The following is a 56,440-nucleotide window of genomic DNA, read 5'->3' on the forward strand; positions in this document are numbered from 1 at the left end:
ACACAGATGAGCCTAGGTGTTGCAGCCCGTCGCGCCCGCCCGCACCCACTTCGGTGCAGGTGGCGTGAAACGATGTGAACGGAAGGGCTCCTGTGAGTGAGGGTCTGTTGCACCGTCCGGAGGTTGCCGGCGATGTGCCCACAGAAATGACTGCAAATGACCGCCGTGCGCCTTCTGCGCCGGCCATGGCCCGGAGCGGTCGGGAAGGCCTGGCACAGGCTATTCAGAACGTCGGGTCCAACGTCGTTCTCGGCATCTCCATTTCCGAGGATCCCGCCCCGCGCTGCCGCCATTGCGGTGGGCGGGAGTTTCGACAATGTCACTAAAGCTGGACAGACGATGTCCACGGGCGGCGAGGCGGGCACCGACGGGAGCAATTTGCATGACTTCCGAATCCCGATACGATCAATGTACAGAATCCCAGACACCGATCGATTTGCTGGAAAGCAAAGGGTCCGTATTGGGTAGAGTTGCGATCTGTATCGCGACACTGATTGAAAAGGACCCAAAATTGGAGCCTGTCCCCAAAAAGCCAAATGTACCTACACGCGAAGAGGCGTTGCTTAGGGTAAGGCGACTGAGTCGAAAGTTCAATTTTACCGCCGATATGGTCGGACTTGCCTCAGATTCACCTGAAAACCGGAATCGTATGCGCAACGCGTCGCTACTTGCGAAGCACAGGAGACTCACTTACGGCGACCAAAAGGGACAGGTTGATTTTCTGATCAACTCCCTCTTCAACTATGAGAAAAACGGGTTGCCCAGAGGCGGCTATTTCGTCGATCTGGCCTGTGCGGACGGGGTCAGGATAAACAACAGCCTTTTCCTTGAACGCCATTTGGGGTGGAAGGGGCTTCTGTTCGAGCCAAATCCAAGATTCAGAAAGCGTATTGAGGCGCATCGGACAAGTCCGCTTGTGACACGCTGCGTTACCGATCGGATCGGATCGGTCGAGCAGTTTCGCATTGATAATGGCATGTTGGGTGGAATCGTTTCAGACGCGACTGACAACAATCCTCGGTTCAGGGGTGAGGAATTGAAGGCCGCGGAGATCATTGAGGTTGAGACAACAACCCTGGCGCATGAGCTCGATCAAGCGGGGGCACCTTCCACGATTGATTTCTTGTCCCTTGACGTCGAAGGTGCCGAGTGGATCGTCATGCGGAAGTTTCCGTTCGACCGATACCAGTTCAAATTCATGACGATAGAACGGCCGCCACCAGAGCTGGATCTTCTTCTGGACAAGCAAGGCTACCGGCAGGTTGCGCATATGAGATCCGATGTCATTTATGCGCATGAGACCCAATTGCCCGATATCAACCTGAATCCCGCCTTGGATTTCGCCTTCACTCCACAATGCGAGGCGTAGTGTTCCTGGGGGCGCCGTCAGGGATCCTGCACAACAATTCGGCCTTGCCCAAAACAGCTCGTTCAAGACTTGACCGCAAAAAACAGCTCAATGCCTTCGCCCAAGCCTGCACGAACGTCATTCGCCTACTGGCGCTGGCGTGCACTCTCTGCGGCCCGGGCAGATGGGACATGGGGAATAGACCGTGTGGCCTCTCTGGCCGCGATTTGACCGCCAAGGGTGCTTTGCCCACTGGCGGTTGGTGGGGGCTGTGCCAGTCGAGGGCTGCGAGTGGAGGTCCCGGCACGGTGCAGGGCGGGAACCAGTGTTCGATCCGGTTGTGCCGCGTCCGTCGCGCTGCGGCGGGATCGCGGCGGCAGGGGTTCGGTCGCGGCCTATTTGAGAAGCCGGTGGGACTCGCTCATGGCTTCGATGGCATCCCAGTCCCAATCGATGCCAAGCCCCGGCGTATCGGATGGATATGCCAGCCCGGCCTCCATCCGCATCGGCTCCCGGGTAATGAGATCGAGTTGCGGAATGTACTCCAGCCAGCGCGCATTCGGGATCGCGCAGACCAGAGAGACATGCAGTTCCATCAGAAAATGGGGACATACCAGAACGTTGTGCGCCTCAGCCAGATGCGCCACCTTGAGCCACGGGGTGATGCCACCGATCCTGGCAACATCGACCTGAACGATCGACGCCGCCCCGCTCACCAGGTAGTCCTTGAACTGCGACAGAGAATACATGCTCTCGCCAACGGCAATCGGAACCGACGAAGCTCGGGCAAGCTGCACGTGGCCGGCCACGTCGTCGGCGGGCAGGGGTTCCTCGAACCAGCCTATGTCCGTTTCTGCAAGGACGGGCAGGCGCCGAAGCGCCTCCGACAGGGAGAGGCCCTGATTGGCGTCGACCATGATTTCGAAATCCGGCCCGACCGCGTCGCGCACCGCTGACAGGCGCGCGGCGTCTTCGGAGACATGCTCCTTGCCAATCTTGATCTTTGCGCCGCGGAACCCGCGTTCCTGCATCTGGAGGGCATCGGAGACGAGGTCCGATGTCGCAATATGCAGCCAGCCGCCCTCGGTCGTATACAGCGGCACGTTCTCGCGATTGCCGCCTGCCGCCTTCCACAATGGCTGTCCGTTTTTACGGCACCGCAGGTCCCAGAGCGCAGTGTCGATGGCTGCAAGCGCAAGCGACGTGATTGCACCCACCGAGGTTGCGTGGGTCAGAAACAGCAGCCTCCGCCAGATCGCGTCGATCCGGTCGGGATCCTGGCCAATCAAGGCGGGCGCGAGCGTGTTCTCCAGCAAGGCCATGATCGATGCGCCGCCGGTGCCGATCGTGTAGCTGTAGCCAGTTCCCTCGAATCCGTCACTGTCCCGGATCGTGACGATGGGGGTTTCCTGTCGTTCGAAGGACTGGATCGCATCGGACCTCCTGACCTTAGGGTCGAGGCCGACGACGCGCAGTTCGACGGATATGATCTTTGCCATGGGACATCCTAACTGATGATGGAGAGCAACCTGTCGTTGCCACCTCTCCCGCGCCGGGCGATCCGGGAGAGCGGTGCCAACCTGCGTCCATAGCGCCTGCCATGCAAGGGATGTGCCTGTACTGAAATGTCGCAGCGGCGGGGTCCAGTCATCAGGACTGGGGCAGGGGCGCGTGTCGCGGTCGCAGCTTTATCGGGAGTATGTGGTGTCGCCCGGAGCTGCTCGACCGACGGTTGTCCTGCGCGGTGTTGGCCGGGCGCTCTGGACAGCGAGTACGTCCGTCGACAGGGCTATTGAGGGGTGGCCTGCGCAGCATGGGGAGCAAGTGGCCGTTACACCTTTTCGCGCTTGCCTGGCGTTCGCCCAGCCGCTACGGGCGGCGGTCGATCAGTCCCTTGTTTGGAACAACCGGTAAAGCACGGCTGCGTTGCGCGGATCGGCCAGACAGATTTGCCGTATCCGGTCCAACATGAAGTCGAACCAGAGCGCACGGGCTTCATCAAGGTTGGTACAGGACGCCAGTTCAGGACCTGTCTCGCAGTCACAGACTATCTGCGCCTCGTTCCAATACGTGGCAATCCAGACCACCGGAATTCGATACTTCAGGGCCAGTTGCGGTATGCTGTCGGGCAGTCGGAACGTTGCACCGCGATGGGAATACGGCACCAACGCGCTGCCACGACGTCCATCACCGGCCAGCCCAACGATGTGGTTTTCGTTGATCAACCTGATGATCGTGCGTGCAGTATGTGTCGCGCTCGCGTCTCTCCGAATTGGGGTCAGCCGGTCGCCACCTTCCAAGACCTCTCGAAGGACCGGGTCGCCCCCGACGATCGATACCGGCACGTCCTGCATATGGAGATGTGCCAGTGTACCCATAAGGAATCCAGAATGGACGGTTGCCATGATCGCCGCGCGCCCCTCGGCGTCGAGCTTCCGCAATTCGGACAGGTCGGCTGGACGGATGGAACGTTGAAGTACTTCCCACGCGCCGGGTACTGCGGCGAGCCAGGAGCCCATTTCCGCGTGCTCCTCTTGCCCGCGACGGGCCTCGCGCAACCAGATCTCGCGCTGCCCATTCGGCACGTCAAGCCAATCCATGATCGGTTCCGCATTCGGAAAGCTTTGGTCGGCACCCCTTTTGCCCGGCGCATCATCTTGCCGAACCCGATCCCGGGGTGCAGTTCGGCCACGAAAGGCTGCGATCAGGTTGAGGCCTTCTTGCTCGTAACCCTCGCGCATCAGCAGCTTTGCAACGTAGTGGGCCGTCTCGTTCGATCCGATGCCACAGATAAGCTCGGGCAGGATGGACAGGAGAATGGCTCGGTCTTCCGGGCCTTCCAGTACCACGAAGCATGCTCTTAGTAGCCGGTTTGTGTGGCTGCCGGTGATGCGTGTGATCGCGGGAAGGTGCTTCAGCAAGACCGCAGTTTGGTGTGCCCGAAAACAGGTTGCTAGAAATCGGGTCCAGGCGGCGTGGAATACAGCCGGGCCGGGGGGCATGGACTCGATCAGGGTGCCAGCCTTCCCGAACTCTCCCTGGGCGGCCAATGCTGCAACCGAGTTCGCCGCGATCACGGGATCATCGGGGAAGAGTGCCCGGGCGCGGTCAACGATTCCCAGGGCCGTGGCGCGGTCGGTCTCCGCATCAATCGTGGCGGTCCATAGGCGAGCATCGGAGAGTGTCGACAGGATCTGGTCCGGAGGGCAGCCCGCGCCGCCAAGAGTAGCGTAGGCGTTTTGAGGCTGCCCCGCATCGAGGTAGGCTCTGATCAGCATGCGCCTGTTGGCCGGCGAAAGGTCTCGCTTGTCGGCTTCGGTTCGGAGTAGTCGGATCGCCTCTTCGGGTGTGCCGGATGCGATGCTAACCCGTGCCTGCAGCGAACGCCGCCGGGCATCGGGCAACGCTTCCCCCGCCGCGTCGAGTCTGCATTGGGCAAGGCCCGGGTCGCCGTCGCGGATCGCCTGAATGATCGGATCCGCGACATTGCTCGGGCGGTTGCTCACGACGTTCCCTGGGCTGCACCAGAAAGCTGGGCTTTGGCGATCTTGCCCGTTGCCGTCATCGGCATCACGTCTATCGCAACAAGTTTTCGCGGCAGCTTCCAGGAAATCAGACGTTCCTTGCACCAAGACCTGAGTTCGGAAAGGTCGGCCTCATTCGGTCCCCGGCGCGTGAAGTAGGCCACGACCACTTCGTCCAGACCTTCATGAGGTGCGCCGACAACCGCTGCCTCACCCACGGCAGGATGTGCCGCCAGTACAGCCTCGACCTCTGAAGGATAGACGGTGTGGCCGGCGGTTTTTATGATCTCCTTTGCGCGATCAATCAGCTCAAGATGCCCGTTGTCGTCCAATCGGCCGATATCGCCAGTTCGGAACCACCCTTCGTGGAAGGCCTGCGTGTTCGCGTCTTCGTTCATCCAGTATCCCGGCGTCACCACCGGGCCACGGACGAGGATTTCACCAGGCTCGCCAGGAGCAACCGGGACCATCGCCTCGTTGACGATCCGTGCCTCAATACCTTGGGCGATCTGGCCGACATAGCCACCCCGAAAGGCCGTCCGGTCAAGTGCCATGGCGAGCGGGACAGCTTCGGTCATGGCATATCCGGTCATGACCTCACATCCGAAAGTGGCGGCGAACGTGTCGGCGAGTGCCGGGTCGAGCTTCGTGCCGGCCAGCAAGACGCGCCGGAGGCTTTGGGGCCGGTGGTCCGACTTGCCAACAGCACCGAGCAGCATTCTGCCGATCATTGGAATCCCTGCCAGAAAAGTCACCTGGTCCCGCTCAATTGCTTCAAGAATAGCGTCAGGACGCGGGGCAGCCGGAATCGACAGCGTCGCCCGCGCACGGAGCGCGACGGCGATCAGAGAAACGCCATAGATATTCGAGATCGGAGCGGCCATGAGCAACGTATCACTCCGGTCGACCCGGAAGAAATCCACAACCAGCTCTTCGGCCATGGATTGAAGATTTCCCAGGGTGATCATGACGGCCTTGGGGGCACCGGTTGTCCCGGACGTATAGAGCAGCGCTGCGATGTCGTCGGAGTCCTGAGGAGCGACACGAAACTCGGATCCTGTGTCGTCCGGGACGTCCTCGGCAGTGCCAATCATGATGATGTCCGTCGCTGCCGGGCGCTCCAGTAAACCGTCCCGATCGGCAATGACCGCCTTGGCGGAGCTGCTTTGCAGGATCTGGCCAATGGCGGCCTGCGGCGCCATCGGATGCAGAGGAACCGCGCAATAGGGCGTCATCAGCGTGGCGAGAAATGCGATGGTAGCCTCAGCGGGAGATTGGCACAGGATTGCCACCCTGTCTCCGTTATCCAATCCTGCGCGCTCAAGCCTGCGGGCTATGCCATGCGCGCGACGAAGCGCTGCCGACCGAGTCATGCGTCCTGTCGGCGTGCTGATCAGATCCGACCCTTCCTCGTCATTCAGATCGTCGAGTATCGAGTTGGTGGATCGCAGCTGCGGTTTTTTCATTTTGCTTCCGTTCTCGCGCCATTGGTTAACGACGAGTCATTGCTGACCGATTGACAGGGGAAGTCAACCGCTTGCGTGAACAGTAAATGTGAACAGCCAGGAACCAGCCGGGTTTCATCCTTGTCGGAACGGAAACCGGAGGTGGGCTTTCCCGCCTTTGATACTGGTTGCGCCGTGCTCTTTGTCGCCCGAGCAACGTGCGAGTATATGCTCATTTGCCAGAAGTGATTGTGTCGTCGCGCCAGCGGTCGTTCTCCAGTCCACCGCTTGAGACGGCTCTGCGACCCTATCGTTCACGCAATTCGGGGGTGCTGGGCGGACATATGTTGCACAAATCAGCTGAAGGGATTCATGTTGCGAATCCAAGGTGGTAGCTTAGCTGCATGAGCAGTTGGAGACCTACGTCCTACACGACCAGAAACTGGCGGGACTACAACAACGCCCTGAAGCCGCGCGGTTCACTGACGATTTGCTTTGATCCCGACATTGCTTGGGAAGCCACACCCACAGGCAAGCGTGGCCGGCAGAAGACCTACAGCGATACGGCGGTGCAAACGTGCCTGACGATGAAGGTGTTGTTCGGGATGGCGCTACGCCAGACGACCGGGTTCGTCGAAAGCCTGTTGCGACTGATCGGGCTTGATTGGTCAGTGCCGAATTACAGCACGTTGAGCCGCCGCCAGAAAGCTCTGGGCGTGAACATCCCGTATCGCGGTTCGAAGGGTGCTCTGCATCTCCTGATCGACAGCACCGGGATCAAGGAAGAGGGTGAAGGTGAGTGGAATGCACGCAAGCACGGCGGCCCCAAACGCCGCATATGGCGCCAGATTCACCTGGGGATTGACGAGGAAACGCTGGAAGTCCGAGCTGTCGAAGTCACTGGCAGCAACGTGGGCGATGCGCCCATGCTGCCAGATCTGCTCGATCAGATTCCTGCGGACCAGTAGGTCGGCAGCGTCACTGCCGACGGGGCATACGACACCCGAAAGTGCCATGACGCCATCCACTGCCCGGCAGTGCATGCTTGCATGCACGAGAGGGGCGGACCGGGGTGCTGACGGGGTCATTCCGCCGCGAAAAAACGCTCGGTTCTGGAAGCCAACAACCGCCGGGGCGATAGCTCGAAACGAAGCCCTTCGCGCGGCCAAATTCCTTGGGCGGGCAATCTGGCGACGGTGGAGCGGATATCATCGAAGAAGCCGCGTCGAAACAAAGATGCACTGCGTGAAACTGCTGGGCCAACGCCTCATGTCGAGGGATTTCGACCGACAAGTCGCTGAACTCCAGGTCCGGATCGCCGTGCTCAACGGCTACACTGCTCTCGGCATACCTGTCACAGAGGCCGTGGGATAAGTCCGTCCGGGGAAAGGGGAACTCCGAACATCAGCCGAGTTGTGCAACAGAGCCGGTTGTTGGTGTCAAAGTGGAGCAGTTGTATGTCAACGACAGCGGTGTCTTTGACTTGAACGATTTTGTCCCAATCCATAGTGACCTCAGCACTCCTAAACTTCCTAAGCGCAGAGCGTGCAGGGAGATTTTTCCTAAACTTGCAACGATTTCTTAAACAATTGCCAGCGAAACCTTCGGTCGAGTTGATCTGGCGCGGGACAAGATTGTCGCGTCACAGACCATCATGAGTTCAACCGTTTCCTTGCGCCCCATTTGCGCCCGGCAGCGACTGAACGCCGAAGGCGCGCTCGCCAAATACTTGCTAACTCTTTGGAAGATTTGGCTCCGGCGGTAGGGATCGAACCTACGACCAATTGATTAACAGTCAACTGCTCTACCGCTGAGCTACGCCGGAACACGGGGCGCGTATAGCAATGCGGTTTGGGGGCGTCCAGAGGGTTTTTCAAATTTTTGCCGTGTCGGCATGTTGCGGCGAGGTGGGTGCCCGGAAATGGGCCTCGAACGCCATTTCACCAACGGGTTGCGCGAGGTTTCGTGTCGACAGATCAATGAGATGGGCGAAGACGTTGCGTTCGGCCGCGGGCAGGAGCGCGCGTGGGGTGTCCGTGTAGACGCGGGCGGTGATCTCCGGGACGGACAGTGCCGCGGCGCCCAGTTGATCGCGAATCTGTGCGTCCCGAACTCGCCTGTGCCCGATCAGCCAGTCGAGGCGGTCGGCTGGTGCTGTCACCGGGTCGCCATGGCCGGGGTAGAAAACACGGTCTGAACGTCCTCGCAGCCGTTCGCAGGAAGCCATGAAGGCCGTGAGGTCACCATCGGGGGGCGAGACCAGCGAGGACGCCCATCCCATGACGTGGTCTCCGGAGAAGAGGGCGTCCTCCCAGGCAAAGCACAAGTGGTTGGCGATATGGCCCGGCGTCCAGAGTGCCTCGACCTGCCAGCCGTCGCCGGTGACCAGCTGGCCGTCCAGCAGACGTTCGTGGGGCTGGAAGTCCATGTCGATACCTTCGCCACCTCCGGCAAGCCCTGCCGCGGCGAGGGCCGCCATCACCGGGGATCTTCCCTGCTCGTGTGTGCCGAAGGCGAGGATGGGGGCGCCGGTTGCCTCAGAGAGCGGCCGGGAGAGGGGCGAGTGGTCAAGGTGAGAGTGGGTCACCAGGATGTGGCTGATGGTTTCGCCGGGAGAGAGGGCCGCAAGGATTGCATCGAAATGGTCCTTCAGGGCGGGCCCGGGGTCGATCACGGCGACACGTCCCTCGCCGAGGATGTAGCTGTTGGTCCCGGTGTGGGTCATCGGCGACGGGTTCGGCGCCAGGATCCGGCGCAGGCCGGGTTCGAGACGGGAAAGTGCGGGCGGGGTCATTTCGGCATTTCTCTCGGCATCCTGTATCGCTAGCCTTGTGTCATGGATTTCTCCTGGCTCAAACGTTCCATGCCGCGGGGCCTCTACGGGCGGGCGGCGCTGATCCTGATCGTGCCGGTCGTGGTGCTCGTTGTCGTGGTGTCCATGGTCTTCATCCAGCGCCATTTCGAGGACGTCACGCAACAGCTCACCACCGGATTGGTTCTGGAAATGCGCGAGGTCATCGAACAGATCGAGGAGGAGCCGGACCTCGCCGCCGGTTTGGTGGCGGTTGACCCGCTGATCCAGACGCTGGGCCTCGAGGCGGGGCCGGCCGACACGCTTCTTCAGGGGGACCGGCGCGTGTTCTACGACGTCTCGGGACGCATTGTCATCGACACATTGCGCCGTGGCCTGACCGATGTGATCGCCGTGGATCTTCTGAGCTCCTCCCGCAGCGTTCGCTTGCAGGTCGGTACGCGACTGGGGCCGATCGACGTGAAGATCGAACGCAAGCGGGCCTCGGCGTCGAACCCACACCAGTTTCTGGTGCTGATGGCCTCGATCGGTTTTCTGATGACAGGGATCGCCTTTCTCTACCTTCGCAACCAGCTTCGCCCGATCACGCGGCTTGCCGATGCCGCGGAGGCCTTCGGCAAGGGGCAGGTGATGCGGTACAAACCTTCCGGCGCGCTGGAGGTTCGGGCGGCCGGGCGGGCCTTTCTCGACATGCGCGGCCGGATCGAGCGGCAAATCGAGCAACGCACGATGATGCTGTCAGGGGTGAGCCATGACATGCGGACGCCTCTGACCCGAATGAAGCTGAGCCTGTCGATGATGGAGCCTGGGCCTGAGGTCGAAGAACTGGAGCGGGACGTTGCGGACATGGAGGGGCTGATTGATGCCTTCCTCGATTTTGCCCGATCCGATCAGTTGGGCGATCCGGAACCCGTCGTCCCGGCAGAGATCGCGCAGACTGTCGTGGACAAGGCCGTGCGGGGAGGCGGGGACGTGGTGATGGAGGTGGGCGAGGCTGCGCGGGAATTGGCGGTGCTTCGGGTGCAGGCGGTGGAGCGGGCGCTGGCGAATCTCGTCGGAAACGCCTTGCGCTACGGGAACCGCGCCGAAGTGCATGTGCGCCGTACCACGAAAGCGGTGATCTTCACCGTGGAGGACGACGGTCCCGGCATCCCCCCCGAGGATCGGGAGAAGGCCATGCAACCCTTCGTTCGGCTGGATGAGGCTCGCAATCAGGACCGTGGCTCCGGTGTCGGCCTGGGATTGTCCATCGCGGGCGATATCGCACGCCGCCACGGGGGCATGCTGCGACTTGAGACAGGCGAGCGTCTGGGCGGGCTGCGGGCGGAGCTTGTGCTGGCGCAATAGCTCGGTGGGGTGTCGCTTGCGTTTGAACCCGTGATGAAACGCTCGTTGGCGCGTTTTCTGGCGAGACGTTCTTATTGCATCCCGCCCGGCGATCCCGGGGCGGATATCGACGCGGGTGAAGGCCGATGCCTTCACGGTATAGCGTGGGCGGTGCGGCAAGCTTTCCGCCAGAGGGCACCAAGCCTTTCCCACATTTGAATGGCACGATGCCGGGGAGGGGCGAAAGCGACGTGGGGGATAGGCTTGCCCCGAACAGACGTGGACAACACTCAGTGACCCGGCTAAACCAAGGCGTGAACCCGGGCGCTGGGAGCCACGGACCGGAAGGGTCCCGGACATCTGCGCCTCAAGAATCTGGAACCGAATGCACCGCAAGAGCATCATTTGCATCTGCATTCCCTGCTGACATCGTCAGGCGGGCCGGTTCCTTCATTCCCATTCGAGACCGAAGTTGCTAGACCCGCTGCGCGCAAGGCACGCGAGAGGATAGCTCATGGCCGAGATCAGGCTCTGGAACACCCGCACCCGGCAGAAGGATCTGCTGGACCCGATCGACCCGTTGAACGTGCGGATGTATGTCTGCGGGCCGACGGTCTATGACCGCGCGCACATGGGCAATGCGCGGCCCGTGATCGTGTTCGACACCTTGTTCCGACTTCTCCGGCACGTCTACGGCGCCGATCACGTGACCTACGTGCGCAATTTCACCGACGTGGATGACAAGATCAACAAACGCAGCCAGCAGAGCGGGCGGCCGATCTCCGAGATCACCGAAGAGACCATCGGCTGGTATCACGAGGACATGGACGCTTTGGGCGTGCTGCGTCCCAGCCACGAACCGCGTGCGACCGGCTATATCGGCGAGATGATCGCGATGATCGAGGGGCTGATCCGGGACGGGTTTGCCTACGAGGCCGAGGGCCACGTCCTTTTCTCGGTCGAGACTTACGCCGAGTACGGCAAGCTGTCGGGGCGGTCGGTCGATGACATGATCGCCGGCGCCCGGGTCGAGGTCGCGCCCTACAAGCGGAACGCGATGGATTTCGTGCTTTGGAAACCGTCCTCGGCGGATCTGCCCGGCTGGGACAGCCCGTGGGGCCGGGGGCGGCCGGGGTGGCACATCGAGTGCTCCGCCATGAGCCTGGCGCTGCTGGGGGAGAGTTTCGACATCCATGGCGGCGGCAATGACCTGATGTTCCCGCACCACGAGAACGAGATCGCCCAGAGCCGGTGCGCCCATCCAGAGGGCGAGTTCGCCCGGATCTGGATGCACAACGAGATGTTGCAGGTCGAAGGGAAGAAGATGTCCAAGTCGCTGGGCAACTTCTTCACCGTGCATGATGTGCTGGAGCAGGGCATTCCGGGCGAAGTGATCCGGTTCGTGTATCTCTCCACGCACTATGGCAAGCCCATGGACTGGACCGCGGAAAAGGCGCGACAGGCCCAGGAGACGCTGCGCAAGTGGCGTGGGCTCACGGCGGGCATCGAGCCCGCCGCGCCCCCCGCGCCCGAGGTGATCGAAGCGCTCAGTGACGATCTGAACACGGCGGGCGCGATTGCGGCGTTGCACAAGTTGGCCGGTGCGGGAGATGCGGCGGGGCTGAAGGCCTCCGCCGGACTGATGGGGCTGTTGCAGGACGGAATGGGGGCCTGGGCCGAAGGGCCCCGTGTGGACCTTTCAGCGCATGAGACCCGGTTGGCAGGTGCCCGCGCCGCAGCGATGGAGAGCAAGGATTTCTCGGAAGTGGATCGGCTGAAGGCGGCCTATGTGGCAGCGGGGCTCGAAGTCCGGATGAGCAAGGGCGGCGTCGAATTGCTGCCGGGGGCGGGCTTCGATGCGGCTGCACTTGAGGCGCTGAAGTGATGTTCGATGAGAGATCGGCCCGAACTACTTGCCGAACTGCCGTCATGGGGCGGGCGCTGCCCACCGTCGGGTCGGCCGACGCAACGTGGACCGTACCTGACGAGATGAAGAGAAGGGGCGCAGTATGACCAGAGAACGGCTCTACCTGTTCGATACCACGCTGCGGGACGGGCAGCAGACCCAAGGGGTGCAGTTCAGCCTTGAGGACAAGCACCAGATCGCGGCGATTCTGGACGAGCTGGGCATCGACTACATCGAGGGCGGTTGGCCGGGGGCGAACCCGACCGACAGCGATTTCTTCGAACAGGCCCCGAAGCTGAAACACGCCACATTCCTCGCGTTCGGCATGACGAAGCGGGTCGGGCGTTCGGCTGCGAATGACGAGGTTCTGGCGGGCGTGGTCAATGCGAACACCCCAGCCGTCTGCCTCGTGGGCAAGAGCCACGACTTTCACGTGACGACGGCGCTGGGCGTGAGCCTGGATGAAAACGTCGCGGCAATTGCCGATTCCATCTCTCACCTTGTCGGCGAGGGGCGCGAGGCGATGTATGACGCCGAGCATTTCTTTGACGGATACAAGGCCAACCCGGACTACGCCATCGCCTGCCTGCACGCGGCGCTGGAGGCGGGAGCCCGTTGGGTGGTACTGTGCGATACCAATGGCGGCACGCTCCCGGCTGAGGTCCACGAGATCACGAAGGCGGTGATCGCGAGCGGTATTCCCGGCGACCGGCTGGGCATTCACACCCACAACGACACCGAGAATGCAGTGGCCAATACCCTTGCGGCGGTGGATGCCGGTGCGCGGCAGGTGCAGGGAACGCTGAACGGGTTGGGGGAACGCTGCGGCAACGCCAACCTGATCTCGCTGATCCCGACGCTTCTGCTCAAGGAGCCCTATGCCAGCACGCTGGAAACCGCGGTCACCGAGGACGGGCTGGCCAGCCTGACACGTGCCAGCCGGATGATGGACGATATCCTGAACCGAGTGCCCCTTCGCTCGGCGCCCTATGTCGGCGCCTCGGCCTTTGCGCACAAGGCGGGGCTGCATGCCTCGGCCATGTTGAAGGATCCCTCGACCTACGAGCACGTGGATCCCGCATGTGTCGGCAACGCCCGGATCATTCCGATGTCGAACCAGGCGGGGCAATCCAACCTGCGCGAGCGGCTCTCCGGTGCCGGTCTGGAGGTGGAGAAAGGCGATCCGGCGCTGGGCCGGATCCTGGACCTGGTGAAACAGCGGGAAGCCGCCGGCTATACCTACGACACGGCCCAGGCCAGTTTCGAGCTGCTGGCGCGTCAGGAACTCGGCATCCTGCCACGCTTCTTCAGCATCGACCGGTATCGGGTGACGGTGGAACGGCGCAAGAACCGGCGCGGGGAAACCATCAGCCTTTCGGAGGCGGTTGTCGTGCTGTTCATCAATGGCGAGAAACGGCTTTCGGTGTCGGAATCGCTGGACGAGACCGGCTCGGACCGTGGCCCGGTCAATGCGCTGTCGCGGGCGCTGGCCAAGGACCTCGGACCTTTGCAGCCCTATATCAGCGACATGAAGCTCGTGGACTTCAAGGTGCGGATCACCAATGGTGGCACCGAGGCCGTCACGCGCGTCATCATCGACAGCGAGGACGCGTCCGGTCGGCGCTGGTCGACCGTGGGCGTCTCGCCCAACATCGTCGATGCCTCCTTCGAGGCGCTGCTGGAGGCGATCCAGTGGAAGCTGCTTCGGGATGGCGCGCCTGCCGCGTGACCGGAAGAGGGGAGCAAGGCCATGGAAGAGGAGTTCTTTGTCATTCACCGGGATCTGCCGCGCGAAGGGCCCGGCAGTCCGGAGGATGTGAACTGGGCGATCGAGGTCGCCGGCACGCATGGCGAGGCGCGTGTTCTGGATGCCGGATGCGGTCCCGGCGCGGATACGGAGGCGCTGGCAGAGGCGTTGCCGGAGGCGTGGATCGACGCGGTGGAGATGCATGGGCCCTTTGCCGAGGCCACGGCGGCGCGCTGTGCGCGGTTCGGGCCGCGGGTGAAGGCCTGGCAGGGCAGCATGGCGGAGCAGGAAGGGCCCTATGACCTGATCTGGTGTGCAGGGGCGCTGTATTTCCTCGGCGTGACCGAGGGCCTGTCGGGGTGGCGCGACTCCCTGACCCGCGCGTCCCCGGGCCGGATCGCCTTTTCGGAGCCGGTGCTCCTTGGGGGGGAGGAACCGGAGGCGGTGCGCACGTTCTGGGAGGAATACCCCGCCATCACCGAACGCGACGGGATTGCCGCGCGGGTTGCGGCGGCGGGCTATCGGATTCTGGGCGAGCGAGCGATCATCGGCCAGCCCTGGGCCAACTATTATGACCCGATGGAGCGGCGCGTCGCGATGCTCCGGCAGGGCGAGGTGACAGCGGCCATGGACGCGGCGCTGCGGGAAGCGGAGGCGGAGATTGCCGCGTGGAAGGCCGCCGCGGATCGGATTGCCTATCTGTTGATGGTGGTGGAGCCGGAATGAGCATTGCCGACTGCGCCGCGCTGGTGGAGCGGGGCGACCCGGACAGGTTTCTTGCGACCATGGCGGCCCCGGTTGCGGCACGGGCGGTGCTGTTCCCGCTCTATGCCTTCAACGTGGAGATCACCCGCATTCCCTGGGTGAGCCAGGAGGCGATGATCTGCGAAATGCGGCTTCAGTGGTGGTACGATGTCCTGGGCGAAATCGGGGCGGGCGAGCCCGCGCGGGCCCACGAGGTGGCCGCGCCGCTGACGGACGTGCTGCGGGATGCCGGGGATACGGTTGCCCCCCTGCGCGCGCTGGTCGAGGCGCGGCGTTGGGACATTTACACCGATCCCTTTGAGGATGCGGCGGCGCTGGAGGCCTATCTCGACGCCACCGGGGCCGGGTTGATGTGGTCCGCGGCCATTGGACTGGGCGCGACGTCGGTGATGGAGACTGCTGTCCGGGAGTTCGGATGGGCGGCGGCCCTGGCCAGCTATCTGCGGGCCATTCCGGAACTGGAAGCGCGGGGACGTCGCCCGCTGGTGGATGGCCGGGCCACGGCAGTGGAGGCACTTGCGCGGCAGGGGCTGGAGCGGCTGGAGCGGGCGCGCGAGACGAAGATGCCGCGGCAGATCCTGCCGGCGCTATGGGCGGGATGGCGGGCCCGAACAACCTTGAGGGCGGCTGTGCAGGATCCGCGTCGCGTTGCGGATGGCACCTTGCAGGAGAGCGAGTTTTCCCGTCGTTTCGGATTGTTCAGTCGCACGTCACTGAGGCGCTGGTAGGCCTGCCCCGCATCGACCCCGGTAGCCACCTCGGGGCAGAGGGCGGGGGCTCCCGCCCGTCGTTGACGCTGCCGCGTCGCCTCCCGTTGGGCCGGGCGCGCCTTCGGCGCGTCAGCGCCAGCCGCAGGTGTACCGCCATTGGAATGGATGGGGCAGGGCACCGTGTTGTGCGGTCGAAGGGCGCCAAACGGTCAGGGGATGCAAGCGGTTCAGTGGTTGCCCAGCATGTCTGCTCGCCCGGAAGGGTGCGGCTTGGCCCGGTGGGAAGCGGCGCTCCCAGAAGGATGCGCCGCGTCGCAAACGTGCAGCGTGATCTGTTCGATCACGGTTCGGGCACAGCCCGAGCAACGTCACCTGGGTGAACGGTGTGCCCCGCGCGCCGACCCTGGGGGCCATTGCAAGGGTGATCACTCCTGCGGGCGCAGCGTCAGCCAGATCAACGCGCCGCCAGCCAGCGCCAGGAAGGGTGCCATCGCAAGGTTGACCGATACCCAGCCCTGCGCGGCGCTGCTGCCGGAGCAGTTCATCAGCCCACCCGACACCAGCGAGGCCAGCGCGACACAGCCAAAGACCAGCATGTCGTTCATACCCTGCACGCGTCCGCGTTCTTCGGGGGCGTGGGCCCCTGCAAGCATGGTGGTTGCGCCGATGAACCCGAAGTTCCAGCCAAGCCCCAAAAGGATGAGTGCGATGAAGAAGTTCTCCAGTTCCACACCGTTGAGCGCCACGACGCCGGCACCCGCCAGGATCACAAGCCCCAGCGATATGATTGGTCTCACGCCAAAGCGTGCGATGAGGTGGCCGGTGAAGAACGACGGCGTGAACATGGCCAGCACATGGGCGGTCACAACGTAGCCGGCCGTCTGGGTGTCGTAGCCACAGCCCACGACCGCAAGCGGGGTGGACGTCATCACGAGGTTCATCAGCGCATAGGAGACCATGGCGCAAATGATCGCGACAAGGACCGTCGGATCCTGGAGCAGCTCTCGACGGCTTCGCCCCCGCGGTGCGCCCGGTCTTGGCGCGGCGGGGCGTGGGATGTCGAGGAGCAGGAACAGGAGCATCCCCACGAGATTGATGGCCGCGGCCCCGACATAGGTGCCGAAGAAGGGAACCACCCAGGCATCTGCGAGCGAGGTGCCCAGTGTCGGGCCGATGAAGGCGGAGAGAAGCCCCCCCGCGAGTACATAGGAGATCGCCTTGGGGCGGAAGCTCTCGGAGGCGGTGTCGGCTGCAGCGAAGCGGTAGAATCCCTGCGCCGACATGTAGATACCCGTGAGAAAGGACCCCGCCAGGAAGATCGTGAAGGAGTTCTCCCACAGGCCCCAGGCCGAGACCCCGGCGCCGGTCGCCCCGCCGATTGCGCCGATGAAGAAACCGGCGCGCCGGCCCAGCCGCTGCATCGCGGCCGACAGCCACGGCGCCGTGGTCATCGAGCCGATGACGATGAGCGAGATCGGCAGTGTCGCAAGGCAGGGATTGGGCGCCAGCATGCCGCCCGCGAGCCCGCCGACGGTGAAGATCATGGACATCTGGGCGCCGAGGATCGCCTGCGCTGCGACCAGCACAAGAACATTGCGGCGCGCCCGCGCATCGGATGGCGCGGAGGGAGTGGCAGGAGAGGAGAGCGGTGTATCGGTCATCGAGTTTCCCGCGTAACGACCGCGCTGCCCGGTGGCAAGGGGCGGTGCCCGGGTCTGCGGCTTTCGGTCTTGCATGGACCGGTGCCTTTCCTATCCTCGCGCCGGTCGCACGCGAAAGGGGCACAATGGAAACTGCAGGGCAGGGGAGCCGGGACATCGGCCGCATCATTCGCGGCGATGCCTGCGTGGCGGAAGGCGCGGCGTGGCTGGCGGACCGGGAGCCGCGGTTCGCCTTTGCGCTGGAGGGCACCGGCCCGCTGCCTTTGCGCCTGCGCAAGGACGGGTTCGAGGCGTTGCTGTCCGCGATCGTCAGTCAACAGGTTTCCACCGCCTCCGCCGATGCCATCTGGAACCGGCTGCGGGCCGCGCGTCTGACCGGCCCGCGCAAGGTGTTCAAGGCCACCGACGAGGAACTGCGCGCCTGTGGGCTCAGCCGTCCCAAGGTTCGCTACGCCAGGGCGCTGGCAGAGGCTCGGATCGACTACACGGCGCTACGCGACCTGCCCGAGGCTGAGGTCACGGCCATCCTGACGGAGGTGCCCGGTATCGGCCTGTGGACCGCAGAGATCTATGCGATGTTCTCGCTTGGCCGCGCCGATACCTTTGCGCCGGGCGACCTGGCGCTTCAGGAAAGTGCGAAGCTCCTGTTCGGGTTGGGGGCGCGGCCTTCGGAAAAAGCCCTGCGGAAGATGGCCGAAGCCTGGAGCCCGTGGCGTAGTGTAGCGGCGCGGATCCTCTGGGCGCACTACCGCGTGGCGACCCACCGAACGGGCATCCGCTAGGCATGCGACCCGGGGCGGCCCGCGAATCCGGCGACAGGCAGGGATAGCCCTTGCACCCCGCGACCCATGCCGCTTAGGGGTAGGCGACTGGAAAGACGACAGCAGACCGACGGGCAAGGCGAGAGGGCAGGCAGATGGCACGGGAACTCAACTCCGGGCGCAAGGGCGCGGCACAGGGCACGGCAAAGCAGGTGGTGGTGTTCGTTCACGGCTACGGTGCCGATGGCAATGACCTGCTCGGCCTTGCCGATCCGCTGATGCCGCATCTGCCCGACACCGCCTTCTATGCGCCGGACGCTCCTGAACGCTGTACCGGCAACCCGATGGGATACCAGTGGTTCCCGATCCCTTGGCTCGACGGATCCTCCGAAACGGCTGCACGGGAGGGCATGGCCGCCTCCGTCGAGGATCTGAACGCCTTTCTGGACAAGGTGCTTGCGGACGAGGGGCTGACCCCCGACCGCCTGATGCTGGTGGGGTTCAGCCAGGGCACGATGATGAGCCTTCATATCGCGCCGCGCCGCTCCGAACCATTTGCCGGTGTTGTCGGGTTCTCCGGTCGGTTGGTCGAGCCGGAGAGCCTTGCGACCGAGGCACGGGTCAAGCCGCCGGTCCTGCTGCTGCACGGCGATCAGGACGACGTGGTGCCGTTCGCCTCGCTGAAAGAGGCAGCCGACACGCTGGTCGCCGCAGAATTCGAGACCTACGCTTTCGTGATGAAGGGAACCGGACACGGGATCGCGCCCGATGGGTTGGGTCAAGCCGTGGGCTTCATGCGGATGAAGCTGGGGCTGGAGCCGGGCTGAATCGTTCGGGTCGTCGGGGGCCGCGCGGGCGGGCCACGACCCTTGCGGGGCGCGTCGGATTTGCCGGGCATTCCATGTCGTTGGTCGCACCGCGTCGGCGTTCCATGTCACGACAGAGGAATGCAGGGCGATGCGCGACGAGCGCCAGACCGCCCCGCCGATACGGTTGCGCAGAGACCCCACAATGCCGGTTCGTGTTGCCAAATCTGCCATTCACCGGCACATCCCGGCGCCGCCGGCCACGTGGCGGTATCGCGCCCGGTTTGGCCATGCGGCAATTCCTACCTTATGACGGGGGTTGTCAGGCGGAAAACGCCACATATAGTTGGTCGTAAGTTGGGGCGGGGCGTCCCGCCCTGAACCGGAGACCGGGCCGTCAGGGCGAGAGCGGAGTCGCAACATGAATGAACCTACCAGATCAGTCAGCGCGAACCGGGCCGCAGGCCTTGGTCAGCCGCTGGCATCGGGTCTGCGCAAGACGATGAGGCCGATCAGTGCCACCACCGATCGGGATGCCCCGCGGTTGACTTATCGTAGCCGCCACGAGCACCCGATCTTCCCTGTCGCGCCCCGGCGCCCCAAAGCCCTCGCCCGTGTCGAGGGCTTTTTCGTTTCTGCTGAAAGGGGGCGGGCATGACCGCCGGGCTCGAAAGCCACCGGACCTTGGTGCTGAATGCGGATATGCGTCCGCTCAGCTGGGCGCCCTTGTCGGTCTGGAACTGGCAGGATGCGCTGGTCGCAGTGCTGCAGGAACGCGTCATCCAGGTCAAAGCCTACGAAGGGGTGCAGGTGCATTCCGCCCACGACGCCTTCGAGATCCCCGCCGTGGTCGCGCTCAAAACCTTCCGGCGTCGCAAGGCGGTGTCCTTCACCCGCTACCACCTGTTTTTGCGCGACGAGTTTCGCTGCCAGTATTGTGGCGACACGTTCCGCGCCAAGGACCTCACCTTCGACCACATCGTTCCACGTTCGCGGGGCGGGGGCTCCAGCTGGAGCAATATCGTCGCTTGCTGTGCGCGGGACAACCGACGCAAGGGCAACAAGTCCCTGCGAGAGGCGGGGATGAAGCTGCTTCGCAAACCCTTCGAACCGGTTCCCGAACAGCTTGACGCGATAGCGCGCCGCATGCCCGGCGTGAAGGCCGAGCTGCATCAGAGCTGGATGGACTTCCTGTACTGGGACACGCAGCTCGAACAGGAAGACCTCGCACACTGACGCGCCGGCGAGCTGCCGCGGCGCGGCACCGGGCGGTGCCGAGGATGCAATTGTTTCAGAAATGTGACTGGCAGCTGCCGGTGGTGTTGCCGCGCGCAAACCGTTGGATTCCCGTGGCGTGTTCGACCCGCCGAAAGGTCCACGCCGAGTGAGTCGCTGGATTCCTGAAATACTTTTCAATTGATTGCAAAATACTTTTCAAAGCGTCTTGAGTACCGCGTTTGCGGTACATATGTGACGGTTTGCAAGGAAATTGATGGCACGGAGGACACGGTGCGCTGGACAAGGATTTCTGATCGGGACGGAACTGCATGGATCTATGGAGCCCGGGACGTGCGTTGCATGGCCATGGTTCGAGAGACCGGCAAAGGCCACCAGGTGGAGTTCTACGAGGGAAAGTCAGAGCCCCCCGTCGGACGGATCCTCGGTGTCTTCCCGCATCTGAAACAGGCCCGGGGCGTTGCGAGCCGCGAAGTGCGCAGAAGAGTCCATGACCTGAGAGACTGGGCGATCATCTGACGGTTTTCGATTGCATAGAAACCAATGCGCGGGGCCGGTGCGGCTGACCCCATGCTTCCGTTTTTCCGGAAGGAATTGAGATGAGTGATCTGCAATGCTGCCCGCGAGACGTGCTGAACGATCTCCATATCGCGCTGTCCGCGGTTGATCTGGATCGCTGGTCCGCGCTGGAGGCGGGGCTCACCCCGGCGGATGCCATGGCGCTGCGCCACGATATCTCGGCCTTGCGCCGAGCGCGGTGCAGGGTGGATGAAGCCATGGCCGAGGCCGACGCACCGCCTGTCGTCCTGTGCTATGCCGATGACGGGCTGGCGATCCCGCAGGATCTCAGCCCCCGGCAGATGGAGGTCCTGATCTGGATCGCGCGCGGAAAGTCCAATGACGTGATCGCCCGGATCCTGGGAATTTCCCGACATACGGTCGACACCCACGTGCGGCGGATCTTTGAGAAATTCGGCACCTGCGACCGAACCGTCGCGGCGGTGCGCGCCGTGGCTGCCGGGTTGGTCTGCGTGGAGATCTCCGCGGCGGCCTGACCCGCTAGAAGCCGTGCCTTGCCCGGAACCGTTCGAATTCGCGCGTGTCCGGCCGTTGGCCCGTATAGACTTCGACAAAGGCCGGCATGCGAGAGAGGCGCTGTTCCATCGTCTCGTCGACACGCATCGAAATGTAGCCCACCTGGGTGTAGATCACCGTCATGGCGCGCACGCGGGCCTCTTCGTCCGAATAGCCGAATCTCCGAAACATCGACGCCACGGCCCGCCGCCGTCGCAGGTCGGAGGCGTCCAGCCGCAGCTGGAGGTCAGGATCCTTGCGCGCCCAGTTCCGGATGGCGAGGTCGAGCCGCGCGTCGAACAGATCCGGTTCGACCCAGCAGTCAAAGAGGTTGAACATCGCCTCGCAGATGGTTTCGGCATAGGCTTCGCATCGGCCGACGAGGTTGCCGGTGTTGCGCTGCTCCCAGCGGCGCACCATAGCCTCAAGCAATGCCTCGCGATCCTTGAAATGCCAATAGAATCCCGTGCGGGAGAGGCCGAGCGCCTTTGCCAGCGGCATCACTTTCACCGCGTCCACGCCCTCCTTCGTCAGGATGCGGTAGGCAGCCTCCAGCCAGAGGTCCTCGGTGCCACCTTGGCGGGAGGGGACGGCTTGGTTCATGTCGTTTTCCTACCATTCCCTGACATGAGTGACAACAAACTTGACACATGTGTCGAGTCCGTGTGGAAATCGTCGGGAAAACACGATTCCCACCACGACCCGCAGAACCCATTTCGGCCTGCGGCCACCGGGGAGATCCAGATGACACCAGCCGCCGCCCCGATGATCCGGCGCTCGTCCCGCCGCGGTTCGCGTCGCAGGCAGGCGGGCGGTCCTGGTCCCAATGCGCATCTGTGCGTGCCGTATATCGCCCGGGGGATCCCGACATACGATATCCTGAGCGAGGAGAGCCTCGACCGCATCGAGACCACAGCCGAACGGATCCTGGCCGAAATCGGCGTCGAGTTCAGGGACGACCCCGAGACCGTCGCGCTGTTCCGGGCGGCAGGCGGCACGGTCACGCCGCTGACGGAGGCATCGTGGAACATCCGGTTTCCGGCAGGCATGATCCGGGAGATTCTGCGCACAGCCCCGGAGCGTTTCACGCAACTTGCCCGGAACCCGGCCAATTCCGTGGAGATCGGTGGGGATTCCATCGTTTTCGCGCCCTCCTACGGCTCTCCCTTCGTGATGGACCTCGACCGGGGGCGCCGCTACGGAACGCTGGAGGATTTCGAGAACCTGGTGAAGCTCGGCCAGTCCTCGCAATGGTTGCACCATTCCGGCGGCACAATCTGCGAACCCACCGATGTTCCGGTCAACAAGCGCCATCTGGACATGGTCTATGCCCACATCCGCTACTCCGACCGGGCCTTCCTCGGGTCGATCACCGCACCGGAACGCGCCGAGGACAGCATCGAGATGTGCCGCATCCTTTTCGGGGCCGACGTGGTGGAGCAGAACTGCGTCGTCATGGGCAATTTCAACTCCACGTCGCCCTTGGTCTGGGACGGCGTGTCGACGCGTGGCATCCGGGCCTATGCGGCGGCAGGGCAGGGGTCCATTCATCTGCCTTTCCTGCTGGGCGGCGCGGTCTCGCCGCTGACACCCGCCGGAACGGTGGCGCAGGCGCTGGCGGAAAGCGCGGTAGGATGCGCCCTGACGCAACTCGTCCGGCCGGGCGCACCGGCGGTGCTGGCCGGTTTCATCGCGTCGATGGCCATGCGGTCCGGCTCGCCGACCTTCGGCACACCGGAGCCGGCGCTGGCCTCCCTCGCGCTTGGCCAGATCGCGCGTCGCTGGAAGCTGCCGCTGCGCTGCGCCGGGAACTTCAGCACCTCGAAACTGCCCGATGCGCAGGCCATGCAACAAAGCATGATGTCGATGATGTCGGCAGTGCAGTGCGGCGCGAACTACGTGCTGCATTCCGCCGGGTTCCTCGACGGATTGCTGTCCATGTCCTATGAGAAATTCGTCCTCGATACAGATCTTTGCGGGATGCTGCACGGCTATCTCAGGGGCATGGACGTGAGCGAGGATGCTCTCGGCTTCGATGCTCTCGCCGAACTGGGCCCCGGTCAGCACCTGTTTTCCACCGCGCACACGATGCGGCACTACAAGACGGCCTATTACGACAGCGAGCTGGACGACAACCAGCCTTGGGAAACCTGGTCGGAGCAAGGCGCGGCCGACAGCATGACTCGCGCCAACGCCCGCTGGAAGGATCTGCTCGCCGCGTACGAGCCACCCGCGATCGACCCCGCAACGGATGACGCGCTGCGCGCGTTCATCGCTCGCAAGAAAGCCTCGATGGCCGACGCCTGGTACTGAAATCGCGCTGACACTGCCCCTCGGGGCCAACCGCCAGAAAGACCGAGATGTCGAACGATCCGCTCCTGCAACCCTACCAGCTCAAGCACCTGACCCTGCGCAACCGGATCATGACCACGAGCCACGAGCCGGCTTATACCGAAGACGGAATGCCAAAGGACCGTTACCGCGCCTACCACGAGGCGCGGGCAAGGGGCGGCGTGGCGCTGGCAATGACGGCCGGGTCGGCGGTGGTATCCCGCGACAGCCCGCCCGCGTTCAATAACATCCTGGCCTACAAGGACGAGGTGGTTCCGTGGATCCGGTGCCTGACAGATGCGTTACACGCGCATGGCTGCGCGGCAATGATCCAGCTCACCCACCTTGGTCGGCGAACAGGGTGGTCCAGAGGGGACTGGTTGCCCTCCATCGCGCCGGGGCCGCACTACGAACCGGCACACAAGTTCTTTCCCAAGGTGATGGAAGACTGGGATATCGCGCGGGTCGTCGCGGACTTCGCCGATGCCGCGGCGCGGATGCAGGACGGCGGCATGGACGGGATCGAACTGGAGGCCTACGGCCACCTGATCGACAATTTCTGGTCGCCGCTGACCAACACGCTCGACGGGCCATACGGCCCGCAAACGCTGGAAAGCCGGATGAAATTCAGCTTGGAAGTCATTGATGCCATTCGTAAACGCGTGGGTGACGATTTCATCGTCGGCGTTCGTTTCGAGGCCGACGAGGCGGCGGAGGGCGGGATCGATCCGCAGATGGGGCTCGCGATGGCGCGGCGGCTGCATGCCAGTGGGCAGGTCGACTTCCTGAACATCGTGCGCGGGCGCATTCACACCGATGCCGCGCTGACGGACGTGATTCCGGTACAGGGCATGCGCAACGCGCCGCATCTCGAATTCGCGGGCATGGTCCGGGAGGCGGTGGACCTGCCGATCTTCCACGCCGCAAAGATCCCGGACGTGGCCACAGCCCGGCACGCGGTGTCCGCCGGGCTGCTGGACATGGTGGGCATGACCCGCGCCCACATCGCCGATCCGTTCATCGTGCGAAAGATCGTGCAAGGACGCGAGGACGACATCCGGCCCTGTGTCGGTGCGAACTACTGTCTGGACAGGATCTATCAGGGGGGAGAGGCGCTCTGCATGCACAATGCCGCCACCGGGCGGGAACTGAGCATGCCGCAGGAGATCCCACCGGCCGCCGTACGCAAAAAGGTCGTGATCGTGGGCGCGGGCCCCGGCGGGTTGGAGGCCGCGCGTGTTGCGGCGGAACGGGGGCACGAAGTCGTTGTCTTCGAAGCCGCGCCCGAACCCGGAGGCCAGGTACGTCTGACAGCGCGGCGCGAACGCCGGCGGGAGATGATCTCCATCATCGATTGGCGCATGGCGCAATGCACGGCGCGTGATGTTCGGTTTCACTTCAATACATGGGCGGAACCGTCTGATGTAGATAGTGAAAATCCGGATATTGTCTTCGTCGCGACCGGTGGATTGCCCAATACCGAGCTTTTCGAGGAGCGTGGTTCGAACGATCTTCTCACCACGACGTGGGATATCCTGTCAGGCGATGTGGCGCCGGCGCGGTCGGTACTCGTCTATGACGAATCCGGCGACCATCCGGGGCTGATGGCGGCGCAGGTCGCTGCCGATGCCGGTGCGGAGGTGGAGATCATGTCGCCAGATCGCTCGATTGCACCCGATGTCATGGGCATGAACCTCGTGCCCTACATGCGCGCTCTGCAAGACAAAGCCGTGACCTTCACCGTGGCGCGACGGCTTCTGGCCGTGGCGCGGGACGGGAATCGGCTGAAAGTCACTATCGGTACGGATTACAGTGATTTACGGGCTGTATCGCATGTGGATCAGGTCATCGTGAACTACGGAACCCGCCCTCTGGACGAGCTCTATTTCACGCTGCGGCCGGGGTCTGTGAACCTCGGCGAGGTTGACCACGATGCGCTGGTCGAGGGACGGCCCCAGCAGGTCGTGCGCAACCCCGATGGCAGATTTCGCCTGTTCCGGATCGGCGATGCCGTGTCACCGCGGAACACTCATGCGGCGATATACGATGCCCTGCGGTTGGCGAAGGACATCTGACGCGCAGGATCGGGGCGTCTTCGGCCCGGAGGCGCGGCGTGTTGATTGTACGCCGGGAGGAAACCATTGCATCCAGCGCAGGGCATCGTTCGGACGTGGCTTCATGGGGCCCGCGCAGCCGACCGGCGCGGCAAGATGCGGCGTGGCACATGTGCCCCCGGGCAGCAGGTCGCGCCGCTGAGTGAGATTTGAGCACGAGTGCGAGCATCTCCACGCGTCAGGCTGTGCCGGAACAGGTCGCCTCAGCTGCCAGTGCGGGCAAGCCCGGTCGTGCCGTGACTGACCACGCCCGGGACGATCTCGAATGCGACCCGCGCCGCATCGGCGGCCGTTTCCAGCGCCATGAACGAAGCGCCGTCACACACCCCGCTGACAAGGCGCACAACGGACTTGCCTTGCCGGGCAAGGGCCAGAAGGTGGCGATGATCGCCGGTGCCGGGGTGGGGCGCCGCACGGTCGTCGGCCGCGAGATACATGCGCTCGGCATCGCGGCGGGCGAGTTCCAGCACGTCACGATCCACGCCGTCCCCCACCACGATCACGTCCGCTTCTTGCAGGCGATGCACGGCCCGCAGCGTCATCAGGTCCGCCTCGCCGGGCCCGGCGCCGATGACGCTGATCGCGCCCCTGTCCCGGGTATCAGGGGCGCCCCCGGAATGGATCGCAGTCTTGAGCAGCGCAGCGGCCTTGCGATCGGCGCCACGGCTGAACAGGCCACGTGGCGCGCCCGCAAACATCCAGCGCCAGAAGTGACGTCGGCGGTCATGGGGCACATGGCGGGCCACGGAGTCCCGCAACCGGCCGGCAAGACGCGCGAACTCGCCGAGACCCGGTTCCATCATCCGTTCGATATCGGTCTTCAGCAGCCGGGCAAGCACGGGCGCATTGCCCTCGGTTCCGATCGCAACGACAACCGGGTCGCGGTCGACGATGGAGGGGGTGACGGCATCGCAGAGCGCGGGCTGGTCGACGACATTGACGACCGCGCCCGCCGCCTTTGCCAGCGCGTGCATGCAGGCATCGACCGCGACACAGCCAGTGGCGACGAAGACCAGCGCCACACCGGAGAAGCTCCCGGCGGTGGGAGGTGTCGGATCATGGCGGGCCAGTCCTTTGCTGACAAGGTCCGAAAGTTCCTCGTCCAGTTCCGGTGCGAGCAGGACCAGCTCCGCCTCCGTCTTCAGGATCAGCCGCGCCTTCTGCGCCGCCTGTTCACCGCCACCGGCGACGATGACCTTCCGGCCTGCCATTTTCAGGAACATGGGGAAGGTCTTCATCGGTGTCTCCTTACGGGGTGCGGTTGCGGTTGGCCCAGATCTGCCGGGACAGCGCATCGGCTTCGGTAACGGTTTTGGCCCGGCCGCAGGTCAGAAGCGCGAGCGCGGCGGTGCCGGTCACGATGGCTTCGGCATAGGGGTCATCGAGCGCGCCGGACCAGAGCGCGGCAAGGGCATCGGGCGTGCCCGCCTCGGGACCATCGCGCAGGCGGGTGCTGGCGTCCGGCAGGAGCGGCTCGGCGGTGATGTCCCGCAAGACCCCCGTCGTGGCGCCACCGACGTGGATGGCCTTGCCGGGGTTGCGCTCGAATTCGCCACCGCCGCCCTTGATGACGGCGCTGGCGGGCTGGCCGAGCAGAAGCGCCGCTTCGGCCTGAAGGTCCCGGTAGGGCGGGTGGAAGATCCCCTGCACCGATGCGGGCGCACCCGCAGGGTTCAGCAGGCGCATGGTCGTGTTCACCGCGGAGCGCAGTCCGAGGACGTCCCGCAGCCGGATCAGTTCCAGCGCACGCGGGGAGAGAACCGACAAGGGCAGGTAGGCGATACCGTCCTTCGCGATGAGTTCAGCAGCGCTATCGAGGCTCGCGGCGCTGGCGATCCCGGTATGGGGCAAGGCGTTGGTGACCGAGGCCACGGCAGCCTGGTGCGAGTTCCAGCCGTGCAGCAGCACCGGAAGACCCGCACCGGCGACCAGGCGCGCGGAGAGCAGGAACCAAGGCAATCCGCGCGACCGGCCTGCGGCATAGCTGGGCCAGTCCAGCGCCGGGGCGTCGCCGGGCCACGCGGGCAGCGTCTCGCGGATGGCATGGACGAAGCCCGCAAGCTCGCCCGGGGTTTCGCCCCGGTAGCGCATCAGCATGAGCAGGGCGCCGACGGCTTCGGGCGCCGCGGTGCCCGCCATGATCCGGGACATGGCGTCCCGTGCTTCGTCTTCGGTGAGGGATCGCGCCCGGCTGGGGCCGCGTCCCATCGCGTGTATGTAGGGTGCGAGACTCATTCTGCGGCGACCTTTCTCGATGTTGCATCGAGAAGGGCCTGTAGTTCGGGTTTGCAGGAACCGCAATTGGTCCCAGCATTGAGTGCCGCGCCGATCTGGTCGACGCTGGCCAGTGTTTGGCCTTCGATCGCGGCCAGGATCGTGTTCACGCCGATGTCGAAACAGGCGCAGACCGTGGCGCCCGGGTCGGCGCGCTCGGCACCGGGACGACCGGAGAGGACCTCGGCTGTTGCGGGCTCTCCCAACGCGCCGGCGAGGAAGCTGCGGGAGACGCCGACCGGTTCGGGCGCGGCGAAGAGCGCGGCAACCAGTTGGCCGTCTTGCAGGAAGGCCAGGCGCGCGGTCCGGCGGGCGGGATCGATCAGGGTGATGGCCGTGGCCTCAGTCGGCAGGCCGAACAGGGCACGGGCGTCGGTTTCCCAATCCTCCGGCGTGCTGGAACAGGCCAGTTCCGCCCGCCAGCCGTTGCGACTGCGGGCGCGGGCCCAATATGTGCTTCGGGGTGTGATCTCCCTGGCGGAGACGGCAAAGCCGTACCAGGCGGCGGCGAAAGGGCGGACGTCAACGGTCGTGGCTTTGCTCTCCGGCTGGCCGGAGAAGGGGTCGGTATTGGGCGCGACAAGCGTGTCGATCCGCCCGGTCGGCGCCGTCTGCCCGGTCCAGTGCATGGGGGCAAAAACCTGCCCGGGCTGGACGCGGTCGGTGACCAGCGTGCGCAGGAGGCAGTTGCCGAAATCGCTCTCGACCTCCGCGATGGAGGCTGGCGCGAGGCCGATGCGGCGGGCATCGTCGGGGTGGATTTCCAGAAAGGGTTCGGCGATGTGCTGGCTCAGGCGCGGTGACTTGGCGGTGCGGGTCATCGTGTGCCAATGGTCCCGGACCCGCCCGGTGTTGAGCCGGAAAGGGCGATCCGCGGTGAGCTTGGACGCTGGTTGCCGGTGCTGCACCGGCCACATCCGCGCCTTGCCGTCCGACGTGTAGAACCCACCGTCTGCAAAGAACCGGCCACCTTCGCGGGTCGCGGACCGTGGCCACGTGAACGGCGCCATGGCGTCGTATTCGGCATCGGTGACCCCAGCCGTGGCAGAGATGTCGAAATCCCGGCCGAAATTGCCGGCAACACCGGAAAGGGCGGCGTATTCGCGGTAGATCTCTGCCGGGGAGGCATAATCGAACGCCGCGCCCCAGCCCATCCGCCGGCCGACGTCGGAGATGATCTCCCAGTCGTGGCGGGCGGCACCCGGCGGGGTCAGGAAGCCTCGCTGCCGGGAGATGCAGCGCTCGGAATTGGTCACCGTGCCGTCCTTTTCGCCCCAGCCGGTGGCGGGCAGCAGCACGTCGGCAAGCTCGGCCGTGTCGGTGGCGGCGGTCAGGTCGGAGACAACGACGAAATCGCACCCCGCGATGGCGGCGCGCACCGCGTCGGCCTCCGGCATGGAGACCACTGGGTTGGTGCACATGATCCAGAGCGCCTTGATGCGCCCCTCGCCAACAACACGAAACATGTCCACGGCCTTGAGCCCGGGAGCATCGGGCATCGCCGGGGCATCCCAGAAATCCTTCACGGCCACGCGATGCTCGGGGTTCTCGATATCGAGGTGGCAGGCGAGCATGTTGGCCAGCCCGCCGACCTCCCGGCCTCCCATGGCGTTGGGTTGCCCGGTGACGGAGAATGGCCCCATGCCGGGACGGCCGATCCGGCCCGTGGCGAGGTGGCAATTGAGGATTGCGGCAACCTTGTCGGTCCCGGCGGTGGATTGGTTCACACCCTGGGAATAGATCGTGACGACTTTCTCGGTTCCGGCCCAAAGGGCGAAGAACTCGGCAACTTGAGCGGCGGGGAGGCCCGTAGCTGAGAGGTCTTCTTTCTTCGCACTTTCAATAGCTTCGGAGAGGCCTCTCACGTGTTTTTCTGTGTAGGCGGCGTCGATCAGACCCTGTTCGGACAGATATGCGAGCACCCCATTGAAAAGCGCCACGTCGCCGCCCGGGGCGATGGCGAGGTGCAGGTCGGCAATGTCGGAGGTCGCTGTGTGCCGCGGGTCGATATTGACCACGCGCAGCTTCGGATTGGCCTTCCTCGCGGCGGCGAGGCGTTGGTAGAGGACCGGATGGCACCACGCGAGGTTCGAGCCGGTGAGCACGACGAGGTCGGCCCGTTCCAGGTCTTCGTAGAGGCCGGGCACGGTGTCGGTTCCGAAGGCCCGGCGGTGACCGGCCACGGAGGAGGCCATGCAGAGCCGTGAGTTCGTGTCGATATTGGCCGACCCGATGAACCCCTTCATCAGCTTGTTGGCGACGTAGTAATCCTCGGTCAGCAACTGGCCCGACACGTAGAAGGCGACGCTGTCGGGGCCGTGCCTGTCGATCGTCTTGCGGAACCGGGTGGCCACGAGATCGAGCGCATCGTTCCAGCTCGCGTCCTGCCCATGGATCCGCGGGGCGAGCAGGCGGTCGTCGAGCGAGGTGGTCTCCCCCAGGGCCGATCCCTTCGAGCAGAGCTTGCCGGCATTGGCGGGGTGGGAGAGGTCGCCGGTGATGGTCAGTCCACCGGCGCCATCCAGGATCGCGCGCACGCCACAGCCGACGCCGCAATAGGGGCAGGTGGTGCAGGTACCGCCCGGCGCGGTGTCCTGCCGGTTGGACATGGACCGGGTGGCACCGTCCATCAGGCGGCGCTCCGCCCGGCAAGCTGTTCGGCATCCATCAGGATGCGGCCATTCTCGATGCGGGCGGCGAAGGTTGCCACGCCGCCTTCGTCGGCCCCCTGCGCCACGCCGGTTTCGAGGGAGAAGACCCAGTTGTGAAGCGGGCAGGTGACAGAGGCGCCGTGCACGATGCCCTCGGAGAGTGGCCCGCCCTTGTGGGGGCAGCGGTCTTCGAGGGCGTAGACGTCGTCGTCGCCGGTGCGGAAGATGGCAACGCATCCGAAGGCCGTCTTGACCACCCGCGCGCCACGTTGCGGGATGTTGTCCAGTGGGCCGATGTCGATCCAGTTGGTCATGGGGTGGTTCGTCATGAGGCGGTTCCTTGTGGTGGTCGGGGAGGGGGCGCTGCCCCCGTCGCGGCGGGACCGCGACTCCCCCGGGATACTTGGGGAAAGATGATGGTTATTCAGCCGCTTGCAGGGTGAGGTCGGCGACGGGTTGGTAGGTATCGGCGCGGTCGCTGGCGTGTTCGGCCCAGGGATCCTTCTGGTAGACCGATTGCGAGATGGCGAAGCGGTCGATCAATGCCTGGCGTTCTTCGCGATCCTCGATGACGCGTTCCCTGACCCAGTCGAGGCCGACCTTGGCGATCCACTTGTAGGGCCGGTCGAGGTATTTCGCGTTTTCGCGGTAGAGTTGGTAGAAGGCGACGGTGATGTCGATCGCTTCCTGTTCCGAGGGGACCTGTGCCAGCGGCTCGGTTTCCTTCACATCCATGCCTGCCGCGCCGCCGACGCCGATCTGGTAGCCGGAATCCACGCAGACCACGCCGAGATCCTTGCAGGTGGCTTCGGCGCAATTGCGCGGGCAGCCGGAGACGGCGAGCTTGAACTTGTGCGGCGACCAGGCGCCCCAGAGTTTCTGTTCCAGCTTGATGCCAAGGCCGGAGCTGTCCTGGGTTCCGAAGCGGCAGTGCTCCTTGCCGACGCAGGTCTTCACGGTGCGCAGGCCCTTGGAATAGGCGTGGCCCGAGACCATGCCAGCCCGGTTCAGGTCGGCCCAGATCGCGGGCAGGTCCTCGCCCTTTACGCCCAGAAGGTCGATCCGCTGGCCTCCGGTGACATGGATTGTCGGCACGTCATACTTGTCGGCGGCATCGGCGATGGCCCGAAGCTCGTCGGAGGTGGTCATGCCGCCGAACATCCGTGGCACGACGGAGAAGGTGCCGTCGTTCTGGATGTTGGCGTGCTTGCGTTCGTTGATGAAACGTGACTGCGGATCGTCCCGGTAGTCCAGCGGCCAGTCGGCAAGCAGGTAGTAGTTGATCGCCGGGCGGCAGGTGTGGCAGCCATCCTTCGTCTTCCAGCCAAGCTCCTGCCAGACGGCTGCCTGGGATTTCAGTTCCTGGGACTTGATCAGGCGGCGGACGTCCTCGTGGCTGTGATCGGTGCAGCCGCAGATACCCTGCGCCGCGGGGATCACGAAGTCGTCGCCCAGTGTCACGCCGAGGACCTGCTCCACCAGCCCTGTGCAGGTGCCGCAGGAGCCGGAGGCCTTGGTGGTGGCGCGAATGGCGGTAAGGTCGGTCGCGCCACCCTCGATGGCGGAGACGATGTCACCCTTGGAGACGCCGTTGCAACCACAGATCTCTGCGTCAGCCGGCAAGGCTGCAACGGCCGCCATAGGGTCCAGCGGGTCGCCCCCCTGGTAGGCGGGGCCGAAGATCAGGGTTTCTCGCATTTCCGCGATGTCCTCTTCGTCCTTCATCAGGCCGAAGAACCAGTTCGCATCGGCGGTGTCGCCATACATCACCGCGCCGATGATCCGGTTGTCCTTGATCACGAGGCGCTTGTAGACGCCGCGCGCCGGATCCCGGAAGACGATGTCCTCCCGGTCGTCGCCGTCGGCGAAATCGCCGGCGGAGAAGAGATCGCAGCCGGTGACCTTGAGCTTGGTCGAGACCTCTTTGGGGACGAAGTGGGCCTCCTCGCCGACGAGTGTCTGTGCAACCACCTTGGCCTGGTCGTAGAGCGGGGCCACGAGACCGAAGACGGCGCCGTTATGTTCCACGCATTCGCCCACCGCGAGCACATCGGGGTCCGAGGTGACCATGTGATCGTCAACGTGGATTCCCCGTCCCGTCGCCAGCTCCGCTTTCTGTCCGAGCGCGGTGTTCGGACGGATTCCGACCGCCATGACGAGGATATCGCAGGGCAGTTCCGTGCCGTCCTCCAGCAGCAGGGCCTTGACCTTGCCGTCCTGCCCGAGGATTTCCTTCGAGTTGGCCGAGCACATGACCTTGATGCCCCGGTCGACCAGCGCCTTGCGCAGAAGGTAGCCCGCAGCCTCGTCCAACTGCCGCTCCATCAGGTGGCCCATGATGTGTACGACCGTGACGTCCATGCCGCGCATCTTCAGACCCGCCGCGGCCTCCAGTCCGAGCAGGCCGCCACCGATGACGACCGCCCGGGACCCGGGGGCTGCCGCCGCGTCGATCATCGTGTTGGTGTCTTCCAGGTCGCGGTAGGCGATGACGCCCTCGAGATCGTGGCCGGGCAGGGGGATGATGAACGGGTTCGATCCGGTGGCCAGCAGCAGCTTGTCATAAGCCACCGGGGCACCGTCTTCGCCGGTCACGGTCTTCGCGGTGCGGTCGATGGCGGTGACCGTTTCTCCGAAGCGGCAGGTCACGCCATGCTCTGCGTACCAGGCATCGTCGTGGGTGACGATCTCGGCGAATTCCTTTTCTCCCGAGAGCACGGGGGACAACATGATGCGGTTGTAGTTGCCACGCGGCTCGGCGTTGAACAGCGTTACGTCCCAGCCATCAGGGTCGCGGTCGAACAGGTGCTCCAGCGCTCGGCCGGAGGCCATGCCGGCGCCGATTACCACGAGTTTCCGTTTCGTGCTCATGCGTCAGCTCCTTCGCTGTAGGCGGCGTCGATCATGACGCCGGAGAGAATGGTGTAGGCCTCGATCCATGCCTCGCGGACGTCGAGGGTGAAGGCATCGCCCAGCCCGGTTTCAAGCGTGTGAAGCAGGGCGGCGCCCACGGGTTCGTACTGCGCTGCGGTCACGCCGTATTCGACGTGGTCTACTGCGAGTTTTTCGGCGACGGGCACGATCCGGTCGAGGTCGCGCAGCCCGTTGACCACGGCGCCGAGCATGGCCATCAGTTTCGTGCCCTGTTCGGAAAGGTCGCCCTTGAAGAGCGGCCGGACCTCAGGCGCGTGGGCGAACAGGTGGTCATAGAAGATCGCAGCTGCCTCGGCCTTGATCGGCACGACCCCGGCGAAACTCTGCTGGATCAGGGTGATCTGGGTATCGTTCATTTTGCGGGTTCCCGGTCGGATCAGATGTAGAGGGCGACGATGTAGGCAAGCTCGCCCTGTTGGTGGATGGGAAGCGCGATGAATGAGCTGTAGTCCGCGGGAAGGCCGGCGGTGCCGGACATCACCTGCGGCAGCCCGGAGCCGATGACCTTGCCGATTGGACCTTGCCATGCGGCGGCACGACGTTCGGTCTCGTCGCTCCAGAGCGGTCCTTCGCGGGCGCAGATCCCATCGACGAGCACGGCTTCCTTCGAGCGGCCGACGCGGGCCGAGCGCGCGTCCCAGATTTCAAAGCGGCGGGCCAGTGGCGTGCCACGGGCCGACAGCAGCGTCAGCACGAAGGTGTCATTGCCGGGAACCGGCACCGGAAGGCCGAGCCCCGTCGTCAGCCCCGCCTTTCCCGCACTTTCGGACCGGATGAACTTGTAGCCGGAGCCGAGGTCCCGCATCAGGATCGGCGTGGATGCGGCCCAGACGGCGCCGGGCAGGCCCTGACCCTTGGGGAAATGCGTGTGCCGGGACACCCATTCGAAATGCCTGGCAGAGCCATAGTAGCCATCGGCCAGCCGCAGGATGTCATCCCGGGCCTGCCAGACCTCGATCGCGCCGGTGCGCTCGGAATCGTCGGCGCAGAGCAGCACGAGGACGGCCTTGAGCGTCTCACCATCGAAGACCGGCACGGCAACCGCGCTGGTCAGGCCTGCGGCCTTCGCGGCCTCGGTCCGCTTGAAACAGGAGCCTTCGAACGCTTTCAGGACAACGGGGCGCGCGTCGGACCAGGCCTTTCCGGGCAGGCCTTCGCCGAACCCGAAGCTCTCCTGCCCGGAGGCAGCGGCGAATTCTTTCAGATCGCCGTAGTTGCCCTCGGCGAGCACCAGCCGGTCGCCTTCGGGAACCCAGACCTCGGAGACTTCCACGAAAGTGCGGGTCGGTGTGTCGAGTACAATGTCCATCATGCGGCTTCCTTGCTGTCGTCGGCCTTGTGGCCTGCCGGTGTCGGAGCCGCGCTCCGTGGCTTGGCGCCGTGTTCGTATTCTTCGAGGAAGTTCAGGACCTGCTCGCGGTAGAGGTAGTAGTCGGGATGCTCCAGCAGCGCCTTGCGGGTGCGCGGACGCGGCAGGTCGACATTGACGATGCGGCCGATGGTGGCTTGCGGGCCGTTGGTCATCATGACCACCCGATCCGCCAGCAGGATCGCCTCGTCCACGTCATGGGTGACACAGATCGCGGTGACCTTGGTGCGGGACCAAACCTCCATCAGCACTTCCTGCAACTCCCAGCGGGTGAGGCTGTCGAGCATGCCGAAGGGCTCGTCCAGCAGCAGCAGTTTGGGGCTGAGCGCAAAGGCGCGGGCGATGCCGACACGTTGCTTCATGCCGTTGGAGAGGTCGGCCGCCGCCTTGTCCATGCTGTCGCCGAGGCCGACACGCTCCAGGTAGTATTCCACGATGTCCTGACGCTCGGCGCGGGACGCGCGGGGGTAGACCTTTTCCACACCGACGGAGACGTTTTCCTTGGCGGTAAGCCAGGGGAACAGGGACGGCGACTGGAAGACCACCGCGCGTTCGGGATCGGCGCCGACGACGCCGCGGCCGTCTAGGTTGATCACTCCCTTGGAGATCTCGTTCAGGCCGGCGGCCATGGTCAGCACCGTGGACTTGCCGCAGCCGGAATGGCCGATGAGCGAGATGAACTCGCCCTTGTCGAGCTTCAGGTTGAAATCCTCGACAACGGTCAGCGGACCCTTGGGCGTCGGGTAGATCTTGTGAAGCTGGGAAAACTCCAGGTACTTGTCGATCCGCGACGAGCCCCGGGCCTCCTTCAGGGCAGCTGGCACGGTCTCGTTGTGGATCGCGGTGACATTCGGCAACTCGCGGGTTTCGGCGGCCTTTGCCTCGATCCCGGCATCCATCAGGTACTTGGTGACCTCTCCGCGCAGGCGCTTGAATTCCTCGTCATGGTTCATTTCACCCCGTTCGCGCGGGCGCGGGATGGCGACGCGGAATTCCTTGCCGAGCGTCCCGTCGGGGTTGAGCGCGACGATGCGGTCGGCCAGTACGATGGCCTCGTCCACGTCGTTGGTGATCAGCACGCAGGTCTTCTTGTCGGCTTCCCAGATGTGCTCGATCTCGTCGGCGAGGTTGGCGCGGGTCAGTGCGTCGAGCGCCGAAAGCGGCTCGTCGAGAAGCAGCAATTCGGGCGACATGGCCAGCGCGCGGGCCACGTTCACGCGTTGCCGCATACCACCGGACAGCTCGGCGGGACGGCGGGCGGCGGCATGCGAAAGGCCGACCATCTTGACGTATTTGTCGACCAGGGCGTCCTTCTCGGTCGTCTTCATCTTCGGAAAGACCGTGTCCACGGCGAGCCTGACGTTACCGGCGACCGTGAGCCACGGCATCAGCGAGTAGTTCTGGAAGATCACGCCGCGCTCCCGTCCAGGCCCGGCGATCGGCGCGCCCTTGAAGGTGACCGATCCGCTGGAGGGAAATTCGAGCCCGGCCATGAGGTTGATCAGGGTGGTCTTTCCGGTGCCGGAGAAGCCGAGGAGGACGAGGAACTCGCCGTCCTCCACGGTGAGATTGATATCCTTGAGGACATCCGTCTTCGCAGTGCCTTCGCCGAAGGATTTTGAGACGTTTTCGAACTTGAGAATGCTCATCTGGATCACCGGTTGTTGGAGAAGGTGAAGAGCGACTGGAGCGCGAACATCAGGCGATCGAGCAGGAAGCCGATGATGCCGATGGTGAAGACCGCGACCATGATCCTGGCGAGCGATTGGCTGGAGCCATTCTGGAACTCGTCCCAGACGAATTTGCCCAAGCCGGGGTTCTGCGCAAGCATCTCCGCGGCGATCAGCACCATCCAGCCGACGCCGAGGGACAGGCGCAGACCGGTGAACATCAATGGCAGGGCGGAGGGCAGCACCAGCTTGGTGATCTTCACCCGCGTGTTCATCTTGAGCACCTTGGAGACGTTCACGAGATCCTTGTCGATCGAGGCAACGCCCAGAGAGGTGTTGATCAGAGTCGGCCAGAGCGAGCAGAGCGTCACGGTGATGGCCGAGATCAGGAAGGACTTGGTGAACATGCCGTCGTTGGTCGTGTAGGTGGCCGAGACGATCATGGTCACGATCGGCAGCCAGGCCAGCGGCGAGACCGGCTTGAAGATCTGGATGATCGGGTTCAGCGCAGCTTCCCCGGCGCGGGACAGGCCCGCGACGATGCCGAGCGGGATGGCAACGGCAGAGGCGAGGAGGAAGCCGAAGAAGACGGTCTGGATCGAGGTCCAGATCTGCGCGTAGTAGGTCGGCTTGCCGGTATAGTCGCGGTGCTTGATCTTGTCGGCCTTCCCGGCGGCTTCGAGCTTCGCGTTGCGGGCCTCCTGGCGAATGTAGAAGTCTTCCTCCTTCTGCCATTCGCGCCTGGCGTCGGCGTGGAGGTTTTCGACCTGCTCCCAGACGTCCGCCGGGCCGGGAACGGCGCCGAGGGAGGTCTGGACCTTGGGCGCAAGGTTGGCCCACAGCGCCAGGAAGCAGCAGATGGCGAGGACGGGCACGCCGAGGAGCAGCCAGATTTCCTTCATCTGGGCTTTCGGGTTGTCGCCGGCCAGCGCCTTTAGAAGCGGTGTCATGAAGGACAGGCCGAGAACCTTGAACCAGGAGTCGGCCTTGTTGATTTGGGTGAACAGCCTGGCCTTGCGGGCTTCCCGTGCCTCGGCGGCGCTCAGGCTGTCGGGGTCGATGGCGGTCATGTGAAGCGGTCCTCGGTGTGATCTGCTGAGTGAGCGGATGGCGGTACGGCGCTCTTTTCCTTCGGAAAAATCGCCCCGCCCGCCATCCCGTCATGGCTGGCCCGGGAGACAGTCGGGCCAGCCGGGGAACGTGCGGCTACGCGGACGGTGGTCTGTGTGCCCGGGGGCGGGTCATCCCTGAACCTCGTTGCCGACAACGGTCTGGTCGCCCTTCAGGCCGATCGGCAGGCTGTCGAGATAGGCGTTGGGGGTACGGCCGTCGTAGGCGATGCCGTCGATGATATCCTCGGCGGGGGTCGTGGCCTTGTAGCCGTCGGTGTCGAAGTCGAACATGTCCTTGGTGGCAAGGCCGTCGTCGATGAGGCTTTCGGCTGCGGCGAGGTAGATCGCCGGCTTGTAGACGGATTTCGCGACCTCGTCGTACCAGCTGTCCGGCTTGGCCTCGGCAATCTGGCCCCAGCGGCGCATCTGGGTCAGGTACCAGACAGCGTCGGAGTAGTAAGGGTAGGTCGCGTTGTAGCGGAAGAACACGTTGAAATCGGGCACGTCGCGCGTGTCGCCCTTTTCGTACTCGAATGTGCCGGTCATGGAGTTGGCGATCACGTCGTAATCGGCGCCGACGTATTCGGAGCGCGACAGGATCTCCACGGCTTCCGGGCGGTTGGCGTTGTCGTTCGCGTCCAGCCACATGGCGGCGCGGATCAGCGCCTTGGTGATGGCGATGGTTGTCTGCGGGTTCTCTTCCTGGAAGGCAGCGGAGAGGCCAAAGACCTTTTCGGGGTTGTTCTTCCACAGTTCGTAGTCAGTGATGACCGGCACGCCGATCCCCTTGAACACCGCCTGTTGGTTCCACGGCTCACCGACGCAATAGCCATAGATCGTGCCTGCCTCCATCGTGGCGGGCATCTGCGGCGGCGGTGTGACCGAGAGCAGCACCTCGGCGTCGATCTGGCCGGTCACGTCGTCGGGCGAGTAGTAGCCCGGCTTGAGACCGCCGGCGGCAAGCCAGTAGCGCAGTTCGTAATTGTGGGTGGAGACCGGGAAGACCATGCCCATGTTGAAGGGCTTGCCCTCGTCGGCATAGGCCTCGACCACCGGCTTCAGCGCGGAGGCAGAGATCGGGTGTACCGGCTTGCCGTCTTCATGAGGGACGTGTTCTTTCATCTGCGCCCAGATCTCGTTCGACACGGTGATGCCGTTGCCGTTCAGGTCCATCGAGAAGGGGGTGATGATATGCGCCTCGGTGCCGAAGCCGATGGTCGCGGCCAGCGGCTGGCCGGCGAGCATGTGCGCCCCGTCAAGCTGCCCGTCGATCACGCCGTCGAGCAGAACCTTCCAGTTGGCCTGCGCTTCGAGCGTCACGAAGAGGCCTTCATCCTCGAAATACCCTTTCTCGTATGCCACGGCGAGGGGGGCCATGTCGGTCAGCTTGATGAATCCGAAGGTCAGTTCGTCCTTCTCAACGTCCAGCATCTCGGCGAAGGCCGGGGGAGCAAGGGCCGTGGTGGCGGCGAGAGCCAGGGTCAGGGGAGTCTTCATGTCGCAGTCTACCTCGTCGGTCGGGCGGCGCGTTTCGGGAGGAACGAAGGCGCCGGAAAAAACAAAAAAAGCCGCATGAGATTCGCTCCGCGCAGGACTGCACGGTTCGACTCAAGCGGCTTTGCTCGGATTGGCCCACGTCATCGGGGCGCTGTCTCTGGTGGGACGCCCTTGCCCCGGAGACATCTCCATTAGCGATTCCGGGGTGCCGGGGGTCAATGCTGCGCTGCAGCTTTGCCGTCGATTTTCCGGGAAATGCCGGATAGGTCACCGACGCTGCCCATTTATTGGGCGTCACTCGGCGTCTGGGTCAAAGATTTGTCCATCGAAAAACCGATCCGGTCCGAGAATCAGGCTGCCGGTCTGTGAGGCGACTTCGGTCGGGACATCCAATGCGCCCTCCAGTTTCTCCGAAGCGCCGGGCAGGTCGGCCGCGGTCGTGTCGAGGGCGGCCCGGTAGAGGTCGGTGCGAAAGACACGGCGCGCGGCCTCGCGTGCCTGTGCGCGATCAAGGCCGGTGCGGGCTGCGAGCCGCGTGGCGATCCATCCCGCCTGGCTGCGCCACGGGAAGGTAGCGGCACCGCGATGAAACTCCAGGTAGCCCTCGGCCCGGCGCTGCTCCCCTCGTGCCGAGATCATCAGGTTGCCGCTCAGCGACCGCTCCAGCAGTTCCGCCGACAGGTTGAGGTGATCCGGTCGCGAGAGGATTTCGGACGCCGTGATCCGGTTGCCGGAATCGGCCAGCCATCGCCCGGCGCGCCACATTGCCCGGATCAGCCGCGCTGCCTGGTCCGGGGCCTTTTCGGCCCAGTCGTGGCGCACCGCCAGCACCTTTTCCGGAGCGAAGGACCAGATGGCAGAGGTTGGCAGGAGCAGTTCGCCTGCGCCGTTTTCCACGGCCATGGAGCCCCAGGGGGCGCCGACGCAGAAGGCATCGAGATCGCCGGCCGCCATGGCTTCCGCCATCTGCTGGGGCGGAACCGTGTGAACATCCAGCGCCTGTGGCGCCTCAAGGCCGAGTGAGCCGAGCCAATAGTAGAGCAACTCGGCATGCATAGAGAATGGGAAGGGCACCCCGATCCGAAGACGATCTCCGGCTGCCGCGATGAGGGCGCGGCCGGCCGCCGTCGCGTCGGCAAAGCCGAAGTCGTGTCCGGCATCGCGCATCTTCCGGGCAAGTTGCATCGAGACGCCGACCGCGTTGCCGTTGACCGAGAGCACCGAGATGGCATCGAGGCGCGTCGCCATGCCGCCAAGGCCCATGGCCATGGCCACGGGGATCGGTGCGAGCATGTGGGCAGCCTCGATCTGGCCAAGCGCCACCATGTCGCGAAGGGTGGACCAGGATGGGGCCGCACGAAGGTCGACCGCCAGCCCTTCTTGCTCTGCGAAGCCGAGTTCGCGGGCAATGATCAGCGGTGCCGCATCCACCAGCGGGATGTAGCCCAGTGTGAGCCGCGTCTGGCTCATGACAGAAGGCCCGCCGCCGTCACCAGAGCCTCTGCGACCTCCGCGACCTTTCTTCCCTGGTCCATGGCCGTCTTGCGCAGGAGAGCATAGGCCGCGTCTTCGTCCAGACCGCGCGCCTTCATCAGGACGCCCTTTGCCCGGTCGATGATCTTGCGTTCTTCCAGCGCCCGCTTGGTGGCCGCAAGTTCCGCCCGCATCGCTTGAAACATGTGAAAGCGGGTGATGGCCGCATCCAGGATCGGCTTGATCCGCCCCGCTGACAGGCCGTCCACCACGTAGGCGGAGACGCCGGCCTCGATGGCGGCCCGCGTCAGCGCGTCGTCGGAGCGGTCGACGAACATGGCCACCGGGCGCTCCAGCGGAGACGAGGCCAGTGTCAGCTCCTCCAGCATATCGCGTGAGGGGTTTGCGAAGTCGACGAGGACAACATCGGGGTTGCGCTCCGAGATCCTGCGGGCAAGGCCCGATTGCTCGGAGATCACGGAGATCTCGTGGTCACCAGACGCACGCAGGCTGTCAACGATCAGGAGCGCGCGCTCGCGATCCTTTTCGACGACGACGATGGAAAGTCGATCCGACATGGCTCTCCGTTGGCTACGAAGAGCGACGTCGGACATGCGTGCGAAAGGGGCAACGGGTGCGCGGAAACTATGGTCCGGCAATGCTGCGTCTGCACAACTTCCGGGCGATAAATCGGCGATTGGTGGGTTATTGGGCGATGTCTGGAGGTGTGACGGCCCAGTTGGTCAGTTGCTCCACATCGCATTCGATCTGGGTGCCGAGATCTCCGGCGAACTGGAGAAAGTCGTCGCGCTTCGCCGACGTCACGCCCACGACGACAGGGATCTCGCGAGCGAGCGCCGTCCCAATCAGGTCGCGGAACCCGCGCCCCTCCGCTTCATGGCTGCCGAATTTGTTGACGATGAGCAGGTCGGCGCCGGCGTCGAGTTGGCCTGCCGTATGCTGAACCGCCCGCGCCAGTGCATCGGTGTCCAACCGGCAGCCGGTGGAACCGGGGCCGAGGGTCTGGGAGATGCAGATCTGAGGACCCTCGGGCAGCAGCAGCAATGTCTTGTCGCAGAGCTCGTCGCCCTCGGGTTCGCTGTTGACCTGCACGGCGCCGACGACGCGGCGCCCCTGTCCCGACACGGTTTCCGCAAGGGTCCGCAGGGTCGTGTTCATCTGCCCTGGCGTGTCCGATGTGATGTAGGCGAGGCGCATCCGGCAAACTCCTGTTGCGGCTGTGAATGGGCCTAGCACGAAACCGGGCCCGGACAGAAGTCCATGCTGGTGCCCGGGCGTCGAGCCGCTTCGGTTGGATTTTAGCGACTTGGTGGCGGTGCCAGCGCGCGATGACCGGATCCCGGGGGGAACACTTAAAGGAAAATTCACGGCTTGGGGCAAAGCTGCGCCCGGGATCGCGATGCGCCCTCGCGGGGGCCACGGCGCAGGGAAGGATGCTTGCACTTGGGGAAGCCGACCAGTTTGCAGATCAAGGCACGCAGAGGTCCCGCACTTTCCCGGCGCGCGATCGGCATTGGTGCGGCGCTATCTGGAAAGTGCCTTTTGGAGCGGTGGCCGACGGCGACGATCCCGGCGTTTTGCGTCCAGATGGCGTTCGCCATTTGCGCGCACGCACGCCACAGGGGCCGGATCCGTCCAGTTCGGATGGCCGTAGCTGAAAATGATTGGATATTCGCACGCGTTTGGATGGCCGGCTCCAATCCGTGTTCTGGGGCTGGGCGGGCTCTCTCGGCGTGGCAGCATGTTCTCCACAATGCGCGGATAATTCTGATCCGGGTATCGAGCGTGTCATGTTGGCCTCGACACGCCGACGGCTCTGGTTCGGACAAGGCTATCATTTGGTTCGGGGGGCGTGTCGGACAGGTCACGGTTGCCGACACGACCGCCCGGGAGTTCTCATGAAAAAGAAAGTTGTGATTGTCGACGATTCGAGAACGATGCGGGGTTTGATTGCACAGTGTCTCGAAACGGATGGGCGTTTCGATCTGGTTGGCCAGGCCGCGGATCCCTACGAAGCAAGGGAAATCATCAAGCGGACAGTCCCCGACGTGATCACGCTCGATGTCGAGATGCCGCGAATGGATGGGCTCACCTTTCTCGAGAAGATCATGCGGTTGCGCCCGATGCCGGTGGTGATGTTCTCGACCGAAACCCATGCCGGCAGTGTTTCCGCGGTCGAGGCGCTCTCGCTTGGCGCGGTCGATTGCCTGGGCAAACCACGCATGGGAGCGGCGGAGACCTTTCAGGAACTGGCCGAACGGGTCTTCGTCGCCGCGTCGGCCAGAGTGCAAGGGCGCGCCAACCGATTGGCCAAGCCCCCGTCTGACTACGATTGGAACGGCTCCACGGTGCTGATCGGCGCCTCCACCGGCGGTGTGGATGCGCTTGAGCGTGTCTTGTCAGGAATGCCGATAAACTGCCCTCCGATCCTGATCTCTCAACATATGCCGCAGACCTTTCTGACCAGTTTCGCGGAACGTCTGTCCGCAATGGTCGCGCCGGAGGTCGCGCTCGCCCGGGACGGCGAAAGCCTCCAGCAGGGTCAGATCAGGATCGCACCCGGAGGCGACGTCCACCTTCTTGCCGGATTGTATCGGGCTGGGGTCCAGACCCGGCTCGAAACCGGCCCCAAGTGCAACGGGCACAGGCCGTCCGTCGACGTGCTGTTCGACTCGGCGAGGACACTGGCTCCGCGTGTCGTCTCGGTTCTGTTGACGGGAATGGGTCGCGACGGCGCTGATGGCATGCTGCGATTGCGGCAAGCCGGTGCGCATACGATCGGTCAGGATCGGGAAAGCTCGGTCGTCTATGGCATGCCGCGGGTGGCGGCTGAACTGGGGGCGGTGGCGGAGACCCGGTCGCTCGACGAGGTGGCGACGGCAATTCTTGCTGCAACCTGTCGCTCGAAAAGGCGACGAACGGCGCGTCTATGCTGATTCCGGATCGCAAGGTGCTGCATGTCGGGCAGGGAGAGTACCGCATTTCATCCTGTCCGGAGACCATGATGTCGACGGTACTGGGCTCCTGTGTCTCTGCCTGTATCTGGGATCCGGCCGCGGGGATCGGTGGAATGAACCACATCCTGTTGCCGGATGGGACGTCCAGCGATCTGCAATGCACGTCACTTGGGACGAACATGATGGAGTTGCTCATAAACGGGCTGCTGCGTGAGGGGGCGGACAGGCAACGCTTCCGCGCGAAACTGTTCGGTGGCGCGCAGATGTTTGCCGGGCTTGGGAGCATCGGCACCAGAAACGCCGAATTCATCGCGGATTTCTGCCGCCATGAGGGTATCGACTGCGATGGACACAGCCTTGGTGGACAGCAGGGAAGGCGAATCCAGTTCTGGCCTGTTGGTGGCCGCGCGCGGCAGCAATTGCTGGCACGAGATGCCGTCGAGGAAGCTCTGGATGCACGGAACCCCGTATCCGCATCAGGATCGGATCTTGAGCTGTTCTAACCGCCACCCGCAGCAACCGCGACAACGACAGCACAGATCAGATCCGTGGAAGGGTTGGGGGGCGAATCGCCCAAGTGCCGACCGCGCGCGGATCGCAACCGGTGGCAAGTCACCCATGTGCCTGAAGGTGAAATGCAGCCGGTGGGTCCATATCGGCGGATGGTTCTAGAGCGTGTTGCGCTCATTCTGAGGCAGATTTCCACGCGTCTTGATCCATGATTCTCTGTCTGCAGGCCAGATTTGGGGGGAGAGGGGCAAGCCACATCCTTTGGCACTTCGCTAGCGCGTTGTTGCGTTTGTGGAGGAGGGTCATTCGCACCGGGTTGCCGCAGCTCGGTTCCGGGTTTGGGTAAAGTTCGTCAATGACATGGTGATGCTGAAGCGCGAGACGGGCGGGTTGGAGCCGAGCGCCCCAGGCAATGCTGGTGGGTATGGCAAGTTGGACCGTCTGCGGGATTGGATCGTGGCACGCATGGCTGCCAAACCGGATTTGACGCTGGATGATCTGATCCTGGAGATTGCCGATGAACACCAGATAACATCCCATCGCGTGTCGATCTGGTGGCCCCTTCGCACTCTGGGCCCGTCACACAAAAATGACCTTCAAGCCGTCGAGCAATAGCGGCCTGAGGTCCGGCACGCACGCCATGTCTGGATCACAGGGCGACAACCATTCATGGCGAACCTGTTGCCACGCGTCGGCTTCATTGGCGAGACGTCTTTGAAAACGAACATGGCCAAGATCACCGGGTGATCCTGCAAAGGTACGCGCCTGATAGATTACGCGTCCTTCGGCCACTGGAATGCCCAGACGTTCATCGCCGCATTGCGCCATGACAGGCTGGACGCGCCATGGGGCATCGACAGCGCAATGAACCGCGCAGCCTTCGAGCTTTATTCCGGGACACAGCTCGCCCCGACGCTGCAGCCAAGCGATGTGATTATCCTCGACAACCTGTCGTCCCACAAATGCCCGAAGGCCGCAGAGGCCATGCGCGCCGTCGGTGCATGGTTCTTGTTCCAGCCTCCCAACAGCCCCGATCTCAATCTCATTGAAATGGCCTTCGCCAAACTCAAGCCCCTTGTCCGGCGTCCTGCCGCGCGGACCTACGGCGACCTTTGGCGCGCCGTCGGTCACCTCTGTGATCTCTTCACTGACGGGGAATGCTGCAACTTCTTCAACGCCGCTGGCTATGAAATCAATAGAGCGCAACGTATTCTAGCAGATCGACTTAGGTAGCTATCGCGAGCGCGACGCTGCCCTTGGGAACAGCCTTGCGTGTTGGCTTGAGGCGCCGAGATCAGGGACGCGAGGGCTCGAAACGGTTTTGACCTCCCAAGCCCGCAACAGGATGCGGGCGACACTGCCTTAAGGCTACCGGGCTGTTTGGGCCTTGGCCCCCACATGGTCATGGTTCTTTTTTGGGCTGCTCGGGGAGGTCGTGAACGCCTCAAGACCGGCCGGAGCACGAGGTGCGAGTTTGCAGCTCAATGTTGGCGACTCTTGCCGGAGAGGCTTCCCGGAAATCCCGGACCGGGACAACTTCTACGACCGAAACCGGTGTGGGTAAGCGTTTTGGGGTGATGAGCCCCGAGTGATGGCGCTGGCGGCTTTCAAAGCGCTGCTCCCCTTGACTGACTTGCCGCAATACTGGCGGAGTGGCGTTCAATCACCGCCTTGGGTGTCACGGGTGGGAATTGGCTATTGCCGGGGACTTGAGAAAAGGCGTGGTGATTCGCATCCCCCCCTAGGCGGTTCAGCCGTTTCAGGTGCCTGGGAGAAGTGGCGATCCCGGCAGGATTTGAACCTGCGACCTGCCGCTTAGGAGGCGGCTGCTCTATCCAGCTGAGCTACGGGACCATCGAGTCACGACGTAGAAGAAATATGTTGGCTTGCCAAGTCTGTCTCGATGGGAGAACGCGCCCGCTGTTGGTCGGGAGAGGCATCCGGGGACGGGGGCAGTTCGACGAGGGGAACCAATGCTTGGGACGGCTGCAAGGAGGCTTCGCGCGGAACCGCCAGCAAGGGGCAACCCGACCCGCACCGCCGAACCCACCGATAGGAATGCGACTGGAAGCGGCTTCAACCCACCAAGTCATTCGCCTCCTTTCTCCGTGCCAACAGGATCGAGGGAGGCTCTCTGGCGTCCTGCAATCCAGCCGATGCCTAGACCGACATTCTGCAGTGACCACGACCTCCGCTGAGAGACATGCCCACGCCCCGGTCTGCATGTCTGCCCACGAACAGTCGGGGGGGGGTGCGTCAAAGCTCCCGCAGTGCTTGACCGGTTCTCCCAAGCGGCAGCCGAGATATGGGACGCGTCAAAGCCACCCAACGCCAGAATCGAGGAAAACTGGCGGTAGATTCGTCCGGCTTGCAATACCACCAGCATGAAGAGTACCGCGGCCCGGCAGGCGGGCAGGGCGCTTGGCCCCTTGGCTTGGGATGGTGGTAGGCCCGGCAGGACTTGAACCCGCAACCAAAGCGTTATGAGCGCTCTGCTCTAACCAATTGAGCTACAGGCCCGCCATGTGCCGTGCCTACCATGTTGCCTTGTGGCGTCAAGCCCGAGCCGTGTTCCGGGGGGCGGTCAGGGACGGCTTGGCATGGACACCGGTGGGTTGGCTTGCTACCTCGCGCTCAGAATTCCGCAATTCGAGGGGATGGCCGGTGACCGAACGCAGGAATGGACTGACCTATGCCGAGGCCGGCGTGGATATTGACGCGGGCAATGCCCTAGTGGAGCGGATCAAGCCGGCGGCGAAGTCCACCAACCGCGCCGGCGTCATGGCCGGGCTGGGTGGTTTTGGTGGGCTCTTCGACGTCAAGGCGGCCGGCTACACGGATCCGGTACTTGTTGCGGCCACCGACGGCGTGGGCACCAAGCTCAAGATCGCCATCGACACCGGTGTCGTCTCCGGCGTGGGCGTGGACCTCGTGGCGATGTGCGTCAATGACCTTGTCTGTCAGGGCGCCGAGCCGCTCTTCTTTCTCGACTACTTCGCCTGTGGATCGCTCGATGTGGAACGTGCGGCGCAAGTCGTCGAAGGGATTGCGGACGGCTGTCGTCAGGCGGGCGCGGCCCTGATCGGCGGCGAAACGGCCGAAATGCCGGGCATGTATTCCGACGAGGATTTCGACCTTGCCGGGTTTTCGGTCGGGGCGATGGAACGGGGCGCGGCCTTGCCCAACGGCGTGGTCGAAGGTGACGTCCTGCTGGGGCTGGCCTCCAACGGTGTCCATTCGAACGGCTACTCGCTGGTGCGCAAGATCGTCGAGGTCAATGGCCTCGACTGGGACGCAGCCTCGCCGTTCGGGTCCGGCACGCTGGGCCAGGCGCTGCTGGCACCGACCCGGATCTATGTTCGCCAGGCGCTGGCCGCGATCCGGTACGGCGGGGTGCACGGTTTGGCTCACATCACCGGTGGTGGCCTGACAGAGAACCTGCCGCGCGTCTTGCCCGAGGGGCTGGGTGTGCAGGTGGATCTTGGAGCGTGGACGCTTCCGCCGGTCTTCCGCTGGCTCGGCGCATCGGGCGAGCTGGAAACCTCCGAGATGCTCAAGACCTTCAACGCGGGGATCGGCATGGTGCTGGTCGTGTCGGCCGACCGGGCGCTGTCTCTGATGGAGGTGCTTCAGGACGAGGGCGAGACGGTCTACCAACTGGGCAGCGTCCTGTCCGGCGAGGGGGTCACCTACACCGGTGTGCTGAAGTGAAACGCGTCGCGATCCTGATCTCGGGCGGGGGCTCCAACATGTTGAGCCTGCTCGACAGCATGGCAGAAACCGGCCACCCCGCCACCCCGTGCCTCGTGGCGTCGAACGACCCGAACGCGGGCGGGCTGGCAAGGGCCGCTGCGCGCGGCGTGGCGACGGCGGCGCTCGACCACAAGCCCTTCGGCAAGGATCGTCCAGCTTTCGAAGCCGAACTGCAAAAGATCATTGCCGCCCATGCTGCCGATATCATCTGCCTTGCGGGCTTCATGCGGGTTTTGACGGCGGGTTTCGTGACGCCATGGTCGGGGCGGATGCTCAACATCCACCCCTCGTTGCTGCCGAAGTACCGCGGGCTGCACACCCATGCCCGTGCGCTTGAGGCCGGCGATCAGGAGGCCGGGTGTACCGTGCACGAAGTCACGCCGGAGCTTGACGACGGGCCGATCCTCGGACAGGCCCGTGTCCCGGTGGAGGCCGACGATACACCGGAAACGCTCGCCGCCCGGGTGCTGGTGCAGGAACACGTGCTCTATCCTGCCGTGCTGCGTCGGTTCGCTTCTGGCGACCGGACCCCGGTTTATTTGCCCTGAGCTTTCCATCTTCCCGCGATCAGGCTAAGACAGCCGGAACGGGCAGAAACGCCGATCCGGTAGAACACAAAAGAGCCGCCTGAATGCGTACACTTACCACGACCGACGCGCTCGCCGAATTTTGCGCGCAAGCCAAGTCCGGCGCCTATGTCACAATCGACACCGAGTTCCTGCGGGAACGCACCTACTACTCCCGGCTGTGCCTGATCCAGATCGCGTTGCCCGACGACGGGGAGGCAGTTCTGGTTGATCCGATTGCCGGTGGCGAGGGGCTGTCGCTCGACCCGCTGTACGAGCTGTTCCGGGATACCTCGGTGGTGAAGGTATTCCATGCCGCGCGACAGGATCTGGAGATTTTCTTCCACGAAGGTAATGTCTTCCCCGATCCGCTCTTCGATACCCAGGTTGCGGCGATGGTCTGTGGCTTTGGCGAGCAGGTCGGCTACGAGACGCTGGTTCGCAAGATTGCAAAGGGCAGCGTCGATAAGTCGTCCCGGTTCACCGATTGGTCGCGGCGCCCATTGTCGGAGGCGCAGCAGAGCTATGCCATCGCCGACGTCACGCATCTGCGGGTGATCTATGAATACCTCGCAGCGGAGTTGAAGCGCTCTGGGCGTCAGCATTGGGTCGAGGAGGAGCTCGGCGTTCTCACCGACCCGGCGACCTACGTGATCGAGCCGGAGAATGCGTGGAAGCGGATCAAGACCCGCACCAATTCCGGCCGGTTCCTCGCCATCGTTCGTGAACTCGCGCAATTCCGCGAGATCTATGCGCAGGGGCGCAACGTGCCGCGCAACCGTGTCTACAAGGACGATGCATTGCTGGAGCTTGCCTCCACCAAACCGCGCACCATGCAGGACCTCGGCAAGTCGCGCCTGTTGCTGCGCGATGCCCGCAAGGGACAGATCGCCGAAGGGATCCTCGAAGCCGTCGGCAACGGGCTCGACGCCCGGCCCGAGACCTTTCCGCAGCCCGACAACAGCCGTGACAAGCTGGTGGTCAATCCGGCGCTGGCGGATCTGTTGCGGGTGCTGCTGAAGGCGAAATCGGACAGCGCGGGCGTTGCGCAGAAGCTGATCGCGACATCGGCCGATCTGGACATGATCGCCGCCGGGAAACGCGAGGTACGGGCGCTCAGCGGGTGGCGCGACGAGGTTTTCGGCGCAGATGCCCTGCGGCTCTGCAATGGAGAGGTCGGGTTGGCGGCAAAGGGCGCGAAGGTCGAGGTGATCGAGCTTTGATCGCGCCTCAGCGGCGGGAACTCACCTGGTTTCGCGCGCCGACGACGGTAATCTGCCGCACGGATTGCAGCGCCTGGTCCGACAGGTAGAAGGCCGACACAACTTCCCGGCTAGCCTGGTTGACCACGGGGCGCGGTTGCCGTGGCGGAACGATCCGGAATTCGAGCCGCATCACGCCGTCCTTGGCCGCGGGCTTGCCTGCCTCCGTCTCATAGGTCGAGATCAGGTCGGCAGCATAATACCCCTGTGTTCTGGGCAGGCCGACTGCGGTTACCACCGCGCCGCCGGGCACCTTGTCCACCGTCATGGAGACCACCTGGTCAATGACCGGCCGGGGGTCGCTGTCGTCGACATAGCCCTTGCGCGGTGCAAGTGTCGGTTCGGACCGGCCGCCGCCGAACCACCCCCAGTTGCCCGGGTTGTAACGCGATTCACATCCGGCAAGCACGAGCACGGCAATCACGCCGGCGAGGATCTGAACTTTCATGTCGGGCCCCAGACACCAGGAATTCGTCCCATCCGACCTAGCCGGTTGCGGGCCGAAAGAAAAGCCCGGCCGGACACTTGGCGGCCGGGTGCGCGGGAGGCTGGACCTTCGCCGCGGATCGGACTACCTCTCGCTGCGGAGCATCAGGGAGCACCGGAATGGCAAAGGCAGCCTTCGAAGACATCGTCGAGACTTTCGAGTTCCTTGAGGATTGGGAGGATCGCTACCGGCACGTGATCGACATGGGCAAGGCGATGGATCCTCTGGAGGACAACCTGCGCGTGCCCGCGACCAAGGTGGATGGCTGCGCCAGCCAGGTCTGGCTCGTGCCGGAGATCGAGGGCGAGGGTGGGGGCGCCGTGTTCCGCTTTCGAGGCGACAGCGACGCCATGATCGTTCGGGGCCTGATCGCGGTTCTTGTTGCGCTCTATTCCGGGCTCACGGTCGAAGAGGTGCTGAAGGTGGACGCGCCCGCCGAGCTGGGCCGGCTCGGCCTCAATGATCACCTCTCCTCACAACGTTCGAACGGTCTGCGCGCCATGGTGCAACGCATCCAGGACCTTTCGGAACGCGCCGCTGCGTGAGCGCGGAGAGCACAAACCTGCGGGCCGCACGGCCCGAAGATGCCGACGGCATCAGCCGCCTCGTCATCACCACGCTCTACCGATCCAATGCGAAAGACTACCCGCCGGAGGTGCTGGCGCGTGTGGCCGAGGTCAACGCCCCGCAACGGGTGCTCGATGCGATGCGGGAGCGGTCGGTCTGGGTCGCCGTCGCCGCTGACGGAGAAATCGTCGGCACGGCCGGGGTGTGCGGTGACGTGCTGAAGTCCCTTTTCGTGCACCCGAAGGAACAGGGCAGGGGTCTTGGACGTCTGCTGCTGGGCAAGGCAATGGACGCAGCGCGCGGGGCCGGGCTGTCGGAGATGCGGCTGCAATCCTCCCTGACGGCGCTAGGGTTCTACCCCGCGGCAGGCTTCGAAGACCTTGCGGAGATTGCCGAGGGTGACGACCGCACGGTGCTCATGCGGCGATCGCTCAGGCCTCCGATACCCGCGTGAGGGCCGATGTAAGGTCGCCGTAGCCGGTGAGCCGCCGCTCGTAGGCCAGCCCCAACCGTTCCGCGCATTCTTTCGCCTCTTTCGCCAGCCCCGGGTCATCGGTCTGCGCCTGGTGCACCAGCTTGGTGTAGTGGGCGAAATAGGTGTCCCGCAGTTCCGGATACCGGTCGAGGCCCAGCGGACGCCAGACAAAGGCGTCGAACTGCCGAACGAGGAAATCGGTCAGATAGAACGCCGTGATCTCGTCCTTCGCCCGCTCCGCGAAGGCCGCGTTTCCCTCGAAGAAACTGTAGCAATGCGGGCCGGCGATCATCTCCACGCCCAGCCGTTCGCAGGCCTGCTCCAGCATCCCGCCTGTGCCGCAATCAGCATAGGCGACGAAGATCCGCTCGTAGGTGGCACGGTGCTCCGCCACCGCCGCTTCGATCCCCGGCGTGATCTTTTCGGGGTGGTTGTGGTAGATGGCGGGCAGGCAGGTCAGGTCCACGTGGTCCCATCCATTGGCAGATTTCACCGCGAGGATCTCCCGCGCGATGGCGCCACAGCCGATGATCAGCACCTTGCCCGGACCATCCTGCGGCGCAGCCAGGCCGCTGTCGGTCAGCGTGGTATCGTCGGGTGTCCGCATGGTCCTTGCGCTCTCGACCTTCGATCCGATCAGCTCTGATCGCGCCGCACGATCCAGCGGACAACCAATGCGGCCCCGGCAGTGATCGGCAGAAGCGTCCATAGCGGCGTGTCGCCCATCAATGCCGACGCGAGGAACACGCTCACGGCGGCCGCCGCGATGATGAGCAACAGAAATGGCAGGAAACGGTTCAGGGGCATGGGGTTCTCCTTGCCCATGACATAAGCTCGCGGACGGCTCTTGTCAGCCCGCAGCCATCTGGTTGTGCTTGCGCGCGATGAAATCCTTGGCGGTTTCCACGGCCACAGCCGCATCGCGGCAATACGCGTCGGCACCAATGGCGCGGCCGAATTCCTCGTTCAGCGGCGCCCCGCCCACCAGCACGATGTAGTCGTCGCGGATGCCTTGTTCGACCATCGTGTCGATGACGACCTTCATGTAGGGCATGGTGGTGGTCAGAAGTGCCGACATGCCGACGATGTCGGCTTCTTCGCGCGCCGCCGCTTCCAGGTAATTCTCCACCGGGTTGTTGATCCCCAGGTCGACCACCTCGAAACCGGCCCCTTCCATCATCATGGAGACGAGGTTCTTGCCGATGTCGTGGATGTCGCCCTTCACCGTGCCGATGACCATCTTTCCCATGCGCGGTGCGCCGGTCTCGGCCAGCAGTGGCTTCAGGATCGCCATCCCGCCTTTCATCGCATTGGCGGCAAGCAAAACTTCGGGCACGAAAAGGATGCCGTCGCGGAAATCGTTGCCGACGATCGTCATGCCCGCAACCAGGGCCTCGGTCAGCACCTTGTAGGGTTCCCAGCCGCGTTCCAGCAGGATATTCACACCCTCTTCGATCTCTTCCTTGAGACCGTCATACAGGTCGTCGTGCATCTGCAGGACAAGCTCGTCGGTTTCAAGTTCGGACAGGATGATGTCGTCTTCGTCGTCGGACATGTCAGGGCTCCTGGCAGGGCGGCGATTGCGACCGCGGGGGATTATCGTCAGGTTTTCACGGATCTGGCGGATCGGACGCGACGAATTGCGACATGCACTAATCCGCGACCGACCTCAAGCGGGAACATCGACTCGCGGCACTTGATCAAAGTTCCCGTTTTGTTCTATTGCTGGGCGCATGAAACCGATCGATCCCACCCATGTCTCGAAGGAGCGGCGGCGCGGCCGGGCGGCCATGTCGAACCGGCCCGGGCGGTTCGAACCCCATGCCCGGGAACGCGTGGACGATGGCTGGATGGGGGATCTGGAGGCGCTTGCGCCGATCCGGACCGAGACAAATGTGGAGCAGCCAAGCACGATCCTGTCCCGAAACAGCTCTCCCGATCTCGGGTTCGACCGTTCCGTCAACCCCTACAGGGGGTGCGAACATGGCTGCATCTACTGCTTTGCACGCCCCTCCCATGCCTATCTCGGGCTTTCGCCGGGACTCGACTTCGAAACCCGGCTGACGGTGAAACCCGGCGCCCCGGACCTGCTCCGGGGGGAGATTTCGCGCAAGGCCTACAGGCCGAAGCCCATCGCCTTCGGCACCAACACCGATCCCTACCAGCCCTTGGAACGCGAACACGGGATCACGCGCGGTTGCCTGCAAGTGCTGTCGGAGTTCCGGCATCCGGTCACGGTCACAACAAAGGGTACGCTGGTGGAGCGCGACGCCGACATCCTGGGAGAGATGGGGCAGGCGGGGTTGGCGCGGGTGTCGATCTCCATCACCACCCTGGATCGAGCGCTGTCCCGATCCATGGAACCCCGCGTTCCCGACCCCGCCCGCAGGCTCAGGGCGCTGGAAACCCTCGCGAAAGCCGGCTGTCCGGTGATGGTGTCCATCGCGCCGGTGGTGCCGGGGCTGACAGATCACGAGATCGAGAAGATCCTTGTCGCGGCCCGCGATGCGGGGGCGGACACGGCAACCATGATCCTGTTGCGCCTGCCGCTGGAGGTGGCGGACCTGTTCCGGGAATGGCTTGCGGAGGCGCGTCCGGAGCGCGCGGGGCGGGTCATGGCCCGCATCCGGGAGACACGCGGCGGCTCCGACTACGATGCGGAATGGGGGCGGCGCATGACTGGGGAGGGCACCTATGCCGCGATGATCTGGCAACGGTACGGCGTGGCGCTGTCCCGTCTCGGAATGGCCGGAAAGCCGAAGCATCTTCGCTGCGATCTCTTTGAGGTGCCGCTTGGGACGGCGGACCAACCGAGCCTGTTCTGAAGCCGCGCCGTCAGAGCAACATCCTGTCGAGAACGATGGTTATGAACAGTCCCAGCAACCCTAGCGCGATGCCGTATCCCGCGCCGTACTGGGCCATGTCGAGCGCCTTCCCGCCCCGCTTCCGGGCGAGGAGCACCCCGCGGACGATGCCGGCAAGAGCGAACAGGATGACGATCATGGTGGGACCTCGCGTTTTGCCCGCCACTTAGCGGTCGCCGGGGCCGGGGGCAAGGGCGGCAATCTCTCCGGCGCGGCCGCGGACGAGGTCCTCCGCCCCGAAGCCGTAGCGGGCCCATCCGAGCGCCTCTGTCCGTTCGGCACGCGCCTGCGAGAGCTGTCCCTGCATCTCCAGCGCCTCTGCCCGCATCAGCATCAGCGTCGAGAGCAGCGCGGCGTTTTCGGCGGCGCGCACTGCCGGGATACTGTCGTCGACGAAATTGATCGTGGCCCCGGCCTGTCCGGCGCTGAGCGAGAAGGCCGCGAGTTGCATCGCGACATGGGCCGACTGGATCTGGGTGTCGGGCAGGGCGTTGTAGATATTGGCCGCCTCGAGGAAGGCACCGAGCGCCAGTTCCGGTTCGTGGTGCAGCGACAGCCGCCCCAGAGCATAGAGCGAGAACGCCATGCGCGTGTCGCGCCACCCTGCGGATCGGGCCAGTTCCACCGCTCGCGCGGCGGATTTGCGTCGCTGGACGTCCGAGCCACGCGGCCCGAGCGCATCCTCGATGGCCTCGACCCAGATCCGGGGCGTGGCCGGAGAGGCCTGCGGTCCCGAGCGCTGACCGCCGGGGTTGAGCCTGGCGAGGATACCCGGCAACGCCGCCGCGACCTGGCTTTTGCCCATTCCGTTGGTCAGCGCCGGGTCATAGGTCACGCGCAGCATGAGCATGTCGAAGCCGGTCAGCACGGTGTGGAAGTTGTCGTCGTTGAAAACCGAATCCGGCAGACGGTAAAGGTCATTGAGTGGCCCGAGCGCCTGCGCGATCTCTTCGTGGAGGCAATCGCGCGCCTCCTGCGGGCTGACATCGCCCGGCAGGAAGACGGAGGCCATCTCCCGGCGCTCCAACGTCGTCCAGTCGACCTTGTCGGTGCGGCGCTCCTTGCGGAATTCCTCCCACCCGCGCACACGTGGAACCACGAAACAGGCGGCCTGCGGCACCACCCGTTGCAGATCCTTGCGGGTGAGCACTTCCACCACGAGGTTGCCCTGCTGACCGGCGCCCGCAACGCTGATCGGCACCCCGGCTTCCCGCCGAAGTCGGCTCACCAAGCGCGACAGGTCGCGTTGCAGGGTCGCGCTGGCCGGGCCGCGCAACTCGACCACCACCGGCCCGTCGTATCGTGTCAGGCGCGGCACTTCCCGCCCGCTTTCAAGCTCGAAAGTCAACTGGAGGAAGTCGCCGGCCAGCTGCGTGTTCGTCCGCACCGAGGCGCGTGGCGTCGCCGGGTTGAAGCTGCGCATGGGCGGCAGCGGGTCGCTGTAGGTGGCCGTGGCGCGGCGATGGGCCATGTCGTCAGGGGCGGAGCCGCAGGCGGCGAGTGTCAGGGCCAGCGCGGCGGCGCCGAGGGTGCGCAAGCTCATGCCCGCCTCCGGGAATACTTGATAAAGGGGGTCACGTCGGCGATCCGGTCATAGAGCTGCCGCGCCGTGTGATTGAATTCCTGTGTCAGCCAGTAGACATTCGGGCACCCTTCGGCGTCGGCGGCATCATACACTGCCTCTATCAGCGCCCGTCCGACCCCGGAGCCGCGCACCTCCGGATCGGCATAGAGGTCCTGCAGGTAGCAGACATTCTCCACCCGCCACATGTGCCGGTGAAAGAGAAAGTGCACGAGACCCACCGGATTTCCATCAACTTCGGCAAGCAAGCCCTTGTAATCGTTCGGTCCACCATGAAGCAGGCGATCGAAGGACGTGCGGTAGACCTCCTCGCTGACACTGGATTCGTAGAACGCCAGGTACCCGGTCCACAACCGGCGCCATTCCGGCTCGTCCGCGGCGCACACCGGGCGGATTGTCAGGGAAGGGGCCTGGGTCATGACGGGATCCAACTCATCTTACAAGCGTCAAGCCTAGCGGTGCAGGGACTCCACGTGAATCCCCCCGGTCCGCTGACCCGCGCGAGCGGGTGAAACCGTTGCACTCCTGCCGCGTGCCGGTTCCGCTGCCGCCGCTTGACAACCCCCTTGCCCGGCGTCATCGCTGCGCGGCCGGGCAGGAGGGCGAGGATGCAACGCAAGGATTCCATGGACACTTTCGGAGCAGTCTCCCTGATCGCCTTTTCCGGCTTTCTCGGTTTCAATCAGGTTGTCATCAAGGTCGTGAACGAAGGCTTGCAGCCGGTGTTCTGGGCCGGGCTGCGCTCGGCATTGGCGGTTTTCTGCCTGTGGGGGCTGCTGAGGCTGCGCGGCAGGCGGATCGATCTGCGCCGGGAGACAGCTCCGGCAGGCGTGCTGATCGGCCTCGCCTT

Annotated in this window: 49 protein-coding genes, 3 tRNA genes and 1 pseudogene (1 of these 53 cut by a window edge); 24 read left to right on the forward strand and 29 right to left on the reverse strand. The window is 64.4% G+C overall.

The features are described 5' to 3' along the window. Positions 1-382: 382 nt before the first annotated feature. Positions 383-1,369 (forward strand): FkbM family methyltransferase, encoded by a 987-nt coding sequence (locus CLV78_RS17835; protein WP_158263597.1) that lies wholly within the window; start codon positions 383-385, stop codon positions 1,367-1,369. A gap of 374 nt (positions 1,370-1,743) precedes the next feature. On the opposite strand, the gene CLV78_RS17840 is transcribed toward CLV78_RS17835, so the two are convergent. The 3 genes from CLV78_RS17840 to CLV78_RS17850 form a co-directional block, all read right to left on the reverse strand. Then, complete coding sequence (locus CLV78_RS17840; RefSeq protein WP_106206573.1) at positions 1,744-2,847, reverse strand: mandelate racemase/muconate lactonizing enzyme family protein; 1,104 nt, start codon at positions 2,845-2,847, stop codon at positions 1,744-1,746. A gap of 387 nt (positions 2,848-3,234) precedes the next feature. Beyond that, a complete protein-coding gene (locus CLV78_RS17845) occupies positions 3,235-4,854 on the reverse strand; it encodes a hypothetical protein (RefSeq protein WP_106206575.1) in 1,620 nt (539 codons plus the stop codon). Further along, on the reverse strand, positions 4,851-6,338 hold the full coding sequence (locus CLV78_RS17850; protein WP_106206576.1) for a class I adenylate-forming enzyme family protein: 1,488 nt from the start codon (positions 6,336-6,338) through the stop codon (positions 4,851-4,853). Before CLV78_RS17850 ends, CLV78_RS17845 begins: the two co-directional genes overlap by 4 nt. Before the next feature lie 383 nt (positions 6,339-6,721). On the opposite strand from CLV78_RS17850, the pseudogene CLV78_RS17855 reads away from it, so the two are divergent. Beyond that, a pseudogene (locus CLV78_RS17855) lies at positions 6,722-7,691 on the forward strand (IS5 family transposase). Between the two features lie 376 nt (positions 7,692-8,067). On the opposite strand, the gene CLV78_RS17860 reads toward CLV78_RS17855, so the two are convergent. Together CLV78_RS17860 and CLV78_RS17865 are read right to left on the reverse strand one after the other, a co-directional pair. Further along, positions 8,068-8,142, reverse strand: a tRNA-Asn gene (locus tag CLV78_RS17860). A 48-nt stretch (positions 8,143-8,190) separates the two neighbouring features. Beyond that, entirely contained in the window at positions 8,191-9,111 is a 921-nt protein-coding gene (locus CLV78_RS17865; protein WP_106206578.1) for an MBL fold metallo-hydrolase, read from the reverse strand. Between the two features lie 42 nt (positions 9,112-9,153). Here CLV78_RS17865 and CLV78_RS17870 point away from each other — a divergent pair, with 42 nt between their 5' ends. The 5 genes from CLV78_RS17870 (at position 9,154) to CLV78_RS17890 (ending at position 15,601) form a co-directional block, all read left to right on the forward strand. Then, positions 9,154-10,476, forward strand: a complete 1,323-nt coding sequence (locus CLV78_RS17870; protein WP_106206580.1) for an ATP-binding protein — start codon at positions 9,154-9,156, stop codon at positions 10,474-10,476. A 493-nt stretch (positions 10,477-10,969) separates the two neighbouring features. Continuing rightward, a complete protein-coding gene (gene cysS, locus CLV78_RS17875; protein ID WP_106206581.1) occupies positions 10,970-12,340 on the forward strand; it encodes a cysteine--tRNA ligase in 1,371 nt (456 codons plus the stop codon). A gap of 124 nt (positions 12,341-12,464) precedes the next feature. Further along, positions 12,465-14,090 carry a citramalate synthase gene (cimA, locus tag CLV78_RS17880; RefSeq protein WP_106206583.1) on the forward strand — a complete coding sequence of 542 codons (1,626 nt, stop codon included), beginning with the start codon at positions 12,465-12,467 and terminating at the stop codon, positions 14,088-14,090. Positions 14,091-14,111: 21 nt separating this feature from the next. Continuing rightward, complete coding sequence (locus CLV78_RS17885) at positions 14,112-14,834, forward strand: class I SAM-dependent methyltransferase (protein ID WP_106206585.1); 723 nt, start codon at positions 14,112-14,114, stop codon at positions 14,832-14,834. Beyond that, complete coding sequence (locus tag CLV78_RS17890) at positions 14,831-15,601, forward strand: squalene/phytoene synthase family protein (protein WP_106206587.1); 771 nt, start codon at positions 14,831-14,833, stop codon at positions 15,599-15,601. The genes CLV78_RS17885 and CLV78_RS17890 overlap by 4 nt, the downstream gene beginning before the upstream one ends. Before the next feature lie 407 nt (positions 15,602-16,008). On the opposite strand, the gene CLV78_RS17895 is transcribed toward CLV78_RS17890, so the two are convergent. After that, entirely contained in the window at positions 16,009-17,244 is a 1,236-nt protein-coding gene (locus CLV78_RS17895; RefSeq protein WP_106206863.1) for an MFS transporter, read from the reverse strand. A gap of 125 nt (positions 17,245-17,369) precedes the next feature. Between CLV78_RS17895 and CLV78_RS17900 the strand changes: the two genes are divergently transcribed. The 5 genes from CLV78_RS17900 (at position 17,370) to CLV78_RS24975 (ending at position 21,102) form a co-directional block, all read left to right on the forward strand. Then, on the forward strand, positions 17,370-18,026 hold the full coding sequence (locus CLV78_RS17900) for a DNA-3-methyladenine glycosylase family protein (protein ID WP_106206589.1): 657 nt from the start codon (positions 17,370-17,372) through the stop codon (positions 18,024-18,026). A 134-nt stretch (positions 18,027-18,160) separates the two neighbouring features. Next, entirely contained in the window at positions 18,161-18,832 is a 672-nt protein-coding gene (locus CLV78_RS17905) for an alpha/beta hydrolase (RefSeq protein ID WP_106206591.1), read from the forward strand. Between the two features lie 633 nt (positions 18,833-19,465). Continuing rightward, positions 19,466-20,047 (forward strand): HNH endonuclease, encoded by a 582-nt coding sequence (locus CLV78_RS17910; RefSeq protein WP_106206593.1) that lies wholly within the window; start codon positions 19,466-19,468, stop codon positions 20,045-20,047. A 342-nt stretch (positions 20,048-20,389) separates the two neighbouring features. Further along, positions 20,390-20,566, forward strand: coding sequence for a hypothetical protein (locus tag CLV78_RS24030; RefSeq protein WP_158263598.1), 177 nt, complete (start codon positions 20,390-20,392; stop codon positions 20,564-20,566). An 80-nt stretch (positions 20,567-20,646) separates the two neighbouring features. Then, positions 20,647-21,102 carry a helix-turn-helix transcriptional regulator gene (locus CLV78_RS24975; protein ID WP_106206595.1) on the forward strand — a complete coding sequence of 152 codons (456 nt, stop codon included), beginning with the start codon at positions 20,647-20,649 and terminating at the stop codon, positions 21,100-21,102. A gap of 4 nt (positions 21,103-21,106) precedes the next feature. On the opposite strand, the gene CLV78_RS17920 is transcribed toward CLV78_RS24975, so the two are convergent. Beyond that, positions 21,107-21,724 (reverse strand): TetR/AcrR family transcriptional regulator, encoded by a 618-nt coding sequence (locus tag CLV78_RS17920; RefSeq protein ID WP_106206597.1) that lies wholly within the window; start codon positions 21,722-21,724, stop codon positions 21,107-21,109. Positions 21,725-21,865: 141 nt separating this feature from the next. On the opposite strand from CLV78_RS17920, the gene CLV78_RS17925 reads away from it, so the two are divergent. Further along, a complete protein-coding gene (locus CLV78_RS17925) occupies positions 21,866-23,434 on the forward strand; it encodes a trimethylamine methyltransferase family protein (RefSeq protein ID WP_106206599.1) in 1,569 nt (522 codons plus the stop codon). Positions 23,435-23,481: 47 nt separating this feature from the next. After that, on the forward strand, positions 23,482-25,527 hold the full coding sequence (locus tag CLV78_RS17930) for an NADH:flavin oxidoreductase (RefSeq protein WP_106206601.1): 2,046 nt from the start codon (positions 23,482-23,484) through the stop codon (positions 25,525-25,527). Positions 25,528-25,769: 242 nt separating this feature from the next. On the opposite strand, the gene CLV78_RS17935 is transcribed toward CLV78_RS17930, so the two are convergent. From CLV78_RS17935 to CLV78_RS17995, 13 genes are all read right to left on the reverse strand, one after another. After that, positions 25,770-26,804 carry an NAD(P)-dependent oxidoreductase gene (locus tag CLV78_RS17935; protein WP_158263599.1) on the reverse strand — a complete coding sequence of 345 codons (1,035 nt, stop codon included), beginning with the start codon at positions 26,802-26,804 and terminating at the stop codon, positions 25,770-25,772. Between the two features lie 10 nt (positions 26,805-26,814). Next, the gene (locus CLV78_RS17940) at positions 26,815-27,801 is read right to left on the reverse strand and encodes a glycosyl transferase family protein (protein WP_106206605.1); all 987 of its coding nucleotides are present in this window, start codon (positions 27,799-27,801) and stop codon (positions 26,815-26,817) included. Beyond that, positions 27,798-30,470 carry a nitrate reductase gene (locus tag CLV78_RS17945; RefSeq protein ID WP_245925145.1) on the reverse strand — a complete coding sequence of 891 codons (2,673 nt, stop codon included), beginning with the start codon at positions 30,468-30,470 and terminating at the stop codon, positions 27,798-27,800. The genes CLV78_RS17940 and CLV78_RS17945 overlap by 4 nt, the downstream gene beginning before the upstream one ends. Then, positions 30,470-30,805, reverse strand: coding sequence for a nitrite reductase small subunit NirD (gene nirD / locus CLV78_RS17950; protein ID WP_106206867.1), 336 nt, complete (start codon positions 30,803-30,805; stop codon positions 30,470-30,472). The genes CLV78_RS17945 and nirD overlap by 1 nt, the downstream gene beginning before the upstream one ends. A 106-nt stretch (positions 30,806-30,911) precedes the next feature. Then, complete coding sequence (gene nirB / locus CLV78_RS17955; RefSeq protein ID WP_106206607.1) at positions 30,912-33,362, reverse strand: nitrite reductase large subunit NirB; 2,451 nt, start codon at positions 33,360-33,362, stop codon at positions 30,912-30,914. Then, entirely contained in the window at positions 33,359-33,781 is a 423-nt protein-coding gene (locus tag CLV78_RS17960) for a globin family protein (protein WP_106206609.1), read from the reverse strand. Before CLV78_RS17960 ends, nirB begins: the two co-directional genes overlap by 4 nt. A 20-nt stretch (positions 33,782-33,801) precedes the next feature. Next, positions 33,802-34,737, reverse strand: coding sequence for a GAF domain-containing protein (locus CLV78_RS17965; RefSeq protein WP_245925146.1), 936 nt, complete (start codon positions 34,735-34,737; stop codon positions 33,802-33,804). Then, positions 34,734-36,443 (reverse strand): ABC transporter ATP-binding protein, encoded by a 1,710-nt coding sequence (locus tag CLV78_RS17970; protein ID WP_106206611.1) that lies wholly within the window; start codon positions 36,441-36,443, stop codon positions 34,734-34,736. Before CLV78_RS17970 ends, CLV78_RS17965 begins: the two co-directional genes overlap by 4 nt. Positions 36,444-36,448: 5 nt before the next feature. Then, positions 36,449-37,534, reverse strand: a complete 1,086-nt coding sequence (locus CLV78_RS17975; RefSeq protein WP_106206613.1) for an ABC transporter permease — start codon at positions 37,532-37,534, stop codon at positions 36,449-36,451. A gap of 171 nt (positions 37,535-37,705) precedes the next feature. Then, a complete protein-coding gene (locus tag CLV78_RS17980; RefSeq protein ID WP_106206615.1) occupies positions 37,706-39,073 on the reverse strand; it encodes a CmpA/NrtA family ABC transporter substrate-binding protein in 1,368 nt (455 codons plus the stop codon). Positions 39,074-39,367: 294 nt separating this feature from the next. Further along, entirely contained in the window at positions 39,368-40,543 is a 1,176-nt protein-coding gene (locus tag CLV78_RS17985; RefSeq protein ID WP_106206617.1) for a CmpA/NrtA family ABC transporter substrate-binding protein, read from the reverse strand. After that, positions 40,540-41,124 (reverse strand): ANTAR domain-containing response regulator, encoded by a 585-nt coding sequence (locus tag CLV78_RS17990; RefSeq protein ID WP_106206619.1) that lies wholly within the window; start codon positions 41,122-41,124, stop codon positions 40,540-40,542. Before CLV78_RS17990 ends, CLV78_RS17985 begins: the two co-directional genes overlap by 4 nt. A gap of 127 nt (positions 41,125-41,251) precedes the next feature. Further along, positions 41,252-41,764, reverse strand: a complete 513-nt coding sequence (locus tag CLV78_RS17995; protein ID WP_106206621.1) for a DUF2478 domain-containing protein — start codon at positions 41,762-41,764, stop codon at positions 41,252-41,254. A gap of 701 nt (positions 41,765-42,465) precedes the next feature. Here CLV78_RS17995 and CLV78_RS18000 point away from each other — a divergent pair. The 3 genes from CLV78_RS18000 to CLV78_RS24980 all read left to right on the forward strand — a co-directional run bounded on the left by CLV78_RS18000 (position 42,466) and on the right by CLV78_RS24980 (position 45,267). Continuing rightward, a complete protein-coding gene (locus CLV78_RS18000) occupies positions 42,466-43,503 on the forward strand; it encodes a protein-glutamate methylesterase/protein-glutamine glutaminase (protein WP_106206623.1) in 1,038 nt (345 codons plus the stop codon). Continuing rightward, the gene (locus CLV78_RS18005) at positions 43,497-44,027 is read left to right on the forward strand and encodes a chemotaxis protein CheD (protein ID WP_245925148.1); all 531 of its coding nucleotides are present in this window, start codon (positions 43,497-43,499) and stop codon (positions 44,025-44,027) included. The genes CLV78_RS18000 and CLV78_RS18005 overlap by 7 nt, the downstream gene beginning before the upstream one ends. Positions 44,028-44,844: 817 nt before the next feature. Further along, the gene (locus CLV78_RS24980; RefSeq protein ID WP_425427968.1) at positions 44,845-45,267 is read left to right on the forward strand and encodes a transposase; all 423 of its coding nucleotides are present in this window, start codon (positions 44,845-44,847) and stop codon (positions 45,265-45,267) included. Positions 45,268-45,811: 544 nt separating this feature from the next. On the opposite strand, the gene CLV78_RS18020 is transcribed toward CLV78_RS24980, so the two are convergent. Further along, a tRNA-Arg gene (locus CLV78_RS18020) sits at positions 45,812-45,888 on the reverse strand. Between the two features lie 589 nt (positions 45,889-46,477). Then, a tRNA-Ile gene (locus CLV78_RS18025) sits at positions 46,478-46,554 on the reverse strand. 144 nt (positions 46,555-46,698) lie between these two features. Between CLV78_RS18025 and purM the strand changes: the two genes are divergently transcribed. From purM to rnd, 3 genes are all read left to right on the forward strand, one after another. Then, the gene (gene purM / locus CLV78_RS18030) at positions 46,699-47,745 is read left to right on the forward strand and encodes a phosphoribosylformylglycinamidine cyclo-ligase (protein ID WP_106206629.1); all 1,047 of its coding nucleotides are present in this window, start codon (positions 46,699-46,701) and stop codon (positions 47,743-47,745) included. Then, positions 47,742-48,335, forward strand: coding sequence for a phosphoribosylglycinamide formyltransferase (gene purN, locus CLV78_RS18035; RefSeq protein WP_106206631.1), 594 nt, complete (start codon positions 47,742-47,744; stop codon positions 48,333-48,335). Before purM ends, purN begins: the two co-directional genes overlap by 4 nt. Positions 48,336-48,418: 83 nt before the next feature. After that, positions 48,419-49,576, forward strand: a complete 1,158-nt coding sequence (gene rnd / locus CLV78_RS18040) for a ribonuclease D (protein ID WP_106206633.1) — start codon at positions 48,419-48,421, stop codon at positions 49,574-49,576. Positions 49,577-49,583: 7 nt separating this feature from the next. Here the strand turns inward: rnd and CLV78_RS18045 are convergent, their stop codons facing one another. Further along, a complete protein-coding gene (locus CLV78_RS18045) occupies positions 49,584-50,063 on the reverse strand; it encodes a hypothetical protein (protein WP_106206635.1) in 480 nt (159 codons plus the stop codon). Positions 50,064-50,221: 158 nt separating this feature from the next. On the opposite strand from CLV78_RS18045, the gene CLV78_RS18050 reads away from it, so the two are divergent. Further along, positions 50,222-50,647 carry a SufE family protein gene (locus tag CLV78_RS18050; protein WP_106206637.1) on the forward strand — a complete coding sequence of 142 codons (426 nt, stop codon included), beginning with the start codon at positions 50,222-50,224 and terminating at the stop codon, positions 50,645-50,647. Continuing rightward, positions 50,644-51,123 (forward strand): GNAT family N-acetyltransferase, encoded by a 480-nt coding sequence (locus CLV78_RS18055; protein WP_106206639.1) that lies wholly within the window; start codon positions 50,644-50,646, stop codon positions 51,121-51,123. The genes CLV78_RS18050 and CLV78_RS18055 overlap by 4 nt, the downstream gene beginning before the upstream one ends. Here the strand turns inward: CLV78_RS18055 and CLV78_RS18060 are convergent. Genes CLV78_RS18060 through CLV78_RS18065 form a run of 3 tightly spaced genes read right to left on the reverse strand, consistent with a single transcriptional unit; the run spans position 51,101 to position 52,699 of the window. Further along, on the reverse strand, positions 51,101-51,751 hold the full coding sequence (locus CLV78_RS18060; protein WP_106206641.1) for a DUF1638 domain-containing protein: 651 nt from the start codon (positions 51,749-51,751) through the stop codon (positions 51,101-51,103). The genes CLV78_RS18055 and CLV78_RS18060 overlap by 23 nt on opposite strands. A 29-nt stretch (positions 51,752-51,780) precedes the next feature. Next, positions 51,781-51,951, reverse strand: a complete 171-nt coding sequence (locus tag CLV78_RS24040; RefSeq protein WP_158263601.1) for a hypothetical protein — start codon at positions 51,949-51,951, stop codon at positions 51,781-51,783. 43 nt (positions 51,952-51,994) lie between these two features. Next, the gene (locus tag CLV78_RS18065; RefSeq protein ID WP_106206643.1) at positions 51,995-52,699 is read right to left on the reverse strand and encodes a corrinoid protein; all 705 of its coding nucleotides are present in this window, start codon (positions 52,697-52,699) and stop codon (positions 51,995-51,997) included. 178 nt (positions 52,700-52,877) lie between these two features. Here CLV78_RS18065 and CLV78_RS18070 point away from each other — a divergent pair, with 178 nt between their 5' ends. Next, positions 52,878-53,969: a PA0069 family radical SAM protein gene (locus tag CLV78_RS18070; RefSeq protein ID WP_106206645.1), complete on the forward strand. Its 1,092-nt coding sequence runs from the start codon at positions 52,878-52,880 to the stop codon at positions 53,967-53,969. 10 nt (positions 53,970-53,979) lie between these two features. Here the strand turns inward: CLV78_RS18070 and CLV78_RS24210 are convergent, their stop codons facing one another. The 3 genes from CLV78_RS24210 to CLV78_RS18080 are packed head-to-tail and all read right to left on the reverse strand — an operon-like array spanning position 53,980 to position 56,009. Continuing rightward, positions 53,980-54,147 (reverse strand): hypothetical protein, encoded by a 168-nt coding sequence (locus CLV78_RS24210; RefSeq protein ID WP_170111674.1) that lies wholly within the window; start codon positions 54,145-54,147, stop codon positions 53,980-53,982. 27 nt (positions 54,148-54,174) lie between these two features. Beyond that, positions 54,175-55,551 carry a DUF2927 domain-containing protein gene (locus tag CLV78_RS18075; protein WP_106206646.1) on the reverse strand — a complete coding sequence of 459 codons (1,377 nt, stop codon included), beginning with the start codon at positions 55,549-55,551 and terminating at the stop codon, positions 54,175-54,177. Then, complete coding sequence (locus tag CLV78_RS18080) at positions 55,548-56,009, reverse strand: GNAT family N-acetyltransferase (protein ID WP_106206648.1); 462 nt, start codon at positions 56,007-56,009, stop codon at positions 55,548-55,550. The genes CLV78_RS18075 and CLV78_RS18080 overlap by 4 nt, the downstream gene beginning before the upstream one ends. Positions 56,010-56,198: 189 nt before the next feature. Between CLV78_RS18080 and CLV78_RS18085 the strand changes: the two genes are divergently transcribed. Next, positions 56,199-56,440, forward strand: partial view of a DMT family transporter gene (locus CLV78_RS18085; protein ID WP_106206650.1) — the 5' end (the start) only. 658 nt of this gene lie beyond the right edge of the window; only the first 242 of its 900 coding nucleotides appear in the window; it begins with the start codon at positions 56,199-56,201; its stop codon lies beyond the right edge, outside the window.

Source organism: Aliiruegeria haliotis (genome assembly GCF_003003255.1).
Lineage (GTDB): Bacteria > Pseudomonadota > Alphaproteobacteria > Rhodobacterales > Rhodobacteraceae > Tropicimonas > Tropicimonas haliotis.

Excerpts from the sequence above, each read along its gene's own strand:
- CLV78_RS17925 (WP_106206599.1), top strand. The coding sequence starts at position 21,866 with ATGACACCAGCCGCCGCCCCGATGATCCGGCGCTCGTCCCGCCGCGGT.
- CLV78_RS24030 (WP_158263598.1), top strand. The coding sequence starts at position 20,390 with ATGGCCATGGTTCGAGAGACCGGCAAAGGCCACCAGGTGGAGTTCTAC.
- CLV78_RS17885 (WP_106206585.1), top strand. The coding sequence starts at position 14,112 with ATGGAAGAGGAGTTCTTTGTCATTCACCGGGATCTGCCGCGCGAAGGG.
- CLV78_RS17835 (WP_158263597.1), top strand. The coding sequence starts at position 383 with ATGACTTCCGAATCCCGATACGATCAATGTACAGAATCCCAGACACCG.
- CLV78_RS17840 (WP_106206573.1), bottom strand. The coding sequence starts at position 2,847 with ATGGCAAAGATCATATCCGTCGAACTGCGCGTCGTCGGCCTCGACCCT.
- CLV78_RS17985 (WP_106206617.1), bottom strand. The coding sequence starts at position 40,543 with ATGAGCCAGACGCGGCTCACACTGGGCTACATCCCGCTGGTGGATGCG.
- CLV78_RS17870 (WP_106206580.1), top strand. The coding sequence starts at position 9,154 with ATGGATTTCTCCTGGCTCAAACGTTCCATGCCGCGGGGCCTCTACGGG.
- CLV78_RS17980 (WP_106206615.1), bottom strand. The coding sequence starts at position 39,073 with ATGAAGACTCCCCTGACCCTGGCTCTCGCCGCCACCACGGCCCTTGCT.
- CLV78_RS24975 (WP_106206595.1), top strand. The coding sequence starts at position 20,647 with ATGAGTGATCTGCAATGCTGCCCGCGAGACGTGCTGAACGATCTCCAT.
- CLV78_RS17930 (WP_106206601.1), top strand. The coding sequence starts at position 23,482 with ATGTCGAACGATCCGCTCCTGCAACCCTACCAGCTCAAGCACCTGACC.
- CLV78_RS17895 (WP_106206863.1), bottom strand. The coding sequence starts at position 17,244 with ATGACCGATACACCGCTCTCCTCTCCTGCCACTCCCTCCGCGCCATCC.
- CLV78_RS17940 (WP_106206605.1), bottom strand. The coding sequence starts at position 27,801 with ATGAGTCTCGCACCCTACATACACGCGATGGGACGCGGCCCCAGCCGG.
- CLV78_RS18050 (WP_106206637.1), top strand. The coding sequence starts at position 50,222 with ATGGCAAAGGCAGCCTTCGAAGACATCGTCGAGACTTTCGAGTTCCTT.
- CLV78_RS17990 (WP_106206619.1), bottom strand. The coding sequence starts at position 41,124 with ATGTCGGATCGACTTTCCATCGTCGTCGTCGAAAAGGATCGCGAGCGC.
- CLV78_RS24040 (WP_158263601.1), bottom strand. The coding sequence starts at position 51,951 with ATGCCCCTGAACCGTTTCCTGCCATTTCTGTTGCTCATCATCGCGGCG.
- CLV78_RS17995 (WP_106206621.1), bottom strand. The coding sequence starts at position 41,764 with ATGCGCCTCGCCTACATCACATCGGACACGCCAGGGCAGATGAACACG.
- CLV78_RS17975 (WP_106206613.1), bottom strand. The coding sequence starts at position 37,534 with ATGACCGCCATCGACCCCGACAGCCTGAGCGCCGCCGAGGCACGGGAA.
- cysS (WP_106206581.1), top strand. The coding sequence starts at position 10,970 with ATGGCCGAGATCAGGCTCTGGAACACCCGCACCCGGCAGAAGGATCTG.
- CLV78_RS17945 (WP_245925145.1), bottom strand. The coding sequence starts at position 30,470 with ATGGACGGTGCCACCCGGTCCATGTCCAACCGGCAGGACACCGCGCCG.
- CLV78_RS17865 (WP_106206578.1), bottom strand. The coding sequence starts at position 9,111 with ATGACCCCGCCCGCACTTTCCCGTCTCGAACCCGGCCTGCGCCGGATC.
- CLV78_RS17960 (WP_106206609.1), bottom strand. The coding sequence starts at position 33,781 with ATGAACGATACCCAGATCACCCTGATCCAGCAGAGTTTCGCCGGGGTC.
- CLV78_RS18045 (WP_106206635.1), bottom strand. The coding sequence starts at position 50,063 with ATGAAAGTTCAGATCCTCGCCGGCGTGATTGCCGTGCTCGTGCTTGCC.
- nirD (WP_106206867.1), bottom strand. The coding sequence starts at position 30,805 with ATGACCAACTGGATCGACATCGGCCCACTGGACAACATCCCGCAACGT.
- CLV78_RS17920 (WP_106206597.1), bottom strand. The coding sequence starts at position 21,724 with ATGAACCAAGCCGTCCCCTCCCGCCAAGGTGGCACCGAGGACCTCTGG.
- CLV78_RS17850 (WP_106206576.1), bottom strand. The coding sequence starts at position 6,338 with ATGAAAAAACCGCAGCTGCGATCCACCAACTCGATACTCGACGATCTG.
- CLV78_RS17965 (WP_245925146.1), bottom strand. The coding sequence starts at position 34,737 with ATGATGGACATTGTACTCGACACACCGACCCGCACTTTCGTGGAAGTC.
- CLV78_RS18080 (WP_106206648.1), bottom strand. The coding sequence starts at position 56,009 with ATGACCCAGGCCCCTTCCCTGACAATCCGCCCGGTGTGCGCCGCGGAC.
- cimA (WP_106206583.1), top strand. The coding sequence starts at position 12,465 with ATGACCAGAGAACGGCTCTACCTGTTCGATACCACGCTGCGGGACGGG.
- CLV78_RS18070 (WP_106206645.1), top strand. The coding sequence starts at position 52,878 with ATGAAACCGATCGATCCCACCCATGTCTCGAAGGAGCGGCGGCGCGGC.
- CLV78_RS18060 (WP_106206641.1), bottom strand. The coding sequence starts at position 51,751 with ATGCGGACACCCGACGATACCACGCTGACCGACAGCGGCCTGGCTGCG.
- CLV78_RS17900 (WP_106206589.1), top strand. The coding sequence starts at position 17,370 with ATGGAAACTGCAGGGCAGGGGAGCCGGGACATCGGCCGCATCATTCGC.
- CLV78_RS17905 (WP_106206591.1), top strand. The coding sequence starts at position 18,161 with ATGGCACGGGAACTCAACTCCGGGCGCAAGGGCGCGGCACAGGGCACG.
- CLV78_RS18065 (WP_106206643.1), bottom strand. The coding sequence starts at position 52,699 with ATGTCCGACGACGAAGACGACATCATCCTGTCCGAACTTGAAACCGAC.
- CLV78_RS18000 (WP_106206623.1), top strand. The coding sequence starts at position 42,466 with ATGAAAAAGAAAGTTGTGATTGTCGACGATTCGAGAACGATGCGGGGT.
- CLV78_RS18005 (WP_245925148.1), top strand. The coding sequence starts at position 43,497 with ATGCTGATTCCGGATCGCAAGGTGCTGCATGTCGGGCAGGGAGAGTAC.
- CLV78_RS17910 (WP_106206593.1), top strand. The coding sequence starts at position 19,466 with ATGACCGCCGGGCTCGAAAGCCACCGGACCTTGGTGCTGAATGCGGAT.
- CLV78_RS18075 (WP_106206646.1), bottom strand. The coding sequence starts at position 55,551 with ATGAGCTTGCGCACCCTCGGCGCCGCCGCGCTGGCCCTGACACTCGCC.
- CLV78_RS17935 (WP_158263599.1), bottom strand. The coding sequence starts at position 26,804 with ATGAAGACCTTCCCCATGTTCCTGAAAATGGCAGGCCGGAAGGTCATC.
- CLV78_RS24210 (WP_170111674.1), bottom strand. The coding sequence starts at position 54,147 with ATGATCGTCATCCTGTTCGCTCTTGCCGGCATCGTCCGCGGGGTGCTC.
- CLV78_RS17890 (WP_106206587.1), top strand. The coding sequence starts at position 14,831 with ATGAGCATTGCCGACTGCGCCGCGCTGGTGGAGCGGGGCGACCCGGAC.
- CLV78_RS17970 (WP_106206611.1), bottom strand. The coding sequence starts at position 36,443 with ATGAGCATTCTCAAGTTCGAAAACGTCTCAAAATCCTTCGGCGAAGGC.
- rnd (WP_106206633.1), top strand. The coding sequence starts at position 48,419 with ATGCGTACACTTACCACGACCGACGCGCTCGCCGAATTTTGCGCGCAA.
- nirB (WP_106206607.1), bottom strand. The coding sequence starts at position 33,362 with ATGAGCACGAAACGGAAACTCGTGGTAATCGGCGCCGGCATGGCCTCC.